General features: G+C 70.2%; 45 protein-coding genes and 2 pseudogenes (2 of these 47 only partly in view). 26 read left to right on the top strand and 21 right to left on the bottom strand.

The window, feature by feature from the left end; all coding sequences use genetic code 11:
- Positions 1-4971: the 3' portion of a polymorphic toxin type 27 domain-containing protein gene (locus ACFVQ0_RS13260; RefSeq protein WP_390087359.1), read on the top strand. Its footprint begins 2445 nt before the window's first position; the window shows 4971 of its 7416 coding nt (coding positions 2446-7416); its start codon lies off the left edge, out of view; its stop codon occupies positions 4969-4971.
- A 13-nt stretch (positions 4972-4984) separates the two neighbouring features.
- A complete protein-coding gene (locus tag ACFVQ0_RS13255) occupies positions 4985-5398 on the top strand; it encodes a hypothetical protein (protein WP_390087357.1) in 414 nt (137 codons plus the stop codon).
- 311 nt (positions 5399-5709) lie between these two features.
- Here ACFVQ0_RS13255 and ACFVQ0_RS13250 read toward each other — a convergent pair whose 3' ends face one another.
- From ACFVQ0_RS13250 to ACFVQ0_RS13235, 4 genes are all read right to left on the bottom strand, one after another.
- Entirely contained in the window at positions 5710-6432 is a 723-nt protein-coding gene (locus ACFVQ0_RS13250; protein WP_390087356.1) for a hypothetical protein, read from the bottom strand.
- A gap of 82 nt (positions 6433-6514) precedes the next feature.
- Entirely contained in the window at positions 6515-7177 is a 663-nt protein-coding gene (locus ACFVQ0_RS13245; protein ID WP_390087354.1) for a 4'-phosphopantetheinyl transferase superfamily protein, read from the bottom strand.
- A 10-nt stretch (positions 7178-7187) separates the two neighbouring features.
- Positions 7188-7448 carry an acyl carrier protein gene (locus ACFVQ0_RS13240; protein ID WP_328865385.1) on the bottom strand — a complete coding sequence of 87 codons (261 nt, stop codon included), beginning with the start codon at positions 7446-7448 and terminating at the stop codon, positions 7188-7190.
- A gap of 82 nt (positions 7449-7530) precedes the next feature.
- Entirely contained in the window at positions 7531-8388 is an 858-nt protein-coding gene (locus tag ACFVQ0_RS13235; RefSeq protein ID WP_390087352.1) for a hypothetical protein, read from the bottom strand.
- A 467-nt stretch (positions 8389-8855) separates the two neighbouring features.
- On the opposite strand from ACFVQ0_RS13235, the gene ACFVQ0_RS13230 reads away from it, so the two are divergent.
- From ACFVQ0_RS13230 to ACFVQ0_RS13215, 4 genes and pseudogenes are all read left to right on the top strand, one after another.
- Complete coding sequence (locus ACFVQ0_RS13230) at positions 8856-9950, top strand: phytanoyl-CoA dioxygenase family protein (RefSeq protein ID WP_390087350.1); 1095 nt, start codon at positions 8856-8858, stop codon at positions 9948-9950.
- Positions 9932-11224: pseudogene (locus ACFVQ0_RS13225) on the top strand (DUF6271 family protein); the annotation flags it as partial. The gene ACFVQ0_RS13230 and the pseudogene ACFVQ0_RS13225, both read left to right, overlap by 19 nt.
- The gene (locus tag ACFVQ0_RS13220; protein ID WP_390087810.1) at positions 11198-13039 is read left to right on the top strand and encodes a condensation domain-containing protein; all 1842 of its coding nucleotides are present in this window, start codon (positions 11198-11200) and stop codon (positions 13037-13039) included. The pseudogene ACFVQ0_RS13225 and the gene ACFVQ0_RS13220, both read left to right, overlap by 27 nt.
- Positions 13029-14345, top strand: a complete 1317-nt coding sequence (locus ACFVQ0_RS13215) for an MFS transporter (RefSeq protein ID WP_390087349.1) — start codon at positions 13029-13031, stop codon at positions 14343-14345. Before ACFVQ0_RS13220 ends, ACFVQ0_RS13215 begins: the two co-directional genes overlap by 11 nt.
- A gap of 45 nt (positions 14346-14390) precedes the next feature.
- Here the strand turns inward: ACFVQ0_RS13215 and ACFVQ0_RS13210 are convergent, their stop codons facing one another.
- Positions 14391-15377: a linear amide C-N hydrolase gene (locus ACFVQ0_RS13210; protein ID WP_390087347.1), complete on the bottom strand. Its 987-nt coding sequence runs from the start codon at positions 15375-15377 to the stop codon at positions 14391-14393.
- A gap of 167 nt (positions 15378-15544) precedes the next feature.
- Between ACFVQ0_RS13210 and ACFVQ0_RS13205 the strand changes: the two genes are divergently transcribed.
- Positions 15545-16540: an LD-carboxypeptidase gene (locus tag ACFVQ0_RS13205; RefSeq protein ID WP_390087345.1), complete on the top strand. Its 996-nt coding sequence runs from the start codon at positions 15545-15547 to the stop codon at positions 16538-16540.
- Positions 16541-16998: 458 nt separating this feature from the next.
- On the opposite strand, the gene ACFVQ0_RS13200 is transcribed toward ACFVQ0_RS13205, so the two are convergent.
- The 5 genes from ACFVQ0_RS13200 to ACFVQ0_RS13180 form a co-directional block, all read right to left on the bottom strand.
- Positions 16999-17481, bottom strand: coding sequence for a hypothetical protein (locus ACFVQ0_RS13200; RefSeq protein ID WP_390087344.1), 483 nt, complete (start codon positions 17479-17481; stop codon positions 16999-17001).
- Between the two features lie 103 nt (positions 17482-17584).
- A complete protein-coding gene (locus tag ACFVQ0_RS13195; RefSeq protein ID WP_390087342.1) occupies positions 17585-17935 on the bottom strand; it encodes a hypothetical protein in 351 nt (116 codons plus the stop codon).
- Positions 17936-17991: 56 nt separating this feature from the next.
- Positions 17992-22611 (bottom strand): putative T7SS-secreted protein, encoded by a 4620-nt coding sequence (locus ACFVQ0_RS13190; RefSeq protein ID WP_390087340.1) that lies wholly within the window; start codon positions 22609-22611, stop codon positions 17992-17994.
- A complete protein-coding gene (locus ACFVQ0_RS13185) occupies positions 22611-23258 on the bottom strand; it encodes a hypothetical protein (RefSeq protein ID WP_390087338.1) in 648 nt (215 codons plus the stop codon). The genes ACFVQ0_RS13190 and ACFVQ0_RS13185 overlap by 1 nt, the downstream gene beginning before the upstream one ends.
- Positions 23255-23773 (bottom strand): SseB family protein, encoded by a 519-nt coding sequence (locus ACFVQ0_RS13180; RefSeq protein WP_390087336.1) that lies wholly within the window; start codon positions 23771-23773, stop codon positions 23255-23257. Before ACFVQ0_RS13180 ends, ACFVQ0_RS13185 begins: the two co-directional genes overlap by 4 nt.
- A 259-nt stretch (positions 23774-24032) precedes the next feature.
- Here ACFVQ0_RS13180 and ACFVQ0_RS13175 point away from each other — a divergent pair, with 259 nt between their 5' ends.
- Positions 24033-24470: a VOC family protein gene (locus ACFVQ0_RS13175; protein ID WP_390087334.1), complete on the top strand. Its 438-nt coding sequence runs from the start codon at positions 24033-24035 to the stop codon at positions 24468-24470.
- A 129-nt stretch (positions 24471-24599) separates the two neighbouring features.
- Positions 24600-25190: a GNAT family N-acetyltransferase gene (locus ACFVQ0_RS13170; RefSeq protein ID WP_390087332.1), complete on the top strand. Its 591-nt coding sequence runs from the start codon at positions 24600-24602 to the stop codon at positions 25188-25190.
- A gap of 87 nt (positions 25191-25277) precedes the next feature.
- Here ACFVQ0_RS13170 and ACFVQ0_RS13165 read toward each other — a convergent pair whose 3' ends face one another.
- The gene (locus tag ACFVQ0_RS13165; protein ID WP_390087330.1) at positions 25278-25574 is read right to left on the bottom strand and encodes a putative quinol monooxygenase; all 297 of its coding nucleotides are present in this window, start codon (positions 25572-25574) and stop codon (positions 25278-25280) included.
- Between the two features lie 136 nt (positions 25575-25710).
- Between ACFVQ0_RS13165 and ACFVQ0_RS13160 the strand changes: the two genes are divergently transcribed.
- The 4 genes from ACFVQ0_RS13160 (at position 25711) to ACFVQ0_RS13145 (ending at position 30215) form a co-directional block, all read left to right on the top strand.
- The gene (locus ACFVQ0_RS13160) at positions 25711-26307 is read left to right on the top strand and encodes a TetR/AcrR family transcriptional regulator (protein WP_390087328.1); all 597 of its coding nucleotides are present in this window, start codon (positions 25711-25713) and stop codon (positions 26305-26307) included.
- Between the two features lie 91 nt (positions 26308-26398).
- The gene (locus tag ACFVQ0_RS13155) at positions 26399-26869 is read left to right on the top strand and encodes a MarR family winged helix-turn-helix transcriptional regulator (protein ID WP_390087326.1); all 471 of its coding nucleotides are present in this window, start codon (positions 26399-26401) and stop codon (positions 26867-26869) included.
- Between the two features lie 227 nt (positions 26870-27096).
- On the top strand, positions 27097-29673 hold the full coding sequence (locus ACFVQ0_RS13150; protein ID WP_390087324.1) for an FUSC family protein: 2577 nt from the start codon (positions 27097-27099) through the stop codon (positions 29671-29673).
- 242 nt (positions 29674-29915) lie between these two features.
- Entirely contained in the window at positions 29916-30215 is a 300-nt protein-coding gene (locus tag ACFVQ0_RS13145; RefSeq protein ID WP_390087322.1) for a prevent-host-death protein, read from the top strand.
- A 142-nt stretch (positions 30216-30357) separates the two neighbouring features.
- On the opposite strand, the pseudogene glyA reads toward ACFVQ0_RS13145, so the two are convergent.
- Positions 30358-30735: pseudogene (gene glyA / locus ACFVQ0_RS13140) on the bottom strand (serine hydroxymethyltransferase); the annotation flags it as partial.
- Between the two features lie 798 nt (positions 30736-31533).
- On the opposite strand from glyA, the gene ACFVQ0_RS13135 reads away from it, so the two are divergent.
- On the top strand, positions 31534-33444 hold the full coding sequence (locus ACFVQ0_RS13135) for a protease pro-enzyme activation domain-containing protein (RefSeq protein WP_390087320.1): 1911 nt from the start codon (positions 31534-31536) through the stop codon (positions 33442-33444).
- A gap of 96 nt (positions 33445-33540) precedes the next feature.
- On the opposite strand, the gene ACFVQ0_RS13130 is transcribed toward ACFVQ0_RS13135, so the two are convergent.
- Complete coding sequence (locus ACFVQ0_RS13130; RefSeq protein ID WP_390087318.1) at positions 33541-34557, bottom strand: Ku protein; 1017 nt, start codon at positions 34555-34557, stop codon at positions 33541-33543.
- A 60-nt stretch (positions 34558-34617) separates the two neighbouring features.
- Between ACFVQ0_RS13130 and ligD the strand changes: the two genes are divergently transcribed.
- From ligD to ACFVQ0_RS13095, 7 genes are all read left to right on the top strand, one after another.
- Positions 34618-35514, top strand: a complete 897-nt coding sequence (gene ligD / locus ACFVQ0_RS13125) for a non-homologous end-joining DNA ligase (protein ID WP_390087316.1) — start codon at positions 34618-34620, stop codon at positions 35512-35514.
- Positions 35515-35707: 193 nt separating this feature from the next.
- Positions 35708-37846 carry a PBS lyase gene (locus tag ACFVQ0_RS13120; protein ID WP_390087314.1) on the top strand — a complete coding sequence of 713 codons (2139 nt, stop codon included), beginning with the start codon at positions 35708-35710 and terminating at the stop codon, positions 37844-37846.
- Positions 37843-38190, top strand: a complete 348-nt coding sequence (locus ACFVQ0_RS13115) for a zinc-ribbon domain-containing protein (RefSeq protein WP_390087312.1) — start codon at positions 37843-37845, stop codon at positions 38188-38190. Before ACFVQ0_RS13120 ends, ACFVQ0_RS13115 begins: the two co-directional genes overlap by 4 nt.
- 113 nt (positions 38191-38303) lie before the next feature.
- Positions 38304-39110 carry a hypothetical protein gene (locus tag ACFVQ0_RS13110; protein ID WP_390087310.1) on the top strand — a complete coding sequence of 269 codons (807 nt, stop codon included), beginning with the start codon at positions 38304-38306 and terminating at the stop codon, positions 39108-39110.
- A gap of 35 nt (positions 39111-39145) precedes the next feature.
- Positions 39146-40474, top strand: coding sequence for an ATP-binding protein (locus ACFVQ0_RS13105; protein WP_390087809.1), 1329 nt, complete (start codon positions 39146-39148; stop codon positions 40472-40474).
- An 80-nt stretch (positions 40475-40554) separates the two neighbouring features.
- Entirely contained in the window at positions 40555-41934 is a 1380-nt protein-coding gene (locus ACFVQ0_RS13100) for an FtsW/RodA/SpoVE family cell cycle protein (protein ID WP_390087308.1), read from the top strand.
- Between the two features lie 34 nt (positions 41935-41968).
- Positions 41969-43426 (top strand): peptidoglycan D,D-transpeptidase FtsI family protein, encoded by a 1458-nt coding sequence (locus tag ACFVQ0_RS13095; protein WP_390087306.1) that lies wholly within the window; start codon positions 41969-41971, stop codon positions 43424-43426.
- A gap of 47 nt (positions 43427-43473) precedes the next feature.
- On the opposite strand, the gene ACFVQ0_RS13090 is transcribed toward ACFVQ0_RS13095, so the two are convergent.
- The 3 genes from ACFVQ0_RS13090 to ACFVQ0_RS13080 form a co-directional block, all read right to left on the bottom strand.
- Entirely contained in the window at positions 43474-44334 is an 861-nt protein-coding gene (locus tag ACFVQ0_RS13090) for a hypothetical protein (protein ID WP_390087304.1), read from the bottom strand.
- A gap of 101 nt (positions 44335-44435) precedes the next feature.
- Positions 44436-45533: a protein kinase family protein gene (locus tag ACFVQ0_RS13085; RefSeq protein WP_390087302.1), complete on the bottom strand. Its 1098-nt coding sequence runs from the start codon at positions 45531-45533 to the stop codon at positions 44436-44438.
- A 72-nt stretch (positions 45534-45605) separates the two neighbouring features.
- Complete coding sequence (locus ACFVQ0_RS13080) at positions 45606-46727, bottom strand: ferritin-like domain-containing protein (RefSeq protein WP_390087300.1); 1122 nt, start codon at positions 46725-46727, stop codon at positions 45606-45608.
- A gap of 178 nt (positions 46728-46905) precedes the next feature.
- On the opposite strand from ACFVQ0_RS13080, the gene ACFVQ0_RS13075 reads away from it, so the two are divergent.
- The 5 genes from ACFVQ0_RS13075 (at position 46906) to ACFVQ0_RS13055 (ending at position 53169) form a co-directional block, all read left to right on the top strand.
- Complete coding sequence (locus ACFVQ0_RS13075; RefSeq protein ID WP_390087298.1) at positions 46906-47841, top strand: diiron oxygenase; 936 nt, start codon at positions 46906-46908, stop codon at positions 47839-47841.
- Positions 47842-47930: 89 nt separating this feature from the next.
- Positions 47931-48683, top strand: a complete 753-nt coding sequence (locus ACFVQ0_RS13070) for a TetR/AcrR family transcriptional regulator (RefSeq protein ID WP_390087296.1) — start codon at positions 47931-47933, stop codon at positions 48681-48683.
- A 17-nt stretch (positions 48684-48700) separates the two neighbouring features.
- On the top strand, positions 48701-48967 hold the full coding sequence (locus tag ACFVQ0_RS13065; RefSeq protein WP_073736933.1) for a hypothetical protein: 267 nt from the start codon (positions 48701-48703) through the stop codon (positions 48965-48967).
- 109 nt (positions 48968-49076) lie between these two features.
- On the top strand, positions 49077-51830 hold the full coding sequence (locus ACFVQ0_RS13060; RefSeq protein ID WP_390087295.1) for a PQQ-binding-like beta-propeller repeat protein: 2754 nt from the start codon (positions 49077-49079) through the stop codon (positions 51828-51830).
- A gap of 154 nt (positions 51831-51984) precedes the next feature.
- Complete coding sequence (locus ACFVQ0_RS13055) at positions 51985-53169, top strand: NlpC/P60 family protein (protein WP_390087293.1); 1185 nt, start codon at positions 51985-51987, stop codon at positions 53167-53169.
- Between the two features lie 58 nt (positions 53170-53227).
- Here the strand turns inward: ACFVQ0_RS13055 and ACFVQ0_RS13050 are convergent, their stop codons facing one another.
- The 5 genes in view from ACFVQ0_RS13050 to ACFVQ0_RS13030 are tightly spaced (at most 30 nt apart) and all read right to left on the bottom strand, a layout consistent with a single transcriptional unit that may run on beyond the window.
- A complete protein-coding gene (locus ACFVQ0_RS13050; RefSeq protein ID WP_390087291.1) occupies positions 53228-54463 on the bottom strand; it encodes a styrene monooxygenase/indole monooxygenase family protein in 1236 nt (411 codons plus the stop codon).
- Between the two features lie 30 nt (positions 54464-54493).
- Complete coding sequence (locus ACFVQ0_RS13045) at positions 54494-55144, bottom strand: ATP/GTP-binding protein (RefSeq protein ID WP_390087289.1); 651 nt, start codon at positions 55142-55144, stop codon at positions 54494-54496.
- The gene (locus ACFVQ0_RS13040; protein WP_266782798.1) at positions 55125-55541 is read right to left on the bottom strand and encodes a DUF742 domain-containing protein; all 417 of its coding nucleotides are present in this window, start codon (positions 55539-55541) and stop codon (positions 55125-55127) included. The genes ACFVQ0_RS13045 and ACFVQ0_RS13040 overlap by 20 nt, the downstream gene beginning before the upstream one ends.
- Positions 55538-56017 (bottom strand): roadblock/LC7 domain-containing protein, encoded by a 480-nt coding sequence (locus ACFVQ0_RS13035; RefSeq protein ID WP_390087287.1) that lies wholly within the window; start codon positions 56015-56017, stop codon positions 55538-55540. The genes ACFVQ0_RS13040 and ACFVQ0_RS13035 overlap by 4 nt, the downstream gene beginning before the upstream one ends.
- Positions 56014-57671 carry the 3' portion of a nitrate- and nitrite sensing domain-containing protein gene (locus ACFVQ0_RS13030; RefSeq protein WP_390087286.1) on the bottom strand. 1294 nt of this gene lie beyond the right edge of the window, so the window shows 1658 of its 2952 coding nt (coding positions 1295-2952); its start codon lies off the right edge, out of view — the gene reads right to left on this strand; the stop codon is at positions 56014-56016. Before ACFVQ0_RS13030 ends, ACFVQ0_RS13035 begins: the two co-directional genes overlap by 4 nt.

Here is a 57671-nt window from a genome sequence, read left to right as displayed (position 1 = left end):
GGCCAGTCGTCGAAGACGATCGCCGAGCAGCAGGCGGCGGCTGCCGAGGCCAAGGCCACGGAGGCGGCGGCGGCGTCCGAGTCCGCGCAGCAGGCCGCCACCCAGGCAACGGGTGACGCCAAGCTCGCCGCGGAGGCCGCCGCACGTGCCGCGAGCGATTCGGTGCGTGCCGTCGAGGCCGTGACCCGCGCCCAGGCGTCCGCCACCGAGGCGTCCGCCGCTCACAAGGGTGCCAAGAGCGCGTCCACCGCGGCAGCCGGATTCTCCGAGCAGGCGGGTACCGACGCGGCCAGTGCCGCACTTCTCGCGACCGACGCGCGCGACACCGCCGACGCGGCGGACCGCGAGGCGACCGACGCCGAACGGCACGTCGCGGAGGCGAACGAGAAGGCCGGCCGGGCCGGGGAAGCCGCCAAGGGCGCCCAGGACAAGGCGGATCAGGCGGAGAAGGACGCCAAGGACGCCGAGGACAAGGCGTCCGACGCACAGGGCGACAGCACCGCCGCAGAGGAAGCGGCCGCGCAGGCGGAGAAGGAGAAGCGCGAGAAGAACGAGGCGGCGCACAAGGACGCGCTCGCCGAGGGCGTCACGCCCATCAAGGGCGGCGCCGACAACTGGCCGCTCCTGGGCGAGCGCGAGGAGAAGATCCTCCTGGACGCGTGCGGCCAGACCTGTGTCGACGACTACCGGGACGGTCTGAAGGCCGTCTCTGTGGACCTCGTGGCGTGGGCGACGGCCAACGGCGGGCAGATCCTGTTCGATGAGCTCGACGCGGCCGATGTGAAGGAGTGCCTGGCCGGCTACGACGTCGAGGACTGCCTCTGGGACCTCGTCGACATCGCCTCCTCCGTCGCGATGGTGGGCCGGGTGCCCGCGCTCGCCCAGGCGGTGGAGAAGGTCTCCGAAGGTGTGCGGCAGATCTTCGTCGACGCCGACAACGCTCTTCGCCGGCTCACCGAGCTGACCTCGGTCATCAGTGACGTCCGCTCCACCCCGCGCCTCAACCAGTGCCTCGCCGGAGTCGCCCTGCACGCGGGCGGCGCCAAGATGAAGGCCAAGGCCATCGAGGGCCTGACCGGCACGGACGAGCAGCTCGACGCCGTCATAGGTGACGTCGGCTGGATCGGGTTCATGCCCCTGGGGCAGGCCCGGGACCAGGACGAGAAGGCCGGCTACGCCTTCCGGGACGCGATGGCCGCCCGTGAGGCCCTCCTGGAGGACGCCAACCGGCCGTACGCGATGAGCTCGTTCGACGACGGGATCACCCTGCACGCGCCGGAGTTCGGCGCGGACATCCTCGGGTTCACCCTGGCCTCCCAGGCGGAGATGTCCCAGCGTCTGGGCTGGGACGACCACACCAACGCCGGTGACGAGGCGCTCGCGAAGGCCCGCGAGGTCACCGAGCAGAATCGGGGCAAGGACAGCTGGCACGACGCCGAGGCCGACGTCATGCTGCGGCCTTCCAATGTGAGCAACACCCGGTACTCCGGCGGTACGACCTCGGCCGACGTCGCCAGTTACCTGCGGCACGGCGGCTACCTCGGCAAGAAGGTCGCCGAGGACTCCCCCGAGTTCCGCGTCGAGGTCGAGACCCTCAAGCAGGACTGGGCCTCGTGCAACCACCAGGACCCGGTGGACCCGCGCAACTCCCTGAGCGAGGTCGTTTCGCAGGCCTCGGCCGAGTGGAACGCGGAGTACGCCGGCCAGGCGGCCCCGCGTGCGGTCATCATGCAGGCGGAGGCGGACGCCGCCGCCGCGACCCGGTCCGCCGCGGACAACATGGTCGAGGCCATCGGCCAGGCGTGGCTCGCGGACCAGATCCTGCGCTGGCAGAAGTACTGGCACGACCAGCTGGAGAACGACCCGGACGACATCCTCAAGCCGAAGCAGGCACTCTTCGACCGGGCGAAGACGGACCTCGCGAAGGCCAGGGGCAAGGTCCAGGCGCTCGTCACCACCTCCCAGCAGCAGGCCACCGCCGCGAAGGCCGCCGCGCAGCGCGCGGTGACCGGCCAGCAGCAGGCCTGGGCGATCGCGGACGCCGCAGAGGTGCCGCGCGGTCGCGGACTGCTCTACGCCCAGCAGTCGGTCCAGGTCGCCCGCGCCTCGGGTGCGGCCGCCACGGCCGCCGCGAAGGCGACGGAGACCGCGCTGAACGCGGCGAACGCGACCGTGTCGACGTCCGAGGCGCTGCTCGCCCTGGCGAAGACCGAGGCGCACGCGGTCAACACCGAGTTCCGCCGGATCGCCGCGCAGGAGGCCGCCTCCCAGGCGAAGGCCGCGGCGGACAGCGCCGATGCCTACGCGGCCTCGGCCGCGGCGAACGCGGCCACGGCCAAGAAGGCCAAGGAAACCGCCCTGGCGGAGGAGGAGGACGCCCGCAAGGCCGCGGCCGAGGCCCAGCGGACGCGGGCGGTCGCCGAGTTGGAGCGCGCCAACGCGGCGGCCTACCGGGCCACCGCGGAGAGCGAGCGGGACAAGGCCGCCGGTCATGAGGCGGACGCGGTCGCGCAGGGCCGGATAGCCTCGGACGCCCGTGCGTCGGCGGAGGCGTCCGGAGCCACGGCGTCGTCCCGCAGGGCCGACGCGGAGCAGGCGGAGCGCGACGCGGTCGCCGCCCGTGGCGACGCCCTTGAGGCCGAGCAGCGGCGGGACTCGCTGAAGGCCAAGGCCGCGGCACTGGAGGCGCATGCCGCCGCCATGGACGGTACGGACGCCGCTGAGGCGGCCCGTGCCGCCGCGACCGACGCCCGTAGCGCCGCCGACACCGCGACGACGGCGGCCACCAACGCACGCGCGTCGGCGAACGCGGCCACCACCGCTGCCACCAGCGCCCGTGAGGCCGCCACCAAGGCACAGGGCGCGGCAGCGCGCGCCAAGGCGGCGTCCGACGCCACCTGGGCCTCTTACCTGGTGGCAGCCGGTTCCGCGGCCGCGGCGCACGCCGCGGCGGCCGAGGCCATCGACGCCTCCGAGGCGGCGGCGCTCGACGCCAAGGGTGCGAAGGAGGAGTCGGAGAAGGCCTCCGCCGCGGCCAAGACTGCGAAGGAGGAGGCGGCGGCCGCTCGTAGTGAGGCGGTCCAGACAGCGTCCTGGGCGGCGACCACCGCGGGCAAGGCGCTCGCGGCGGTGCAGTCGTCGCTCGCGGCGCGGGACTCCGCGGCAGCGGTGAACAAGCCGGCGAACGAGGCGATCTCGCTCGGCGGCCCGTACCAGGAGACCGACAGCTCGGCCGCGTTCGCGACGCTCCTCGGCCAGCAGTCCCTGACGGTCGCACAGCAGCAGGCTGCCGCGGCCGGTGCCACGGCCGACATGGCCGAGGGTTTCTCGGCGGAGGCGAAGGCCCTCGCGGCCCAGGCCGCGGCGGACATGAAGCTCGCGGCACAGGCGTCCGCGGCTGCGGCGTCCGACGCGGTCCGTGCCGCCAAGGCGTACCAGCGGGCCCAGTCCTCGGCCACCCAGGCCTCGGCGGACGCGAAGCTCGCCCAGGCCTCGGCGAATCGTGCCGACGGCTACGCGCAGTCGGCGGGCGCCGACGTGGCGAGGGCCTGGACGGCGTCGAACGACGCCCAGACGGACGCTGCCGCGGCGGACAGCGCGGCCACCGAGGCGGAGCACGACGCCGCTTCGGCCCGTGCCACGGCCACCAAGGCCGAGGAGGACGCGGCCAGTGCCCGCTCCACCGCCACCAAGGCGGAGACCGACGCGACGGCGGCGGAGAAGGCCGCGGAGGGCGCGTGGGACGCGGCGAACGATGCTCAGGAGGCAGCGGACCGCACGGAGAAGGCCGGCAACACCGAGCAGATCAACCAGGGTGCCACCACCGGGATCGGTGGGGTGTGGGCGGTCCTCGACCACGTCGAGTACATCGGTTCGCCCAAGAACGTCGTCAAGGACAACTGCAACCCGATCATCCACGTCGGCGACTGCACGATCACGGCCGATGTCACATACAAGTCGTATTCCGACGTGTTCATGTGTCTGGCACTGCCGGAGTCGTACTCGGGCAGCTGCCCGGACGCGGACACGATCTTCCTCGGTACTGAGGTCTCGAAGGCCAAGACCGAGTCGATGTCGCACACGCTGACGATGGTCGAGTTCAACTCGGGCATCGATCCCATCGACATCCTGCTGGGCGATTTCATCGGCTGCGCCAAGCGGATCAACCCGTTCGTGGCGGGCGGCAGCTGGGGCGACTGCGCCTGGGTCGTGGGCATGTTCGTCGTCGGCGCGCTCTTCAAGGCGGCCAAGGCCGCGGTGACGGCGATGGACGCCGCCCTCAAGACGGGCATCGGGTTCACCGACGCCTGGCTGGCGCTCCGCTCCATGGGCCTGACCGAGGCCGCCACCCAGGGCATCATCAGCCGCATCGTCCGGAAGCTCTCCGAAGCATGCGGGAAGCTGAGCACCCGGACATACAAGGTCACGGTGCTCTCGGTCGCGGCGGCCGGCGCCGACGACGCAACCGAGTGCATGAGGAAGTTCCTCAAGGACTTGGTGAAGGACGGGGACCACGTGGTCCTCGGCGTCAACCCCTACTCGGACGATCTGGCCAAGACCATTCCCGGCGCTCACACGTTCAACGGGGACGCGTACTCGGCCGAACTGAGTGCGGGCCTGGGAATGGGGCAGCGCGCCATCTGGACAGTGGGCGTGGAGGACGCGGTGGCCAACCCCAACGTGAAGATCGCCGTGTCCCTGGACGGTGTGCCCGGTGCCAAGAACGCCGACGAAGCACTGGCGCTGCTTCTGCAGCGAGGGGAAACGATCAAGAACAGCGACTGGGCGGTCATTCAGTCCTCAGGCTATGGAACCGCGTGGGAGATGATCAAACTCCGCTCGGCCGTCCGGCTTGAGAAGCGCGCATGGTCGACCATCACGTGGCACATGACCAACGACAAGGGCAAGGTCGTAGTGGTCAAACCGGAGCGCTTCAAGTACCCCAACGGGGAGCTGGTGCCCGATGAGTGAGGAAATGGTAGGCATGACAGATTTCAGCCGGGAGGGGCGGCTCTTCAGGGTCAGCGGGTTCAACCCCTCGCACCGGCAGCTCTTCCTCACCAGTGAAGCCACACTGGTGGACCGGACCACGACGAGGGTCGAGGTGTACTTCGGCCACGTCACGCTGATGTTCCTCAAGCCCCTCTACAGGAATGGGCTCTACGTCCGGGCGGCGAACGAGGCCGAGTTCGGCGTGCTGAGCGAACGGCACGGCATTCCGGAGGAGGACGCCCCCTACACGTGGATGCTTGAGCGAGACGGCGAGAGCTTCGTCCGCAGCGGCAAGCCGTCCTGGCGGGAGGCGGATTACGAGGCCATGGGTGAAAGGCAGTCGTTGTACGACCCGAGTCAGCCCTGGCCGCCGGACTTCCCGGCGGAATGGGGGCAGATCGGCTGACCGTCCGCCGGCCGAGCCGCCGATAAGCGGGGGGAACGTTTGACATCGGGAAGGCCACCGCCCGAGACTTCCGGATCGAAAACGTTCCCGCCGGAATCAGACACAACAGCTCCTGATCTCGGCCGACAAACCCCGTAGAAAGCAATGGGGTGGGTGACCCGGCGGGTCACCCACCCCATTTCCTCGCCTCTTGGCGAAATGACAGCGGGTAGTGATGTTCGGAGCGTATGCGACGTTGACCGCAATTCGCGGATGTGCGGGCTTTCAGGCTGTCGGTGCCGATGACGACATGAGTCCCGTCAGCCCGGCTGTCACGCGATCCGGTCGAGCTGCGCCTGGATGAAGCTCTTCGAGATCGCGGCCTTCTTCGCGTCGAGCATGTTCACGCCGTAGAAGGCGGCGACGACACCGTCTCTGCGCACGACCGTGTAGGTCATCGGCACCTTCTGCTTGCCGATGTCACCGGTGACCCGGTAGTCGACGCTCTCGTCGCCGAGATCGGTCGCGGGAAGCTTCTCGACCTTGCCGTACGTGAGGCCCAGCGTCTTGAATCCCTTGGGGCACGCGGTGATCGCGGCGCGGAGGTCCTTCATGACCTGGGTGGCGTTCTTCTCGGAGTGCGAGGAGAGCCACATCGAGCCCACCGTGGCATTGGTCGCCTCGACCGGCTGGAGGGATCGGTGCGTCTCGCTGACGGCAGGGATGTGCGTGAATCCGCCGATGAGGCTGGCAAGGGGCTGGCACGCCTTCTTGTCCGCCTTCATCCCGCGCCCGGCCTCGACCTCCGCCTTGGCCACCTTCTTGGCGTTGATCCCCTTGGTCGTTCCCGTGAGAGTCACCTTTTCGAGGTGCTTGGTGTCGAGGGCCCCGACCCGCTTCGCCTCTGCCGCTTCTTTCTCTTCGGCGCTCTGCTTGCTCTTCGCGCTCGGCGTGCCCTTCTTGGCGTCGGACCCGTCCGCATCGCTGCTGCACGCGGATATCACCAGGAGGGCCGGAAGTACGGCGACGGCCGGCAGGATCCTTCGCAATCTCATTTTGTTCCTGACATTTTCACGGAGTAACGCATTGGAGAAACGATCTTACCGAGGGATAAGCCGAGTTCCAGTCACGTTTTGACTACGCCGCGGGGCTTCGCCCGGCTCCCGCTCGACGGCCGGGTTCCGTAATCCCGGACCGGACGTCGACCGGTGCGGCGCTCGCCACCGCCGCCGTGGCGCCACGGCCCGGGTCCTCCCATTCCAGCAGGGGGAGACCGGCGCCGCCCGCCTTCAGCAGGGCCTCGCGGCGTACCCAGGCCCGGAGCAGTCCGGGGCCGGGATCCTGTGAGGTGACCGCCGCTTCAGCAGCGGCCTCGGGCAGCATCCGGCGCAGCACCGCGATCGGGCCGGGCCGGCGGGTGGAGGGCTCCACGTCGATGCCCACGGCTCCGGGACCGGCCGCCGCCGCGACCAGGCCGTCGGCATGGCTCATGCTGACGCCGGTGCGGGGGCTGTCCCGGAGCGAGGGGCGGCCGTGCTCGTACCGCCCGCACTCGGGGCAGAACTGGACGAGCTCGTGGGCGTCCGGGGCGCGGCCGGTGAAGTGCGATACGCACAGGCGCAGCAGGAGGCGCGCCGCCAGTACGTCGTCGCGGCGGGCCGGCACCCGTATCCGGTTCAGGCGTCGGTGCTCCCAGGGGGCGAGCAGGTCCGCGTCCAGCTCCGGGTGGGCCAGCACCTCCGCCGTGGTGGCCACCGCGGCCACCACGCGGTCGCGGCGGGGCGGGAGATCGGTGCTCAACCGAGGTCGCTCAGCCGGACACCGGCCCGGAGGCCGCGGAGGGGACGGGCGGGGTCAGGAAGGTTCGCTGGATACGGTCGAGGGTCCGGAAGTCGTCGATGGTGACTTCCTGGAGGTCGATGCTGTTGCCGGAGAGCTCCTCCAGCAGGTCGATGAACTCCAGGAAGTCCATGGAGTCGATGAGGCGCGCCTCGATCAGGTCCTCGTCCGGGGCGACGGTGCCGGTGAGGCCGGGGTTCTTCTCGTGGAGCCAGGCGGTGATGCTGTCCATGGTGGGGAACCGTTCCTTTTCGTACGGGTGTTGTCGGAGCCGAAGCGGCTGGGGCCGACGGGGCGGGCCGGCCGGAGGGCGCTCAGTCGCGGGCGCGGCGGAGCCGGTCGAGGGCCCGCTCGGGGGTTCCGTGGGCGAGGACCATCGCGTGGACCCAGCGCTCGACGCCGAAGGCGACGCAGGAGCTGTACACGGGATCCGGGGAGCCCGCGCGGATACCCAGCCGCTCTCCGAAGAAGTTGCGGTGCCGGTTGACCGAGGCGATGGCGGTGCCGTCCGGGGCGCTGAACTCGTGCTTCACCGGGTCCAGCATCATCAGCCGGGCACGGGATCCGCCCTTGTCGTAGAACGGGTCGTCGGCCGCGGCGCGGGTCAGCTCCAGGCCGAGCAGCGCGGCGGCTTCGCGGATGAACTCCGCTCCCCGGTCCAGGTGTTCGGACGCCCCGTCCTGGGTGCCGAGGTACAGCACCTCACGCATGTGGAAGCCCCAGAGCCGCCGCAGCCCGTCGTAGTGGGTCTCGTTGCGGTAGCAGCGGCCGGTCGCCGAGAGCCTCAGGCCGTCGGCGCCGATGTCCTGCCCCTCCAGTGAGAGCAGCAGTCCGTAGCAGGTGGCGGAGGGCAGGAGGTGGCCGGTCGGCTCCAGCGGCAGGCCGCCCGGCTGCTGCCCGCCGGCCAGTCCGTCGAAGGCGTCCGGCGCGAAACGTCCGGCGGCGACGCCGAGGTGGGGGAAGTTGCGGAAGTAGTCGAGCCGGGACAGCCCTTCGGCGGAGAGCAGCGGCGGACCCACCACCTCCGGGGCCGAGAGCCGGGCCGCCAGACCCGTCAGCAGGGAGTCGAGACCGTGCAGCAGTGCGGTGTGGACCGGGTCCAGCGGGACCAGTCCGGGTCCCGGGCTCTTCAGGGTGATACCCGGCGGCGTCGTGGTGTCGGATGTGCTCATTGCAGACCGCTCCCTCTGAGCGTGGCGAAGCGCCGAGGAGCTGGTCCATCGGCAGTGCGGAACGTCCCGGTCCGCTGGTCAGGGCGGACTGAAGTCCTGCGGGAAGGTGGCAATTTCGCCGGAACGCACGGGGTGCGCCAGGCAGACGCCCCATCAGGGGCTGTGCCACGTAGGGACCTTAGGACGGGTCCCCGTAATTTGTCTAGACCAAAGTAGATGAAACCCCTTGCCTCACTGGCGCGTTGCCCCCGGCGGCGAAACCCTCCCGTATGCCCGTTCCGGCGCGTCGCTTGACAGAGGTAATGGTCTGGACCACTGTGCTGATCGCGGGATCTCCACCGATCCGCCGGAGCGAGCGCCCCGATCCTGCCCTTCGCACGACCTCCGCGCGCTCTTTCTCCGGCGCCTGCCGACCGGACCACGGGCCACCGTCAGAACGCCCAAGTCCCCCTGCCCAGAAGGTCAGAGTGATACCCAACACCTCGCAAGGCCCCCGCCGCCCCCGGCTGCACCGGGCGGCGTCCGACCGCCCCTACTTCAGCGCCGACGGCGAGTCCTACCTCGCCCAGACCACCCTGCGGGAGCTCAGCAAGTCGCGGCCGCTGCGGGTGCTGTCCGAGGAGGACTTCGCCCACTGGCAGACCTATGGCTACGTCATCGTCCGCGAGGCGGTGCCCGCGCAGACGGCCCGTCAACTGCTCAATTTCACCTGGGACTTCCAAGGTCTCGACCCGGACCGGCCGGACAGCTGGTACGAGGACCGCCCGTTCCGTTCGCAACTGGACCGCCAGCTGCACGTCTACGGCTTCGTCGAGGCCTACCACCACCAGTTGCTCTGGAACAACCGCCAGGCCCAGCGGGTGTACGACGCCTTCGTCGACGTGTGGGACTGCGAGGAGCTGTGGGTCACCCTGGACCGGCTCAACCTCAACCCGCCCAACGTCGGGAACCGGGACCGCGCCCTCATCGACGCCACGGACCGGGGCTTCGACATCGAGCTGCACTGGGACATCGACACCACGCTGGGCGTCCCGCCGCAGCGGGTGCAGGGCATCATCGCGCTCAACGACACCAGCCCGGAGACGGGCGGCTTCCAGTGCAACCCGGAGCTGTTCCGGCGGTTCGAGGAGTGGAAGACCGGCAGCCCCCCGGACCGGGACCCGATCCGCCCTTCGGTGGACCGCTCAGAGTTCCCGGTCGTACGACCCGACCTGCACCCCGGCGATCTGCTGATCTGGAACGGCCTGCTCGCCCACGGGGTGGCGCGCAACACCTCGCGCGACGGGGTCAGGGCGGTCCAGTACCTGTCCATGATGCCCGCGCTGGAGGAGCACGAGAGGCTGCGGCACTCACGCGTGGAGTCCTGGCGGCACCTGCGCACTCCGCGCTGGAACCGCACCCTCGTCGGCGATCTCACCCGGCACGAGTCCAAGCGCTACCCCACCGCCACGCTCGACGGGCTCGGCAGCCGGCTGCTGGGCCTCACCTCGTGGAGCGACGGGGACCAGGAGCCGCCCGCCGGCGGACGGAGCGAGGAGCCGTCGTGCGCCGCGTCTGCCTGACCCTGCCGACCAACCGGCCCTGCGCCGAGACCATCGCCGCGGTCGCCGCGGAGGCGGCCCACGGCGCCCGGCACTTCGGTGTCGAGGTGCACCTGCTGATCCTGGACTCGTCCGGCCCCCGGGCGCTCACCGCACACCGGGCGGCGGTCTCCGGGCTGCCCCGGGAACCCGGCGTGGTCGTCCACCACCTCGACGAGGACCGGCAGCGGGCCTTCCTGCGGGAGGTCGCCACCGAATCAGGCATCGCCGACGCGGACCGGGTGCTCGGCCTGATGCTGCCGGAGCGCGTGTCGTACGGCGCCTGCACCAACCGGGCCTTCCTGATCGCGGAAGCGCTCGGCTGCGAATCGGTGCACCGCCGGGATTCGGACAGCCGGTACCAGAGCCTGGACGGCGAGCCGGTCTTCCCCCTCCACCAGGAACTGACCTTCCTGGGGCGGCGGGCCGCCGATGTGGCGGACCTGGTGTCCCGCAGCCGGCTCGACCCGGCCTGCGTCGAGCGGCCGGTGGCCATGGTCGGGGGCTCCTTCATCGGCGAGATGTCCGTGGACGTCGAGGAGATCCGCCGGCTCGACCCCGCCGTCCACCACGACCTGGTCGGACTGTCGGTGCCCGAGGGATATCCGGAGATCTGGCGGCGGAACCTGATCGAGGAGTCCTTCCGCGGCGCCGGCACGACCCCGTTCGCCGCCGACCTCACGACCCTCACCGGAGTCGCCCCGACCCGTGTGGACATGTGCAACATCGGCTTCGGCAGCCAGGTCTACGGGACGGTTCCGCTGCCGCCCGCCACCGACACCATCGGCAGCGACTACTTCCTGATCCACCTGGTCCACGACGCCCGGCTCCCCGGCGTGCTGCACAACCGCCACATAGTCAACTTCCACACCGGTGAACGCCGTACCGGTGCCGGTTTCGTCGCCTACCAGGTGCGGCTGGCGAAGTTCCTGCTGTCGACGCCGTACTTCAACGCCGTGTACGCGGCGGCGGCAGCGGCCGGCGACACCCTGCTGGACCCGGCGGGCCGGGTCCGTTCCCGCGCCGTCGCCGCACTGGTCCGGGACAGCACACGGTTCGACCCGGCGGACAACGCCGAACGGCTGGACGTCATCGAGCGCTCCTACCGTGCGCTCGGCGGCCGGTACACGGCGGTCGCGGAAGCCCTCGCCGAGCGCCGCGGGCGCCTCCTCGACGAGGCCGGGGCGGACATGGAGGACTTCGCGCTGCTGATCGACGCCTGGGAACCCCTGGTACGGGCCGCCGGACGCGCCGGACTCGGCAACACCACGGACACCGCCACCGCGAGCGGGGGGCCTCGGCCGGGGCGGGAACGTACGGTCACCGTCGCCTACACGGGCGGCGAGGAACGCCGGGGCCCCGTCACGATGGGGCAGGCCAACATGATCCGCTGCATCCTGCGGGACGAGCCCCTGCACATCAACAACCACGACGTCTGGCCGGTACCCGCGGGCACCGCCACGGAACAGGTGCTCGACGCACTGCGCGCACTGGTCGTACGCCACGAAGCGCTGCGCACCACCTTCCCCGAGCCGGCCACCAACGCGTCCCGCACCCAAGTGGTCGCCGCGGAAGGGAATTTCACCGTACGCCTGCTGGACCACGACGAGTTCGGCGCCGATCCCGCGCACTACGCAGAGACAGTGGCCCGCCGGGCCCGTGCCGGGCGATTCCGGCTGGACCGTGACTTCCCCCTCCGCATCGCCCTGCTCAGCCTGCGCGGAGCACCGGCCTTCGTCGCCCTGTCCTCCAGCCACGCGGTGACGGACGGCAGCGCCCTCGCCGTACTGCACGAGGAGTGGCTCGCCCTGCTGGGCGGCGCCGGACTGCCGCCGGTCACGGCGCTCACCCCGCTCGATCTCGCCGCCGAAGAGGCGACACCGGCGGGGCTGCGCAGGTCGGAGGCGTCGCTGCGGTATTGGAAGCAGATCATCGGCACCGGGCCGCAGGAGATGTTCGCCGAACCGAGGGCCGCCCGCACCGACGGGCAGCAGCCGCAGCTCACCCTGCGCTCGCTGCGCGGCGCCCGCGCACTCGCCCAGGCGGCCAAGCGCACCGGCAGCCCCTCCCCCACCGTGCTGCTGACGGCCTGGTGCACGCTCGTCGCGCACCGCGCGGGTCAGTCCACCTGCGTCGCCGCCGCACCACTGTCCAACCGGTCCCGGCCGGGGCTCGCCCGCTCGGTGAACACCCTGTCCCAGGACGCGCTCCTCTCCCTCGACGTACGAGGCCCGTCCTTCGACGCCGTGCTGCGCAAAGCGTGGGGGGCGGCGCTCGGCGCCTACCGCCACAGCCAGTTCGACTCGGTACGCCTGTGGGAGGCGATCGACGAGACCACCTTCGAGCGGGGCAGCCACTTCGCCCGTGACGTGGTCTTCAACGACGTGAGCGGACTCACCGACGCCCGCGAATCCGCCCAGGGCCGGCACACCCGGCTCACCGGCCACGCGCCGGATGCCGAACAGGATGTTGAACTCGACCTCGAATGGGGCCCGTTACAGGTGCTCCCGACCCGCCTGCTGTGCTTCGCCTACCGGACGCGGCCGCTGCTCCACCTCGGGATGTGGGCAGACCCCGCGCTGTTCACCCGGGAGGAGGCGGAGACCTTCCTCACCGGTCTGGTGAAGCTGCTGGAGGTTGTCGCGTACGAGGACGTACCGCTGGCCTCACTGACGGAGGCCACCGGAGTCCGGCCGGCCGAGCGCGGAGGCGACTGGCTGCGGGTGGACGGTTGCTGGACCTCACCGGCCGCGGTGGCGGACGCGCTGAGCGGCGCGCTGGGCGGCCTGCCCGTACACGTCGCGACGGACGACGGCTCCGCACCCGCGCCGGGCGGGGAGCACATGACGGCCTTCATCGCGTCGGGCGGCGCGCCGCTCACTCCGGACGGGGCCCACACCGCGCTGATGGAAACGATCTCCGGGCCCGGCCCCTCGGGACTTCTGGCGCCCGTGCGGTACGTCATCGTTCACGATCCGCCGGCCGCTCAGGGCGACAGCTCCGCGTGGCTGCGGCAGCGGATCCTCATGGAAGGGAACGGCCGTCCCCGGCCGACGCGAGATGACCACTGACGATGTGCTGGACCGGCCGGAGTCACCGGATTCCGCTCCGCTCCCCAGCCCCTGGAAGTCGGGTTCCTTCCGGCTGTTCTTCACCGCCCGCAGCGCTTCGCTGCTCGCCGACGGCATGCTGATGGTCTCGCTGACCACGGCCGTGCTGGGGGCCGGATACGGCGCCGGCGGTGTGGGCTACGCGCTGGCCGCGTGGATGGCACCGATCGCCCTGCTCGTGCTGTTCGGCGGCGTACTCGCGGACCGGTTCACCCCGCAGGTGATGATGGTCGGCGCCGACCTGGTGCGGATGCTGGCCATGCTCACGCTCGCGGCACTGCTCCTCACCACCGAGGTGCGCCTGTGGCAGATCATGGCCCTGATGGCGCTCAGCGGCGCCGCGACCGCAATGTTCCAGCCCGGTGTCGCCAGCATGATTCCGCAGATCGCGCCGGACATCCAGCGCGCCAACGCGCTGCTGCGGATATCGGAGGCGATGAGCGCGCTGATCGGCCCCGGCCTGGCCGGACTGCTCGTCGGCTACTGGCAGGTGGCGGGCTCCTACTTCGTGATCGCGGCGGCCTACGGGCTCAGCGCGCTGGTCCTCGTACCGCTGCGCAGGCTCAGCGTCGTACGGGAGGAGGGCGACGATCCGGTGCTGCACCGCCTGAAGGCGGGCTGGCAGGAGTTCCGTTCCCGCTCCTGGCTGTGGGGCGTCATCGTCGTCTGGGCGATCTACGGCCTGTTCGTCTTCGGCCCGGCCCTGCCGCTGGGCGCCGCCCTGCTCACCGAACAGCACGGGGCGGACGGCTACGGCTGGATCGCCTCCGCCGACGGCGCCGGAACGATCGTCGGCGGTCTGCTCGGCATGCGGGTACGGCCCACCCGCCCGCTCGTCGCGGGTGCCTGCGCGATGTTCTGCTTCGCCCTCAACCCACTGGCCCCGGCGCTGGGCTGGTCCTTTACGGTCACCATGCTCACCGGGATCCTGGCCGGCTGCGGCTTCGCCTTCTGGGGGGTCATGTGGGCGACCAGTGTGCAGTCCCACATCCCGCTCACCGTGCTGAGCCGGGTGTACGCGTACGACGTCGCCGGGTCCATCATGGCCATCCCGCTGGGCAGGGCCCTGGCCGGCCCGGCGTCCGAGGCCTTCGGCGCGGACCGCGTGCTGCTGTTCTCCTCGGCCGTCTCCGTGGTGTGCCTCGCCGTCATGCTGAGCGTGCCCGCCATCCGCGGACTGGGCCGGGGCCCGGGGAAGACCGACGCCCCGGAACCGCCGATCACCGCGGAGGAGATCCCGACGGCCGGGCCCGCCGCGCCTGCCTGAGAGCCGGTCCTGCCTGCGGGGCCCGGTCCTGCCTGGGGGCCGGTCCTACCGCGCCGGCAGGAAGGCCATCGGCGGTGCCGGGGTGAAGCTGCCGGTGACATCTCCGACGAGTCCGCCTTCGAGCCCGGTGTCGCCGGCCAGATCGAGCTTCAGCGCGGGCGCACCGTCCGAGAGATCGAGTTCGGACATACGGACCCAGACGATGTTGGGCCGTGACGTCGACTCATAGACGTAGATGCCGTCGGTCAGGTCCACGAGCGTGCGCCAAATGGTCTGCGAGGCGTAGGGCTTGTCGGGGTCGGCCACCCGGAAGGGCTGGGCGGCGTTACGCATCACGCTCAGCAGTGACGCGACGGCCTCCGTGGTGCCGGCGGGCTGCGGGAGCCTGGACAAGTAGTACGCCGCGCGTGCGAAGCGGTCCGAGGGGTCGGTCCCGCCCGGCAGCGGCTCGGCTCCGCCCAGGCCCTCGATCGTGCGCAGGCGAGCAAGCTGCTCCTGGAACGGAGGCGAGTTGGTGACCACCGTGTAGGACCGGTCATGATGCACCCGCGGCGTCCCGTCCAGGTACTCGACGACCGCCGAGTCGCCCGACCGGTCCTCCAGCGCCATGTGCAGGGTCACCGCCTTCCCGCTCGACGGGTCGGTCTGCGCGACGATTTGCAACCGGGAGCTCTCGATCCAGGCGACGGCTTCGGCGACGGTCGCGAAGTTGTCGAGTACGTACTGCATCCAGACCGCCACGCTCAACGCCGGCCGGCTCTCGTCCCGCTCGCCGTAGTCGGACTCAGGGAGGAACAGTTGGTGCGCCGCAAGACCGGCTTCGTTCACCCCGTCGACGGTCATCAGATCATGTGCGCCGGCGACCACACTGCCGTATACGGAGGCCCAGGTCAGCGTCCCGTCGAGGCCGTCCTCACGGGTCATGCCGCGTGGAAACGCCCAGAGGTTCGTCGCCATCTCCTCCATCCAGTCCATGTTCCGCCCGGCAAGAACCGCGCCACCGGCGTCAGCCCAGAGTGCTCGCGTACACATACGTTCCCGCTTTCCGCCCGTCAGAGATCCGAACCGACCCGTAGTGGGCAGAGGCAATGATCGTCTCTCGTGCGAGGCCGAGCATGGCGACACACTCATGCGGGGCCCACTGGGCGATTGCCGGTAATTGGGTCGCAGGGCGCGGAGGGCGTCTGGATACTGCCTCGGTGACCACTACCGCGCAGTCCCAACCGCTTCGGCCCCGCGCCCTGAAGCCCGGAGACCTCGTCGTGATCGCGTCGCTCTCCGGACCGCTGCACGCGGCGTACGAACCCGACCTGGAGGAGGCTGTGGTCGTACTGGAACGGATGGGATTCCGGGTGCGGCGGGCACCGCTGCTCGAAGCGGGGCGGCGCCATTGGTGGAGTGCGGCGACACCGGCGGAGATCGCCAGGGAGTTCAACGCGCTTCTGGGTGATCCCGAGGTACGCGCCATCGTCGCGCATGACGGCGGTCAGACGGCCTTCGGCTACCTCGACCTGATCGACGTCGCGGCGATCAGCTCCGACCCCAAGCCGATCCTCGGCTACAGCGACATCTCGCTGCTGCATCTGGTGCTCTACGCACAGACGGGCCTGGTGGGGTTCCACGCAGACCTGGCCACACCCGGACTCGGCGGACACTGGCAGACCGCGCCCGCCGCACGCCGGGCGGAACTCGAAAGGCTCTACACGACGCTGCTGACCAGCACGGCTCCGATCGGCCCACTGCCACCCGCCCCGTCCTGGGAGTGCTGGCGCCCGGGTCGCGCCGAAGGCCACCTGATCGGCGGGCTCCTCAACCGCATCGCACTGAACCAGGCGACGCGATACGCGCTGCCGCTCGAACGGTTCGACGGAGCGGTGCTGTTCTGGGAGGAGTTGGACGGCCTCGCCTCACACGTGTGGAGCTACCTCCAGGTCCTGCGGCACGCCGGCATCCTCGACCGCGTCTCCGGCATGGTCGTGGGCATCCCGACCGCGATCGAGGGCCCCGGCTCGCCCGACGGCTCCCCAACCCTGCGAGAGATCGTCCTCGACGCCCTGGGAAACCGCGACATCCCGGTCCTGGGCAACGTCGAGTTCGGACACGCCGGCCCGAACCTCCCGATGCCCGTCGGCACCCGCGTCGCCCTCGACGCACAGCGGCGGACCTTGTCGCTGCTCGAACCGGCGGTGCGTTGACGGGGTCGCGAGCGGGCAATCAGGGGCACCGTGCTCAGGTCGCCTGTGGGCCATCAATTGATGGGGCCTGAGCGAGTGCCCGGAAGATACTTTCGAGGTCTTACGCCGTTGCCGCGCAGAATTCCTGATCTCTCTCCCGAATCACGTCCATCGCTTCGTTGAAGTTTGGCCGCCCGGACCGGCTTCTTGAATGAGACGCGTAGGCACAATCGTCCAGTTCCTGACCAACCTAAACGTCCACTCAACTTGCTCGGGCGCTTCCCGCACAAAGGATGGCGCTCCACCGGCGACCTGAACCACACGACATGACCAAACCGGCCCAGCACCTTCCTAGGCTGACTTGTCGAGCCTCATCTGACGCGTTCTCACCCCGGCGGCGGGTATCAGATCCTGGCAGCAGTCGGCACTCACCGGCAGGCGGCAACTCCCTGGACAAAGAGAGCCAAAACAGGCTCCCATCAACCCAGGCTGACGCTCCACACATCTCCATGCCCCAGCCATTCATCACGTTTCTCATTGTCATTATTTACCAGGACAGAGACCTTCGACTCAGATGCGCGATACTCCAGGAAGTCACCTTGATCGATAACTTCAAGAGCGGGCCGATCAGGCCGCTTCGAAAACTCGGCAAGTAGTTCCTCCCACGCGAGATAGCGGGGAAACTCGTCGCGCATGACGTCGCGCCAACGAAGCGCCAAGTCTGCACGAACAGCAAGCCTGTGCAGCTCGATGGCACCCCCGGAAACAGTCCATTCTTGACCGGAACTAAAATAAAATTCGATGAAACCGTAGTCACGTCTCATTGAATCGCCGCCCGCATCGACTACATCCACGAAAGCCGAGTCAATTTCCCTCTGGACGTCCCCGAGCGTGGAGCCAATTCCAACACCATACAGCCGCCCAGTTGCAACAAACAAGGCAATCAGCTCAGTAGCGCTCACAGCTAACCCTCCAGTTTCTCGATGAGCGCTTTCATTTCGCCTGCCCAATTCACTTTGCCTCCCCGGTTGCGATCAACTATATGCCCCCGAGGAGACTCGGCCTTCACGAGAAGAGTGATGTTTCCGTGAGCGACACCTCCGGAAATACCCTCAGCCTGAGCTCCCCCGCGGTATCTCTGGTTTCGAAGTCCACAACGAGTTGAGTCTCACCGTCCCCTTCCTGCACGCGGAGCAGAACAGCCCCTTCTCTGAACAGGCTCACCATGACCGCGCCGGACCGCGTACACCAGCGCACAGCCACCGACTGGCCGACCGCGTCGTACGAAAATTTCAAGTCTTCGCCCGTTACACCGACTAGATCTATCGTCCTCCGAGTCTCGCCAGTGACCTCTGGCTCGACGCCCAGTGCATTGACGATTTCTTGGGGGTCAGGTGTGACAAATTCGGATGGCACGAAACTTCCTCCTGGTTCGCTTGTTCGATTCAAACGGCACGCGCTCAACGGGTCTCTCAGCTGCGAAATATTACCGTCGATAACCTGTATCCACCATCAGGCATAATCTGCCAAGTACTTTCCACTCCGAGCATTCCATGCGGTCCATATAGGACAGATTTCGTTTTACCAAAATTCCCCCATTCATTGGTGAAATGCTCCGAAAATCCATTTCCGGTCGCCTCCTTCAAGTGTTCGGTCACGAATTGACGAGAGGCTGGAGTGTCATGCAATCCTATACTTTTGAGTTGATTAGCATTTTGTATCGCCCTCGGTGTGTTGTGGGGATCCGGCTTCACATCCTTATTGAACAGGTAATCCAATTTCCTCGGGTTGACTTCCGGGCAGGGGGCAAGACCAAAAGGATCTGACTCTGTATGAGGATTCTTGACGTAGGTACCCGAGTTGGGTGAGGGGGCGATCCCCAGAGGGTCGACAGAGAGGTATCGGGCGGTTTCCGGGTCGTAATGGCGGTAGAAATTGTAGTGGAGTCCGGATTCCGGATCGAAGTACTGACCGGGGAAGCGAAGCGGTGTGTAGGCGATGCTAGTGGTGGACCAGGTGGTGGTGCCCCACAAGGTGCTGCGGGTATGCCAGGCCAGACTGCCCGACTCGTCGATCAGTTCGGTCGGGGTGCCGATGAGGTCGGTGACTACGGCGAAAAAACGCTCGTCAACGGTGTCTTGCAGAGCGCTGCCGGAGAGGATGCGTTCCGTCTGAGTAAGGGGACGGAGACCGTCGTGATCCCAGGTGACCGCAACTGGGTTGGCCATAGCTCCGGCGAAGGATATTTGTTCGCACAGAGTGGTTCCGTCCCAGGTGAATGAGATTTCCTCCGCCACGGCGTCGCCTTGGGCTTGCAGGCGTTGCTTGGCCACGCGGCGCCCGAGAGGGTCGTAGAGATAGCGCCAGCGGGCCCCGTCAGGAGTCGTGACCGAAGTAAGCCGGTCCTCGGGGTCCCAGGTGTAGCGCCAGGTTTCCGGTGCTCGGGAGAGGCGCGTCTTCTGACGGAGCACGACTCGGCCCTGGGCGTCGTGCTCGTAGCGGATGCGACCGGCGCGCGTGAGCCGTGTTCCTGTGTAGGTACGTTCGCCCGTGGCCTCGTGACCGGGGTGACCTACAGGCCACGCTGCCTGCATCTGGTTGCCTGCTTGGTCGTAAGCGTAGGTCTCGGTCCAATGCGCACCGTCAACCGCGGTTACCCGGCCGATGGCGTCCAACTCTAGGTGGCGAGAACCGGAAACGCTGTCGTGGATGCCGATGATGTTGCCGTCTGCGCGGTATGTATAGGCGCGGTGCTTCAGCCTCTTTCCCTGGGTCCATACCTGCTCACTGGCGAGCCGGCCCACCCTGTCGAATTCATGTGTGAGGCTGATCGACTCTCCGACGTGCCGGGCACTCTCCTGTCCGGCGGCGTTCCGTGTGAACACAACGGTTCGGCCGGAGCTGCTCAGGCTGCTGCATCGCCCGGCAGCGTCGTAGTCCAAGGTCCTTGTTACGCCAGATGGGGTCTTTCGAGAAATCCGTCGCCCCAAGGTGTCGTAACCGTAAGCCAATGTGCGTCCGTTTACGGTCTCGGACCTGAGCCTCCCGTGCCGGTCGTGCAGGCGAGTGAGGACCGCGTCAGGGCCGACAGCACAGGTTAGCTGGTCAAAGTTGTCGTATTCGAACGTGGTGACCACGCCGTCCGCATGCTTGCGCAGCAGTAGTCCGATTTCGTTGCGCTCGTACCGAATTATCTGGCCGAGCCCATTGGTGCGAGCAGCCAGGCGTCCTGCCTCGTCGTGACCATATGCGAGTGTGCGGCCGTCGAAATCAGTCTCCGCCGTGAGACGACCGCTGGGATCGTAGGCGTAAGTCCATTTCAATCCGCGTGGGTTACTTACCTCGGTCAGTCGCAGATTGGTGTCGTGGATGAACTCGTAGCGAGATCCGTCCGGCCCCGTGCGTGCTGCAAGGAGGTCGAAGTCGGCGTACTCGAAACGGCTGACCGTGCCCATGGCATTGCTATGGGACAGGCAATTGCCTTCGCCGTCATGCGTCCAGGATTCCTCGCTGCCGTCCGGCTCGGTACGCCGGGCCGGACGGCCTTCGACTGTCCACTGATATCGGCTGGTTATGCCGAGGGCATCGGTGACAGTAACTGGTCGGCCGAAGGCATCCCGCGCGTAGCACGTCGTCGCGCCTAGTGGGTCGGTAATCTCGATGGGCAGACCAGTCCTGTCGTACCGTGCCTCGGAGCGATGCCCGAGGGCATCCGTCACAGATATGACGTTCCCAGCCTCATCGTACGAATAGGTCGTTGTCGAGCCAGAGGCATCGGTGACCGAAGTGCGGTTGCCGCGTTCGTCGTAGGTCTGTCGAGTGACCGTCCCGTCTGCGGTCTGGACGCGCACCGGGAGGCCGAGGTCGTTGTATTCGGCGGTCAGCTCTCGTCCGTCCGGGCGGATCACCGAGGTGAGGTGGTCGTGCTCGTCGTACGTGGAGCGGCTGACGTGGCCCAGCGGGTCCGTGACGGACAGCAGGCGGTGGAACCGGTCGTACTCGAAGCGGGTGACCGCTCCCAGGGGGTTGATCTCGGCTATGACCTGGGAGCGGTTGTTGATCACGTATCGCGTGGTGTGGCCGAGGCCGTTCGTCATGGAGGTCATGCGCAGGCCGGTGGCGGGGTCGGTGTCGTCCCAGGTGAAGTGGGCTTCGAGGTATCCGTTGGTGCCGGCCTGGTACACACAGCGGTCGTGCTCGTCGTAGACGTACTCGTAACGGCTGCCGTTGGTATCGGTCCACGCGGTGATGCGGCCAAACTCGTCGCAGTCGAAGCGCAGCGGGCGGCCGCAGGAGTTGGTGGTCTCGGTGAGGTGGCCGTTGGTGTAGCCGTAGCGGAGGATCTCCTGGTCGGTGCCGTCCGGGGCGGCGCCCGCCAAGTGCAGTGCGGTGACTCTGCCTTCGTGCGTGGTGAGTTTCAGGTGGTAGCCGCCGTGGTGCACGATCGATGTCGGAGCGCCGCCTTCGTCGTACTCGAAGGCGATCCATCGGCCGTTGCGGTCGTCGACCTGAGCCAGAAGCGCGAGCTCGCCGTTGGGGTGGTCTGCGAAGAATCGCACCTGGCCGGTTTCCGGGTCGGTGACGGTGTAGCCGTCGTCGACCCGGTCCAGGGGCCAACGCCGGCCGTGCGTCGGCATGACGGGAACGCCGGGCGCGGGATGCGGGTAGGCCAGCAGGCTGCCGTCCTCGCCGCTGAAGACCACGCCTTCCGCGTCGATCTCCAGACGCTGGTCAACCGTGCTCGACCAGCCGGACCCGAACCAGTTTCCGGCCCGGTAGGAGGAGTCGAAGACCCGCTCGAAGGTGAGGGGAAGCGAACCGGGCAGCACGACGTCCGTCTGCGGGAGCAGCATGCGGCCCGTCGCGACATCGATGGGGTCCCCGGCACATTTGACTTCCCTGCACGGGTTGGCGTTGGAGTCGGGATTCCTCTCGTGGCCTTGTCGGCTCTTTCCCTTCCGGCGTTCGAGGAGGTCCTTCATACCGGCCCGCAGGCCGCCCTTGAGGAAGCCGCCGCCCTTGGTACCGAAGAGTTCGGGTACGAGTCTGCCGAGGAATTCAGAAGGGTCGCCCTTGGCCGCGGACCAGGTGTTCTGCAGCGCCCGGTCGGGGTTGGCGGCGGTGGACGCGAGACCGGCGAGCGTCATGTTGACGCCCTTGTAGTACTCGGCCGGGTGGGTCAGGTTGTACGGGTCCTGCGGATTGACCGACCGGACGAAGTTCACCAGGCCCGCGGTGCCCTTGATGACGCCGCCGCCGAAGTGGGCCAGCTCGACGCCCTGGCCGAGGTCGTAGTCGATGAGCTCCTGCTTGGCGCGGTCCAGGCCTGTGGGCGTCTTCGGAGCATGCGCCATCGCCGCGGTGATCGCTGCCTTGGCCGTTTCGGCAGCCTCGTTGCGGGTCCGCCGCGCGTCGTCCAGGATCTCCTGGGCATGACGGCGCTTCCCCACGCCCGGATCGGTGAACTTTCCCGGATGCGGGAGCGGATGGTCGGTGTTGCGGACCGCGTTATACGCCTCCGCCTTCTCCTTGAACGCGGCAGCCGCGGTCTCGTAGTCCTGCTTGCTCTCCTTGTAGAGGGCGATCGCCTCGGTGGCCTTGGCCTGCGCACTTGTGACCGTCCCGGCGTACGTCTCCAGCGCCGCGGCCGCGTCCTCGCACGCGTCCGCCGCACGTAACCAGTCCGTGGGCAGCGTCTCGAACTTCACCCGGAAGGCATCGGCGGCCGCACCTTTCCAGTGACCGGAGTCGAGCCGCTTCATCCCGCCGCCGACAAGCTCGAACGCCCGCGAGAAGTCGCGGAGGTTCGTCACCGTCGCACTGATCTTCTCCGGCCGGCCATGGATCAGCTCGTCCGCTTCCTCGCTCTGCCCGAGCTGCTGCTCCCCGATCTCCGCCCCGAGCGAGGACGCGGTCTCGTCCCCCCAGTCCTCAACCGCGTCCGCCCACTCGTGCGCACCGACCTTCTCCAGGCCCGAGCCGACAATGTCGGTGCCCTCGTCGATGACCTCACCGGCGACCTGCTTGCCCTTGTCGACCAGCTTGCCCGCACCGTCGAAGAGGGCTCCGCCGAGCTTCCCCCAGTCCGCCATCAGCGGTTCTCTCCCCACCGTGGCTTCTCGGCCTGATCGATCGTCTCCTGCGACGGATCAAGCCGCTCCCGCAGCTTCGCGTCCGCGGCCTCCCGCACATCCGGGTCCACGATCCCGGACCGCTCCATCGAGTCGAGCAGGGAATCCTGCACGTCGTAGGTCGTGTCCTTCCAGGTCTGCTTCACCTCTTCATGTGCCTCCAGCATCGATTCCCCGCTCCAGTCCGGGTTGTCGTACGCGGTCTGGGTGCTGACCGTGTCCCAGCTCAGCTCCTTGACCTCGTCCTCGGACAGGTGCGGATTCCCGTTCACGGAGTTCACGCCGATCTTGACCGAGTCCTTGACGTACCGCTCCTGCTCGGCGAAGGAACCCGCCGACAGCCCCACCCCCAGCGCGAAGCCGTTGCCCTTCTGCGTGAGCGCCCGTACCCCCCACTCCCAGCGGTCGCAGAACGTCCCGAACTCGGACGTGAGCGCACCATGCCCCAACTCCAGCCCCGACAGGGCGAGATCGGAGAATCCCCGGCCCGTCGACGCCTGACCGATCGTGCCGAGGTCCTTCAACTCCGCATGCGCGAGGTCGATCCCCTTCGCGATCTCCGCCAACGCCTCCGGCGGCACCCGAAGCTCCGCACCGTCCCCGCTCATCGCAGCCCCCCGAGATCGATCGCGACCGCGTCCGGCACAATCCCCGCCACCGGGGGAAAGAGCATCCCGCCGTCCTCGCTGCCCGCATCCAGAGCCACCCCCGCAGGCCCCGGCAACAACGGCACCATCACGTCCAGCAACCGCGCACCCAACACCGCCCGGTAGGCCCACTCCCGCCCGGCCTCCCCACGCACCCGCGCGAACCGGGCCAACGCCGCCTCGTCCGAGAACGCGCAGATCCAGCGGACCCCGCCCTGCTCCGCCGACCACAGATCCCCGGCCTCATCCAGCGGCACCAGCACCGCCGTACGCCGGAACTCACCCAGCAACACAGCAAACTCGCGCCTCGCCACCGCCACCGGATCACCGGCCGCCGTCATGGCACCGCCCCTGTCCGGTACCTCACCCGGCGCGGGAACCCCTTCGCCAGCAGGCCGGCCGGTCAATCCCCCCGCGCCGGCCGTCTTCGAACGCCGGGCAGACGCATACGCCAGATCATCCCCGATATCGAACATACATTGCACACTGTCACGGCACGCTTTCCGAGAGCAACGACGAAAAGCAGTCAGCCATATTCCGGCCCCGGCAGCGGAATGGGGGACGCGATGAGTCATGGATCACGTGCGTGCGCACTGGAGTAGGCAGGGGGGAGCCGCTGGGGAGGTGTTGGCTCGGAGCCGTCGCACGGATGGGAACCTCTGTCGGCCAACACGAAACCCCGGTCGCGTCCTCGGCTGGGGCCGTCTGTCAGACCGGATCGCTAGCATGCGAAACATGGCCATCAAAATTGAGAACGTCGGCATCGCCGTTCGCGACCTCGAAGCAACGATCTCCTTCTTCACCGACCTCGGCCTCACGGTCCTCGGCCGTGACACGGTCAGTGGTGAGTGGACCGACACCGCCGTCGGCCTTGATGGCAATCACGCCAGGATCGCGATGCTCCAGACGCCGGACGGTCAGGGTCGTCTTGAGCTCTTCGAGTACATCCACCCCGAGGCGATCGAGACGGAGCCGACGCTTCCCAACGAGATCGGCATGCATCGCGTCGCCTTCTCGGTCGACGACATCGACAAGGCCCTCGAAGCGGCCGCGAAGCACGGATGCCATCCGCTTCGTGGTGTGGCGACCTATCAGGACGTCTACAAGCTCACGTACCTCCGAGGCCCCAGCGGCATCCTTGTCATGCTGGCCGAAGAGCTGAAGAAGGGCTGACGGGCCCGCGCAGGACCGGAACTGACGACTGATCGGTTCACACGGCTGCTGTGCGAACCGGCTTTCTACGCGGACGGGGTGGGACGATCAGTGGGTTCGTGTCACCGAACGCTGGTGCGGAGGGGTTGAATGCTCACCTTGTCGGCGGTTGCCGAGAACCCGCTGGTCCTGACGCGGTCCGTGAGGCTGCTCGACGGTTCGGAAGTCGCCTTCCGCCCGCTCACGCACGGCGACGCAGACGATCTGGCCGCCTTCCTCGATGGGTTGTCGGCCGCATCGAAGAGACTGGTTACGTTCGACGGCTACGACCTCGCCGCTGCCCGCGAGCTCTGTGACGCGATCGCCCGTTACGACAAGCTGAGGCTGGTGCTCTCCGAGGCGACCGGCAGGATCGTCGGCCTCCTGGAACTGAGCCTCGATCTGCACCCCTCGGACATCGCCCGCTACCGCAAGGCCGGCGTCTCACTGACGGCGGCAGACTGCCGCTTCGGCGTGACCCTGGCTGACGACTATCAGGGGAAGGGCGTGGGGACACAGGTTTTCCCGCTCATCGCCGACGTCGCACGGCGCTTCGGCAAGAAGCGGATCATCCTGTGGGGCGGCGTCCTCGCCGACAACCCGCGCGCCATTCGTTATTACGAGAAGCAGGGCTTCCGGACCGTCGGCTCGTTCACCGAAGCCGACGGCGCGCGGGCACTCGACATGATCCTCGACCTGTGACCGCCACCGGGCCGGTGTCCCACAGCCCAGCGGCCGCTACCCACTGATCGCCTGTCGCGGCGCGCGGCCACTCCTCGTCGCGGTCGATCAGCCGATGGTGCGCAGTACTGCCGTCTTCGGGTGCGCGCGCAGGACCTGGATGGCCTCGTTCATGCCGTTCTCCTCGGCGTCCTTCATGTGCGCGTGGAACGCCGCCACGTTCTCCCATACCTGGATGGCGTAGAAGGCGCCCGAGTCGTCGATGTCCTCGTACTCCGTGGAGCTGATGAGGCCAGGCTTCGCCGAGGTCTCGATCGCGTGCAGCAGGGCGTGCCGTGCGTCCTTCTCCTGTCCGTCCTTGGCGTGGATCTCGATGAGGACGGTCACTGGGTCCTCGCTGCTCATGGTTGCCTCACCCGTCGTTCGCTGGTTCCGAGGCCGGAGGGGGCTCCGGAGGGCTGAATAAGAAGTGCTGGCACTTCTTATCTCTCGACCGTACATCGCGCCATAAGATGTACCAACACGTCTTGGAGGTTTCCGGATGCGGCGCAGACGGGGCAGGGCCCTTGAGGAAGCACTGCTCGATGCCGCGTGGAGCGAGCTGACAGCGCGCGGATACGCGGCGTTCACGCTGGAGGCGGTGGCGAAGCGGGCCGGCACGAGTACGCCGGTGATCTACCGCCGCTGGGCCAACAGAGCCCTCCTGGTGGAGGCCGCCGTCGCGCATGCCAGTTCCCTGCGTGCCATCGAAACCCCCGACACCGGAACACTCCGTGGCGATCTGATCGCGATCATGCGGACGGCCAACGAGTCGCGCGTCGGCCTTCTCGTCGCGACCGCGGTACTCCTCGACGGCTACTTCACCGAGAGGGGATCGAGCCCGGAACAACTGCGTGAGCACCTCCTCGGCGGCCACCGCTCCGCAGCCGAGTCCATCGTGCGGCGGGCCGTGGAACGGGGCGAGGTCGACCCCTCGATCCTGGAGCCACGCCTCGTGTCGCTTCCGTTCGACCTCTTTCGCCATGAGGTCCTGATGACGCTGAAGCCCGTACCGGAGGAAGCCATCGTCCGGATTGTCGACGGCATCGCCCTACCCCTTCTGACCAGGCCGTCGCCCCGGAAGCACGGGGGCCAGTAGGGGGCCGAGCCCCGGGCAGGACCGGACGAGGCCGGGGCATTTTGCCCGCGCATGGTTCTGGAATCTCTCTTGACATATATATAATTGCTATATGCATCAATCGTCACCCGCCTCGGGGCTCACCGACGAGCAGCGCATCGAGAGCGCGGCCCGGGGCCTCCTCAGAGGCATCGGACGACTGGCGCAGACACTCTTCCGCACAGGCGAATTCGGACTCACCCGCAGCCAGGCGGCCGTACTGGACGCGCTGGAGAACCGCCCCCTCCGGGTGACCGCGCTCGCGGCGTACACCGGTATGTCCCAGCCGCGCGTGACCGTGGTCCTGCAGAGCCTCGAAGAACGCGGCCTGGCCTCGCGCGAACGCGGCACACCCGACCGGCGTGTCGTGGAGGCGGCTCTGACGCCGGCCGGCCGGACCCTGCTCGAAGAAGGGCGCCGGCGGATGGCCGCGGCGCTCCTGAGGGGCCTCGACGCCGGTGTCGAGGACTCCGAACGCGCAGTGAGCGCCGCTCGTGACGCCCTCACCACTTTGCTGAACGCGATGGAATCGGAGACCAGTTGATCAGCCCAGGCACCGCGCCGTCGGACACGGCAACGGACCGAGCAGCACCGGCACCACCCGCCGCCACCCCCACTCCCACCTCCGCCTCCGCCTCCGCACCGGGGACGGCTGTGCCGCGTGCCGTCGCGCCGCGCCGGGTGGGCGGGCCCCGGCGGCGCTGGGACTGGGTACTCGCGGCAGATCCCGGCCTGGGTCAACTGCAGTCGGGATGGCGCACCTTGGTCGCCATGGTGACCTCCCTCGCGGTCGGCTACGCGATGGCCGGGGCCCTCGGCATCCCGGCCATGATCGGCATGATGGTCGGCGGGATGATGGGCCTGATGAGCGCCTTCGCCGTGGCCGAGAACACCTGGCAGCGGCTCACCCGGGCGATCCTCTGGATGCCGTTTCCCTACGCCTCGGTCCTGTGGCTGGCCGCCGAGCTGCACGACGACCGCCGCCTGGAGATCGGCCTGATGGTCGGTGCGCTGGCGCTGACGTTCTTCCTCGCCCGATTCGGTCAGCTGTACCTGCTCACGGGCATGATGCTCTTCAACGGCCTGATGGTCGGCATGATGGCGAACATCCCCGCGGGGATGTCGGGCAAGGCGCTGCTCGTCGCCCTGGTCTCCGCCGCGGCGGTGCTCGTGACCCGGCTGCTGCTGTGCTACCCGATGCCGCGTGAGGACCTGCTGCGCACCCAGCGCGCCTTCGTCGTCGAAGCCCGCCGGGTCGCGGACTCGGCCATCGAGGCGCTGGACCCCGACGCCGACCAGGAACGTGCCGTACGCCGCATGACGCGCGCCCTGCGCCGTCTCAACATCACCACCGTCACCATCGACGGACGGCTCGCCCAGCCGGAGGTCGCCGCCGACCCCGACATGGCCGAGCTCCTCCACCGCCACCTCTTCGACGCGGAACTCGCCCTACGGGGGATAGGCCGGGCCGTCCAGGACCTGACCGGGCTCGCGGTGCCGCCGCGTCTGCGCGAGGCACTGGTGGTCGGGCTCGTCGTCGCGCGGGACACTCCCCTCGGCAGCGCCCAGGGCCTGCGCCCCGCTGCCGAGATCATCCGCCGGCAGGCCGATGCCGTGCCGAACGACCCCGGTGCCGGGCAGGCGGAGGCCGTGGAACCCGCCTACCGCGTGGCCCAGCTGCTCGACTCCCTGGCCGGTTCGCTGTCCCACTGGCTCGCGCTGGGCTGGAGCTCCCCGCAGTCACCGGCGAAGGTCCCCTTCCAGCCGACCGTCGCCCTGGAGCGCGACCGTCCCGCCGGATCGGCTGCGGCGACGCGGCGCGTGCTCGCGGCAGGGACGGGGACCAGCTGGCGACGGGTCGTCCCCTTCGTACGCGCACCGCTGCACGCGGGAATCGCCGCCGCCATCGTCTGCCCGATCACCGACGCCATAGACCCGCACCGCTTCTACTGGGGTCTGGTCGGCGTGATGATCACCCTCTTCGGTACGAACACGACCCACGAGCGGCTGCGCAAATTCGGCCACCGCATGACGGGCACCGTGGTCGGCGCGGTGATCGGCATCGCTCTGCTCCACCTGGTGGGCCACGGTCACGTCTACGTGATGCTCACGATCATCGTCGCGGGGCTCACCCTCGGCGCCTGGGGAATGCAGCGTGCCTACGCGTTCTGGGTCGTGGGCCTGGTCGTCGCACTCGTGCAGCTGTACGGGCTGACGACGCCCGACGCGGGCATGGACCACCTGCTCGGCGAACGGCTGCTGGACAACGGTCTCGGCATACTGATCGCGACCGCGTGCGCTGCACTGATCTTCCCGCTGTCCGGCCGCAGGATCACACGGGAGGCGGAGCGTGGTTACGTGTCCGCCGTGGACGACCTCGTTTCGCAGCTGGCCCTGCGCTGGGAGGACCCCGACGCCCCCGTCCGGCTGCGCGGAGCTGCCCGCGCGGTCGACTCGGCCCTGTTCCAGGTCGTGAGCCTGGTCCGGCCGCTGGTGAGGATGCCGCTCGGGGTGCGCGGGCGTGACGCGGACAATCGCACCGCCCTGCTCACCACGGCGACCGGTCACGCCCGCGCCCTCGCGGCAGCGGCAGACATCGACATCGACCTGGCGCCCCGGCAGGCCGAACGGTTCACGCGCATCACCACCGTCCTGACCGGTTCGCTCCGGGCCCTGGAGCGCGCGCTGGCCACCGGCGAGCCCGAGGAATCCTGGCAGCGGGTCAGCCCGCTGGTACGGGAACTGAAGGCGGAGCTGGACATGGCACCGTCCGGCCCCCGCGCCGAGCGCATCCGAACGGCCCTGCGGGAGCTGGCCGCGCTCGACGATTCACTCGCCGGGTACGCCGAGCGGTGCGGGCTCACCGTGCGCAGTGCTCCGCCACAGAGCGTCGTGAGTTCGCCGATGGAACGGCGCACGCAGGCGCTCGTGGCGGAGTGGGGCACCCGACGGGCGCCCCGGGGCGCTGCCGCCTTGGAGCGATCCGCCACCGTCCCGGCAATTGCGGGTCCGGGAACTCCGGCAACGGAGACAGCCTCGCCGGAACATGTCCTGCCGACTTCTCCTCCGGCCATCCGTGCCACGCCGTCTGGCGGAGTCACCGTCACCGGAAGCATCCGGTGCGACCGGCACCCGGCGGGCTGCGCGGGATGGATCACGGTGATCAACGGGCGCGGAAAGCGGGTCGCGGCGGGGTCCGTGCAGTCTGGCCGGTACCGCGTCGACGGACTGCGGCCGGGCCCGCACACACTCATCGTGTCGGCATCCGCCCACGCCCCGCACGCGGAGCTCCTGTCCGTGCCGAGTGCGGGCGGGACCGGCCGGATCGGCCACAACATGTGGCTGTAGCGGGAGGGTTGGCCAGTCGGCCTCCCCCAGACAGCTCAGGGCTTGACGGAAGTCATACGAGACGGGGCTGACTTGAGCGAGCACCGGTAGGCAAGCGCCCCACCGGACCCATGATCGCCTTCGGCGCCGATGCCTGGCGCACGTTCATCGGCGGGCTGGGCTGAGCGTCTGCTGCGACGGGCCGGGGCCGGGGGTGGGCCACGTCTCCCATGCCCTGGACAGCGCCGCCGTACCGTGGGGCCATGAGCGCTCAGCCAGAGATCACCCGGCGCGATCCGCGTAACCGGTCCAGCGAGATCATGGGTGCCGTCCAGGGCGGGCGGTCGATCACCGTGACACGGGACGGTCACCAGATCACTGAGCTGACTCCGCTGCGGCGTCGGAGGTTCGTCCCGCGCGAGGAGTTCGTCGGTACGTCACGCACTGGTCCCGACATCTTGCTGAACGCCTTCCGCGCCGATCAGGACCGTACGGCTGAGCAGGGAACGGACGCCCCTTATGCCCGGACGACTTCAAGGCGCTCCTCACCGGGGTCCCGGTGACACGCCCCAAGGTTCTCCACGAGCGTTGAGGCGTCGGCCGCAGCCTTCGCGGCCGCAGGCAGGCGGATTCGGCACGTGCGCCCCGGCTCCCGGACGGTGCGCCACCGGGGCGATCCCGTTGCCGCACCGTCCCGGCCGCGGCTCAGGACACCGGCAGCCCCGGTGCCGGATAGCCGTCCATCAGCGCCTTCACCTCGGAGCGGACCTCCGACACCGTGGACTCGTCGCCCCTGCGGGCGGCGTCCACCACGCGGGCGATCCACTCCGCGACCGTGACCATCTCCGAGGCGGGGATGCCCCGTGAGGTCAGGGCCGGGGTGCCGATGCGGATGCCCGAGGGGTCGAAGGGCTTGCGGGTGTCGTAGGGGACGCTGTTGTGGTTGACGACGATGCCCGCGCGGTCCAGGGCCTTGGCCGCCACCTTGCCGGGGACGTCCTTCGCTGTGAGGTCGATCAGCAGCAGGTGGTTGTCCGTGCCACCGGAGACGAGGTCGAAGCCCCGGGCCGTCAAAAAGCCTCCGGCGTGCGGGCATCGTCGGTGCGCATCCGGTTCCCGAAGGACCATCGTCGTGTCCGGGAGGCACGCACCAGCTGGAACCGAACCTTCACGCCAGCCGATCCCACCGGTCAACTCCGCCGGCAACGGAGAGCCTGGGTCGTCTGCTGCTGAATGAAAGGGGCCGACACCTGGGCCTCGCCCAGACGCCGGCCCATTCGACCGTCGTGGGAATCAACCGCTGGTGACGTACCCAATCAGGGTCCGTGGAGTCACCACATCCACTGGAGCAGCGTCCACATTTGCGTTACACCTTCTTTCACCATGGGTCCAGTTGGTCATGATATCGACACCAATGATCCGGCCGAGCGACCCTGACCGACTGGGGCCGAAGGACCCGAACAAGCTCGCCGGTTGGAGCGATTCTGCAATAAGTCTTACGCCAACTCCCTTATCTCGCAAGGGATTTCACAACAGACCGGCCGACACCCGGGCAGCATCCGGAAGCGATATCCACCCCGGGCGTTCCCGGTCGACGGAGTCGGCCCCACTGCCCCGAACGGACTGGTGAGCGCTCAGACATCCACCTACCGGATATACAAGGACAATACGCCGATTCATACCGCAATACCACGCGAACCTCCCCCGCCCGAAAGGCCCTTGGTCGATTCTTGGTCATTACATGCCCCGTACATGAAGCGTTCCTCGCCAGAGTGGCGCATTACATGTGCACATCATTCGGCACATGCTCCGCACGCGAGACCCACATCGCAGGGGGTTACTTTGAGAATCAGCCGCGCCGGACGACGCGCCGGGCTGAGCATGGCAGCGACACTGCCACTGCTCGCCGGGGCGCTCGCCCTCGGGATACCCAACGCAGCAGCGGACTCCGCACCGAGCGGCCGGGATGCGCTGCAGGGCACCAAGCCGGCCTGGGCCACTGCCGCGGCCGACCAGGGCGCCACGGCCGACAGTGGGAAGGTCGCCGTCCGGGTCCACCTCGCCGGGCGGGACGCGAAGGGGCTGGCCGCCTACGCGGCCGCCGTCTCCGACCCGCAGTCGGCGTCGTACGGGAAGTACCTGAGCGCCGCGCAGGCGCAGGCACGGTTCGGGGCGACCCAGGGGCAGATCGACCGGGTCAGCCAGTGGCTCAAGTCGAGCGGGCTGACCGTCACCGGCGCCAACCAGCACTACGTGTCGGCCACCGGTGAAGTCGCCCGGACCGAGAAGGCGTTCAGCACCCAGCTGCGCAACTACCGTAAGGGCGCCCACACCTACCGCGCCCCGGCCTCCACCGCCTCGGTGCCGGCCGCGCTGAGCGATGACGTGCTCGCCGTATCGGGCCTGGACAACGCGCCGCGCAAGTCCAGCCACGACGAGGTGCTGCCGCCGCCGGACGCGGTGTTCCGCAACTCCGGTCCGATGTCGTCCTACTACGGGTCCAAGACCGCCTCCAGCCTGCCGAGCGCCTACGGGGCCAAGGTGCCGTACGCGGTCAAGGGCTACACCGGCAAGCAGCTGCGCGCCGCGTACGGGGCCGGGAGCTACACCGGCAAGGGTGTGACCGTCGCCATCACCGACGCGTACGCCTCTCCCACCATCGCCGAGGACGCCACCAAGTACGCCAAGCGCAACGGCGACGCGCGTTACAAGCGCGGGCAGTTCAGCCAGGTGCTGCCGGACGACTACACGAAGACCGAGGAGTGCGGGGCCTCCGGCTGGTACGGCGAGGAGACCCTCGACGTCGAGGCCGTACACGCCGTCGCACCCGCCGCGGACATCGTGTACGTGGGCGGCGCCTCCTGCTACGACGACGATCTGCTGGACTCGCTCACCAAGGTCGTCGACCACCGGCTCGCGGACATCGTCTCCAACTCCTGGGGCGACGTCGAGGCCAACCAGACCCCCGACCTGGCGCTCGCGTACGACCAGGTGTTCCAGATGGGCGCGATCGAGGGCATCGGTTTCTACTTCTCCTCCGGCGACAACGGCGACAACGTCGCCTCCACCGGAACGAAGCAGATCGACGTCCCCTCGAACTCCGCCTGGGTGACCTCGGTCGGCGGTACGTCGCTGGCCGTCGGCAAGCACGACACGTACAAGTGGGAGACCGGCTGGGGAACCACGAACGCTCCCCTGTCGGCAGACGGAAAGAGCTGGAAGGGCTTCCCCGGCGCCTACACCTCGGGCGCGGGCGGCGGCACCAGCTCCACCGTGGAGCAGCCGTTCTACCAGCGCGGCGTCGTCCCGGACTCGCTGGCGAAGGCCAACGGGAAGACCCGGATGCGCACCGCTCCGGACATCGCGGCCGTGGCTGACCCGAACACCGGCTTCCTGGTCGGCCAGACCCAGACGATGCCCGACGGATCGCTGGGCTACGACGAGTACCGCATCGGCGGCACGTCACTGGCGGCTCCGGTCATCGCCGGAGTCCAGGCCCTCTCCCAGCAGGCCAACCGGGGCAGGCCGCTCGGCTTCGCCAACCCGGCCATCTACGACCGGTACTTCACGAAGGCGTACCACGACGTGACGGATCACCCGCTGGGCAGCGGGCACGACCTCGCTGTCGCCCGGGTGGACTTCGCCAACGGGTACGACGCGGCCGACGGCCTGCTGACCTCGGTCCGGAGCCTCGGCAAGGACGCCTCGCTGTCAGCGGTGCGCGGCTACGACGACGTGACGGGTGTCGGCACCCCGGCCCCCGGATACGTGAGCTCCTACCGCAAGCACTGAGCCCGGAATCCCCCTGACGCGGGACCGGACGGCCGTCCCGGGGCACCAGCCCCGTGGCGGCCGTCTGCCCGTGTCCGCAGCGGGCGAAAGCCGTGGTCAGGCCGACGTGCGTTTGCGCGGGGCGCTCTTCGCGCTGCTCCGCTTCTTCGCTGCGGTCTTCTTCGCCGCGCTTTTCTTCGCCGTCGTCTTCTTGGCTGCCGTCCCGCTCGCGGCCGTCTTCTTCGTTGCGGGCTTCTTCTCCGCGGGCTTCTTCTCCGGGGCCTTGCTCGCCGAACGTTTGCCGCCCTTGTGGTCGGCCATCGAGGTGACCTTCGCGACCGGCGCGTCCTCGCCGTCCCCGCGGGCCTCCTTCGCCGCCCGAACGCTGCTCTCCAACGCCGCGACCAGGTCGATCACCTTGCCGCCGGTGTCCTCGGGCTCCGCCCGCCGCGGCACCTCGCCGGCGGCCTTGGCCGCCACGAGCTCCTCGACCGCCTCCCGGTAGTCGTCGTGCAGCGAGTCCATGTCGACCTCGCCGAGCGTGGCCATCAACGCGTCGGCCAGGTCGAGTTCGGCGTCGCGCACCTTCACACCGGACTCCGGCGCGATGTCCTGCGCGGGCCTGATCTCGTCCGGCCAGAGCAGGCCGTGCATCGCGATCACGTCCTCGACGACCCGCAGCATCCCGAGGCGCTCTCGCCCGCGCAGCGCGAACTTCGCGACGGCGACCTTCCGGCTCCGCTTCAGTGCCTCCCGCAGCAGGGTGTACGGCTTGGCCGCCGGGACCCCGTTGGCGGAGAGGTAGTAGGCCGTGTCCATCTGGAGCGGGTCGATCGCGCCCGCCGGTACGAAGGCGACGATCTCGATCGTCTTGGCCGTCGGCAGCGGCAGCGAACCGAGATCCTCGTCGGTGATCGGGATCACCGAGCCGTCGGCGTCCTCGTAGCCCTTGCCGATCTCGGCGGACGGCACCTCTTCCCCGTCCAGCTCGCACACCTTGCGGTAGCGGACCCGGCCGCCGTCGGTGAGGTGGATCTGGCGGAAGGAGACCGAGTGGTTCTCGGTGGCGTTGATCAGCTTGACCGGGATGCTGACCAGCCCGAAGGAGATGGCGCCATTCCATATGGACCTCACCGGTCACCCCTTAGAACCTATATACGCCTATCGATACGTTTTGCGTGTGATCCTTATCTTATGTCGCCTATCACCGAGGTGGAGGGGCGGCGCCTGACGCTCAGCAATCTGGACAAGGTGCTGTATCCGGCCACCGGCACCACCAAGGGCGAGGTGCTGCACTACTACGCGGCCACGGCCGCCGAGGCGCTGCTGGCGCATCTGCGGGAGCGGCCCGTGTCGTTCCTGCGCTATCCGGACGGACCGGACGGGCAGCGGTTCTTCACCAAGAACCCGCCCCCCGGTACGCCGTCCTGGGTACGGACCGCGCCGGTGCCGCACCACGACGACGAAGGGGCCAGGCAGATCGTGGTGGCGGATCTGGCCTCGCTGATGTGGGCGGCCAACCTGGTGGTGGAGTTCCACACCCCGCAGTGGCGGGCCGGTACGCCGGGGGTGGCCGACCGGCTGGTGTTCGACCTGGACCCCGGAGCGCCCGCGAGCGTCGTGGAGTGCTGCGAGGTCGCTCTCTGGCTGCGGGAGCGGCTGGCAGAGGACGGCCTGGAGGCGTACGGGAAAACCTCGGGCTCCAAGGGGCTGCATCTGCTCGTACCGCTGGAGCCCACGCCGTCCGGGCGGGTGTCGGCGTACGCGAAGGGGCTGGCCGTCCGGGCGGAGCTGGAGCTTCCGGAACTGGTGGTGCACCGGATGAAGCGGGCCCTGCGGCCGGGGAAGGTGTTCGTCGACTTCAGCCAGAACGCCGCGGCGAAGACGACCGCCACCCCGTACACCCTGCGCGCGCGGGCCGAACCCACCGTCTCCGCGCCGGTCACCTGGGCGGAGATCGAGGCGTGCCGCAGCCCCGGTGAGCTGGTCTTCCTGGCCGGTGACATGGCGGAACGGCTGGCGCGGTACGGGGATCTGCTCGGGCCGCTCAACGAGCCGGACCGGGGCCGTCCGGTCCCGGACACCGCGTAGGGCCTTCCGCGGTCCGCGGCATACCGCACCGTTGCCGTTGTTGTCATGTCCAAAGGTAAAAGGCCGCATGTGGCGGGTGGATTGTCCGAGCGGTGGTGCACACTCTGCGCAGACACTGCTTCGTGGAGACGGCCTCACCCGCGACGCCGCCGGCAATCGTGGGTGAGGCCGTAAGGCGTGGGGAGGCGATGGCGTGTTCGCCGGGATCGACGAGGTCGACTGGGCCTCGATGGAGCATGCCTACGGGCCTGCCGATGATGTGCCCGGCCTGCTCCAGGGCCTCGCGTCCGCCGATCCGGCGGAGCGCGAGGGAGCGCTGGACGGCATGTACGGGGCCGTGCACCACCAGGGTGACGTCTACGCGTGCACCCTCGCCTGTATCCCCTTCCTCTTCGAGCTGGTCGTGGACCCGGCGGTCCCGGACCGCGGCGGCATCGTCGAGCTGCTCACCAGCATCGGTGGCATCGACCTCGACGAGGACGACGAGGACGAGATGGACGAGGACGAGATAGAGGGCGCGGCGAACTACGCCATGGCGGCGGCGGCCGTCACCGCCGGGGCCGGGGTCTTCTTCGCGCTGATGGCCGACGACGACCCGGGGGTACGGGTCTCCGCCCCGCTGGCCCTGGCCACCCTGCACGGGAACCCCGCGCTGGTCCTGCCGCTGCTGCGGGAGCGTCTCGCGGTGGAGCGGGACGAGGAGGTGCGGCTCGCGCTGGTCGAGGCGGCCGGGCGGGTCGCACTGCGCCACCGCCCGCTGACCGACGAGATCGCGGACTGGCTGAGCCGGCTGGCCGCGGAGGCGTACCCGCCGGGGCTGCGGCTGGCGGCCCTGGCCCAGCTGGCGCGCTGCGCACCGCAGGCGCTGCCGGGCGATGTGGTGCGGGTGGTGGCGGGCCTGCTGCGGCAGCTGCGGTCCTCTTCGGCCGCCGGGGACGCGGAGCCGGGGTGCCGGTCCGCCGGGGCGCACAGCGAGCCGGAACCGGCCGGGGCGGAGGAGCGGGCCGCTCCGGTGACGCTGGTGGGGCAGTTGCGCGCGATGCCCGCAGAGGAGAGCGCGGGCCGCACCGCGCCCTGGACGGCCGATCTGCTGCGGACCCTGCACGTCGGGCTCGACGACCGGGTCGCGGAGCGGACGGCGCTGCTGGCCGATCAGCTGTGCAGCCCCGACCGCTGGCAGCGCATCGACGCGGTCCGCATGAGCGGCGGGCTGATCCGGGCCTGGCGCGGCTCCTACGCGGAGCTGGTGCGGCTGGTCGGCGAGCAGCTCGGTGCCGCCGAGCCGAGGCTGGCCGAGGCCGCCTCGCACGTGCTGGAGGAGCTGTTCGGCCTGGCCGCACCGGCCGCCGACGCGCTGGCCGCCCGGGTCGCGGCGGATCCGGGCGCGTGGGTGAAGGAGTGGGCGAGCGGGCCGCCGGGGCTCGGCAGCCCGGTGAAGGCGCTGTCCCGGCTGGGCGACGCCCGCGTTCTGCCCGCGCTGGCCGCGGCGCTGGAGCGGCCGGAGGTGCCGCACGACGTGGGGTCCGCCATCGGTTATCTGGGCCCGGCGGCCCGGCCGCTGGCCGGTGCGCTGCGGCGCAGGCTCGGTGAGGTGGGCCTCGACGAGGGGGCGTACGACCGGGCGAGCCCGCTGCTGGCCGGGCTGACCGCGCTGCGGGCGGGCGAGGCGGCTCCGGAGGTGCTGCGGGTGCTGCGCGGGGCTCCGGAGTACCGGGGCGAGTGGCTGCGCACGGCGGCGCTGCGGGCGCTCGGCTCGTTCGGGCCCGCGGCGTGGTGCGCGGTACCGGAACTGCGGGCGCTGATCCGGCGGCCCGGCACCTCGGCGGCGACGGAGGCCGCGGAGGCGCTCTGGGCGGTCGACGGGGACGCCTCCGCCGTGCTGCCCGTCCTGATCGAGGGGCTCCAGGCGGACCACGCGCACGAGCGGCGGGCGGCGGCGAGCGCGCTGGGCCGGCTCGGACCGCTCGCCGGGGTGACGGCGCCCCGGCTGCGGGCGCTGCTCGGGCACGAGGAGCTGTGGCTGCGGGTGGACGCGGCGATCGCCCTGTGGGAGGTTTCCGGGCGGGCCCGGGAGTCCGTTCCGGTACTCCTGGCCGCCTGGGAGCAGAACCGCCATGTCAGGGTTCGGGTGGCCGAATGCCTGGCGCGGATGGGGGCCGCTGGTGCAGGCTCTGACGCGGCACACGTGCTGCGCGCCGAGCTCACCTCCGTACGCCGTCACAACGCGATGGACGGCGGCTACGGCAGCCATGACACATACGAAGACGAGAAGTTGCTGGCGCTCTGCCGCCGGGCGCTCAGGGGTAATACGGGGAAGGGACCCACAACATGATCATTTTCGGTACGCGAGGCTATCTCTACCAACTGGCCGTCATGACGATGGTCTGCGGCTGGTGCGGGAATCCGTCCGCGCACACCCTGCGCAAGCGGGTCACGAAGTTCACGCTGTTCTTCGTGCCGCTGTTCCCCTTCTCGACGAAGTTCGCCACGCAGTGCACGTTCTGCGGTGGTGAGCAGCGGATACCCAAGGAGCAGGCCGAGCAGCTGATGGCCCAGCACGTGGCGTCGCAGGACGGCAACCCGTTCGGGCAGGGGCAGGCGCAGGGCCAGCCGGGCTTCGCGCCGGGAGCGCCGGGCCAGGGACAGGGACAGGGGCAGAACCCGTATCAGCACTGACGTATCAGCACTAAATACGCATAAGTGACTTCCCCCCGAATAAGGTCTGTGGAGCCGGGGCCGTGCGCGAGCGCGTGCACACGGCTCGACGGACCTCGGGAACGGAGAATGCCATGCGTGCGCAGCACCGGGCGGCGGCGCTGCTGGCCGGCGCCGCCCTGCTGACCGGGTGCGGCACCGGCGGCGGGCTGAAGAGCACCGGACCGGTCCCGGACGCCATCGGCCCGGCCCGCCTCTGGCCGGAGCTGCCGCCCGCCTCCGCCGCTCCGTACGACTACGGCGAGGGCGAGACAGCGCACATCCCCGGCATCACCGTGCCTGGCGGTGATGTGCACCGGCTGGACCCGGTGGCGGTGGTGCAGGCGGGCCTGAAGGCGCGCCCCGACCGGGCCAGCGGTACGGACGAACTCCCGGCGGCGGCGGTCCGCCGGATCAACGCCTGCCGGACCGCGCCGGACGACTGCCCGGTGCTCGCGCCGTACTACCGCGATCTGACGGGCGACGGCAGGGACGAGCTGGTCCTCGCCGTGAAGCTGGCGGACCGCCAGCTGTCCGTACGGGTCTACATGCCGGAGGCGAACGGGCTGACCCGGATCATGTCCACCTCGGACGCGGTGATCAGCGTGGAGCTGGCGGGCCGGGACCTGATCATGCGGGCGCCCTCGGCCATCACGGGGTACGAGTACCGCACGGCCTGGTCCTGGGACAGCAGGCAGCGCGCCATGCTGCCGACCCAGGACGGGATCCTGCGGATGACCCCGCAGCCGGAGCCCGGCCGCCGCCACCCGCGGCCCCGGCGCCCCACCGAACGGCCCGGCGAGCTGCCCTCCGCCGCGCCGACGGCGCCGCCTCCCACCGCACGGCAGAGCGCCGCGCCCACCGCCGCGCCCTCGGCGGCCGTCTCCGCGGAGCGCCGGTGAGCCGGCCGGTCGCGGCCGGGCGGCGCGGGCCGCGGATGCCCGCCTGGACCGCGACGCTGACCTGGAAGTCCGCGGTCTTCATCACCGTGATGTGCTGCGTGCTCGCGGCGCTGCTGGGCGTGCTGGTGCACACCGCGGTCACCCGCCAGACGGTGGGCCACGCCCGCGAGAAGGCGCTGGCCCGGCTGACGGACGTGACCGCCGCCTACGAGGCGGGCGAGGCGCTCCCGCCCCGGTCCGGCATCGATCCGCCGGGGCTGCCCGCGTCGCTGCGCGAGCTGGCGGTGGACGGGGAGCGCGGCACCATGGTCGCGGAGCTGCTCGGCCGCCCGACGATGTGGGCCGCCGCCCCGGCCGACGGCCACGCGCTGGCGACCCACATCGACTACAGCCAGAGCGCCCGCACGATCAACGGCCTGGACGGGGCGATCATCGGCTCCTCGCTGCTGGCGATCGGCGCGACGCTGCTGGCCGGCGGGTTCGCCGTCACCCGGGTGACCCGGCGGCTGCACCAGACCGCGCGGGTGGCCCGCCGGATCGGGGCCGGCGACCTCGACGCCCGCGTCAACGATCCCCGTACGGCCGGCCCCTCGCGGCGTCAGGACGAGGTGGCGATCGTCGCCGGGGCGCTGGACACGATGGCCTCCGCGCTCCAGCGCAAGCTGCTGGCCGAGCAGCGCTTCACCGCCGATGTCGCGCACGAGCTGCGCACCCCGCTGACCGGCCTGTCGGCCGCCGCCGAACTCCTGCCGCCCGGCCGTCCCTCCGAGCTGGTCCAGGACCGGGTCCGGACGATGCGCGCCCTCACCGAGGACCTGCTGGAGATCTCCCGGCTCGACACCCGTACCGAGCAGGTGGACCTGGCCGTGTACGAACTGGCGCCGCTCGCCCGGCGGGTGGTGGCCGCCTCGGGCACCGGGACCGAGGTCGACATCGTCGGGGACGGGCCGCCGGTGCGCGTCGAGACGGACCGGCGGCGGCTGGAGCGGGTGCTCTCCAATCTGATCAGCAACGCGCACCGGCACGGCCGCCCGCCGGTCGTGCTGACGGTCGACGGGCCGGTGGTGACCGTGCGCGATCACGGCGGGGGCTTCCCGGACTATCTGACGGAGGGCGGTCCGCAGCGCTTCCGTACCGAGGGCGGCAGCAAGGGGCACGGTCTCGGGCTGACCATCGCCGCCGGGCAGGCCGGGGTGATGGGCGCCCGGCTGGCCTTCGAGAACGCGGCGGACGGCGGGGCGGTCGCGCGGCTGACGCTGCCGGAGTACGTATCCCGCGAGGACGGGGGCGAGCGCGAGGACGACCGCGAGGACCAGCAGAACGGGAGGAACGACCGGAAGGAGCCGCCCGGACCACACTTCTGACGGCACGCCACCCCGGCCCCACGAACCTCCGTACTATGACATAAGCAAAATAACCCCCACCTCTTGCTACGTTGCGTGGCATGACCGCAACGACAGCGGACGCACCCCCGCCCGAGCTGCGCCTGCCCAAGCGGCGCGGCGTGGAACTCTCGCTCCTCATCGGGGCCGTCCTCATCTCCGTCTACGGCTACGCCGCCGTCGGTCTGGCCAGGAACGACGCGGTCCCGCCCGATGTCGCCGGGTACGGCGGCGGCCTCGGGCTGCTCGCCCTGCTGGCCCATCTCGCCGTCCGCTTCCGGGCCCCGTACGCGGATCCGCTGCTGCTGCCCATCGCCGTCCTGCTCAACGGGCTCGGGCTGGTGCTGATCTACCGGCTCGATCTGGAGACCCCGAAGGACCAGGCGGCGACCACGCAGCTGGTCTGGTCCACGCTCGGCGTCGCGTTCTTCATCGCGGTGGTGGTGTTCCTGCGCGACCACCGGGTGCTCCAGCGGTACGCGTACCTCTCGGTCGCCGCCGCGCTGGTCCTGATGATCGTGCCGATCTTCTTCCCCGCCGTGAACGGCGCGAAGATCTGGATCAGGATCGGCGGATTCTCCTTCCAGCCGGGCGAGTTCGCCAAGATCCTGCTCGCCGTGTTCTTCGCCGCCTACCTCGCCGCGAACCGTAACGCCCTCGCGTACACCGGCCGCAGGATCTGGAAGCTCCAGCTCCCCACCGGCCGGGTACTCGGCCCGATCGTGGCGATCTGGCTGTTCAGCGTCGGAGTCCTGGTCCTGGAGCGCGACCTGGGCACCTCGCTGCTCTTCTTCGGCCTGTTCGTGATCATGCTGTACGTGGCGACCGGCCGGACCGGCTGGATCGCCGTCGGGCTGCTGCTCGCTGCCGTCGGCGCTTTCGTCGTCGGCTCCTTCGAACCGCATGTGCACAGCAGGGTGAAGGACTGGATCGACCCGTTCGCCTCCATCGACGCGGGCCGGGGGCCGAGCCAGCTCGCCCAGTCGCTGTTCGCCTTCGCGGCGGGCGGGATGCTCGGCACCGGGCTCGGGCTCGGGCACTCCATCCTCATCGGGTTCGCCGCGAAGTCCGACTTCATCCTGGCGACGGCGGGCGAGGAGCTGGGCCTGACCGGGCTGACGGCGATCTTCATGCTGTACGCGCTGCTGGTGGCGCGCGGCTACCGGGCCGGGCTCGCCCTGCGCGACTCATTCGGGCGGCTGCTCTCGATCGGTCTCGCCTCGATCCTGGCGCTCCAGGTGTTCGTGATCGCGGGCGGCGTGATGGGGCTGATCCCGCTGACCGGCATGGCGATGCCGTTCCTCGCCCAGGGCGGTTCGTCCGTGGTCACCAACTGGATCATCGTGGCGCTGCTGATCCGGGTCAGCGACCAGGCCCGCAGACCCCACCCGGACCAGGTGGAGACCGGAGTCATCGCACCCATCCTGGAGGACGAGCTGTGACCCCGTACGCGCCGACCGTCCGGGAGGCCCGGCCGTGATCCGCTACATCCGGCGCGCCGCCGCCTTCTGCCTGCTGCTGCTCGTGGCGCTGCTGCTGAACGCCGCCCGCGTCCAGGTCTTCGAGGCCCCCTCGCTCGACGACAACGCCGCCAACCGCCGTAACACGATCGACCGTTACGACCAGCCGCGCGGCAACATCCTGGCCGACGGCAAACCCGTCACCGGCTCCGAGGACACCCACGAGCAGCTCGCGTACGAGCGGACCTACCGCTACGGACCGCTGTACGCCCCGGTGACCGGATATGCCTCGCAGACGTACGGCACCACCCTGATCGAGAACGCCGAGGACGACATCCTGTCCGGCGCCGATCCGATGCTCGCCCCGCTCCCCTTCTGGAACGAGATCACCCGCAGCCGGCAGCCCGGCGGCGACGTCGCCACCACGGTCAAGGACTCCATGCAGCGCGCCGCCTACGAGGGGCTCGGCGGCCGGCGCGGTGCCGTCGCGGCCATCGAGCCGACGACCGGCAAGATCCTGGCCCTGGTCTCGACGCCCTCGTACGACCCCGGGCGGCTCTCCGGCACGGGTTCGTCCGTCACCGACGCCTGGCGGGAGCTCAACGCGGACACCAGTCAGCCGATGCTCAACCGGGCCATCCGGCAGACCTATCCGCCCGGCTCCACCTTCAAGATCGTGACGGCGGCGGCGGCGCTGGACGCCGAGGTCGTCACCGACCCGGACGACGCCACCGACACCCCCTCCCCCTACGTCCTGCCGGGCACCTCGACGACGCTGCCCGACGAGGCGAGCGGCTGCGAGGACGCGTCCCTGGCCGAGGCGATCCGGGTCTCCTGCAACACCGTGATGGCCCGGCTCGGGGTGCGGGTCGGCCTTGACGGCATGGTGGAGGCGGCCGGGAAGTTCGGCTTCAACGACACCGGGCTGAGGATTCCTTCCGGGGTGGCGAAGAGCAACTTCGACACCGACATGAGCGACGACCAGCTGGCCCTGTCCTCGATCGGCCAGTTCGACACGACGGCGACCCCGCTCCAGATGGCGATGGTGGCCTCGGCCGTGGCCAACGGCGGCGAGCTCATGTACCCGCACCTGGTGGACCGTACGACCACGCACAGCGGCTCCACCGTCCGCACCACGGGATCGCGCACCTACCACCGGGCGATGAATCCGCAGACGGCCTCCGAGCTGCGGCAGATGATGATCGACGTGGTGCGGGACGGCACCGGGGGCAACGCGGCCATCGACGGGGTGACGGTCGGCGGCAAGACCGGCACGGCCCAGCACGGCGTCGACAACACGGGTACCCCGTACGCCTGGTTCATCTCCTGGGCGCAGGCGGAGAACTCCGCCCGGCCGGCCGTCGCGGTCGCCGTGGTCGTCGAGGACGCGGCAGCCGACCGGGCCGACATCAGCGGCGGCGGCAGCGCCGCGCCGATCGCACGCTCCGTCATGGAGGCGGCGCTGGCGGACTGACGGGGACGCGCGTGGCGTGGCGGGCCGGACAGCCGGTCAGCGGCCGGTCAGCCGGCCTGTGCGCCGCCGATCGGTTTGCGCGACTCGGCCCTGACCTTGGCGGTGGCCAGCGCCGCCTTTTCGAGGTCGACCTTCTCTGGGTCCTGCCTCGCGGTCTCCGGTGTGACGACGGCGACGAAGGACGCCGTGTTGTCGTCGCCCCAGGCGCACATGGGCAGGGTGCTGCTGAGCACGCCCTCCTTGGAGCTGACCACCTGGCAGGCCACGGTGATGTCGTATCCCTCGGGGGTGAATTCCCTGGCGGGCACGGCGATGGTCATGCCGTCGTTCTGGGCGGCTCCCTCCAGGATCTTGTCCCGGGTGTTCTCCGGTCCCTTGATCCGTCCCCACGTGCCCGAGACGATCAGGGTGCCCCCGGCGGACGAGGTGTACTGCGTGACGACGGCCTTGGCGTCGCGGATGCTCGGGTCGTAGGTCTCCTCGATCTCCCGGCCGTCGGTCGCGGAGGAGTCCTTGAGCAGCGTGTACTCGCCGTCCAGCAGCTTCTTGGGCACGGTCAGTCTGTACTCGGCCGCCGGAAACCCGCGCCCGGCCACCGACTCCCCGACGGCGGCCAGCTTGGCCACCCCGAACACGATGCCCCCGGCCACCACGACCGCGCCGACGGTTATCCCCACGATCAGCCCGGTCCGGCTCTTCCGGGGCGGCGGCGGCCCCTGCGGATAGCCGAACGGCTGCGGCGGTCCGTACGGATAGCCGAAGGGCTGCGGTCCGTACGGGGCCTGCGGGGGCTGCTGTCCGTACGGGTTGCTCTGCGGGGGCTGCTGTCCGTACGGAGTCTGCGGGGCGTACGGGCCGGGCGGTGGTCCGTACGGGCCCTGCGGGGGCTGGGGCGGCGGCGTGGTCATGGCGCCCAAGTTACGTCATGCGGGCGAACACCATTTCGAACCCGGGGCCTTCTCGACAGGGCCGCCGACACGGCGCGGACTCGCCTCCGCGGCCCGGGAATTCATCGGCGGACGCCCGGGCGGACCGCCTCCGCCCGGTTGATCTCGGCCGCCGGGTAGGGCGTCCGCCTGCTCACCCCGAGCAGGCGGCGGTGGAAGCCGTCCAGGGCCGCAGCGGCCGCCGCGTGCCGGTCGAGGACCGCGGCGGCCTCGGGCGGTACGCCCTCGGGTCGGTCGCCCGCGATCCATCGCCGCAGGAACCCGGCGTCGCAGACCTCGTCGAACAGGTGGTGGCGGATCAGGTGCCCGGCGACGTAGTGGCGGTCGTACGCGAGGTGCCCGGCCAGGAACGCCGACTCCTCCGCGGAGAGTTCGAACCCGGTGCTGAGGGCGAGGCCGAAGTCCGCGAAGCGGATCGAGTGGCCGTCGGTCAGGATGTTGCCGAAATGGGCGTCGAAGTGGACGAACCCCCGGGAGCCCATGAAGTCCGCCCCTCGGGCCAGGGCCGCGTCCAGCCACTCGTACGGCGGGCCCTCCCCGCCCTCGCGGGCCGCCGCGCGCCGCTCGCCCAGCCAGGCCGCGAGGGTCTGCGGCACATGCTCCAGGAAGAGCACCAGGCTGGCCGAGGCGCCGGCGATGGCCTCCAGCCGGTCACGTACGGCCGGGGAGCCCTCCCAGTGGGCGACCGCCCCGTCGATGCCCCCGAACTGGCCCGTGAAGTCCGGCGGGGCCGAGTCCGGCAGGACGCGCCAGTGGTACATCAGCGGAAAGTCCGGGCAGGCGTCGCCGAGCACCCAGTTGGTGGTGATGGTGTGCGCGGCCAGCTCCCGCCAGGCGCCGAATCCGGCCGAGCCGATCCCGTACTGGTAGAACAGCGGCAGCCCGAAGAGGTTGGCGGTCGACCGCACGTTCTCGGGCCGCAGTTCGAGGTCGGTCAGCGGCACCCGTTTGACGAAGACCCGCCGCCCGCACACGTTCAGCTCCGCCGACCTCCCGCCGATGCCTTCTCCGGTCGGCGTGGCCGCGTGGACGAGTTCGCGGAGCCGGTGGTCGCTCAGCAGCGACAGCCGGGTGGAGACGGCACCGTAGTCGGCCAGCCGGTCGGCGTGCCGGTCGGGCCGGTCCGGCGCCCGGCCGGCCGCGTGGTCGTTCTCGCTCATGCGGCCGACCCTAACCGGCGGCGGTACCAGGGGAGTCAGCCCTCCGAGGACGCCGAGGCCGCCGAGGCTTCCCTAGGACGCCGGCTGATCCGCCGTCCCGCCGTCCGCTATCGCCTCCGCGACCTCCGCGACCCGCGCGTGCTCCTCCGCCGCGAAGCGGTCCCGGTCCAGCTGTTCCGCGATCTCTTCGTCCTGCGCCATCAGCAGGTCCAGGCTGGAGTCGCCCAGTTCGAGGACGCCCATGTCGACGTAGGCCTTCTGGAGCCGCTCACCCCACAGGCCGATGTCCTTGACGCACGGGACGATCCGGCTGAACAGCAGCTTGCGGAAGAGCTGGAGGAACTCGGAGTGCTCGGAGAGCTCCTTGGCCTCCTGCTTGCCGATGCCGAAGTTCTCCAGCACCTCCACCCCGCTGAGCCGGTCGCGCATCAGGTAGCAGCCCTCGATGACGAACTCCTCGCGCTCGCGCAGTTCCGCGTCGCTCAGCTGCTTGTAGTAGTCGCGCAGCGCCATCCGGCCGAAGGCGACGTGGCGGGCCTCGTCCTGCATGACGTAGGCGAGGATCTGCTTGGGCAGCGGCTTGGTCGTCGTGTCGCGGATCATGCCGAACGCGGCCAGCGCGAGGCCCTCGATGAGGACCTGCATGCCGAGGTAGGGCATGTCCCAGCGGGAGTCGCGCAGGGTGTCCCCCAGGAGGCCCTGGAGGTTGTCGTTGACCGGGTAGAGCATCCCGATCTTCTCGTGCAGGAACCGGCCGTAGATCTCCGCGTGCCGGGCCTCGTCCATGGTCTGGGTCGCGGAGTAGAACTTGGCGTCCAGATCGGGGACGGACTCCACGATCCGGGCCGCGCAGACCATCGCGCCCTGCTCACCGTGGAGGAACTGGCTGAACTGCCAGGAGGTGTAGTGCTGACGCAGCTCGCCCCGGTCTTTCTCGGTCATCTTCGCCCAGTGCGGGGTGCCGTACAGGGTGAGGGCCTCGTCCGGGGTGCCGAGCGGGTCGGTGGGGTCGACCTCCAGGCTCCAGTCGATGCGCTTGTTGCCGTCCCACTGCTTGTCCTTGCCCTTCTGGTAGAGGGCGAGAAGGCGTTCGCGGCCGTCGTCGTAGTCCCAGCTGAAGCGGGCGGCTCCGGAGGCGGGCACGGTCCACAGCGGCTGGTCGGGGGCGGTGGTGTAGAGGTCGTGGGTCGACATGGACGGCTCCTTCGCCTCGCATGCTTCGGCAATTCTCGTACCGGCTGGCTCAGTTGGCAGGTTCACACGTTGGTAGACGCCGGGTCAACAAGTCGCGCACAAGGGATTGACGGGCTTGCTGACAGACGGTCTCATAAGTGGTGACCGCCGGTAACTCACGCCCGAGGGGCCTCCAGCCATGACGACAGTGACCGAACACGACGTGCGGCTGCTCCGTGACGCACTCGGCCCGCTCCGGGACCGCGAACAGATCGCGGAACGGCTGCTGGAGGCCTCGGCCAAGCACTCCTTCGACCCCGACAAGGAGCTCGACTGGGACTCGGTGCCCGAGGACGGCAAGTGGTTCTGGCCGCCCGAGCTGGTCTCGCTCTACGACACCCCGCTGTGGCGGAAGATGTCGCTGGAGCAGCGGCAGGAGCTGGCCCGGCACGAATCGGCCTCGCTGGCCTCGCTCGGCATCTGGTTCGAGATCATCCTGATGCAGCTGCTGGTCCGGCACATCTACGACAAGCCGGTGGTCAGCAACCACGTCCGCTACGCCCTCACGGAGATAGCCGACGAGTGCCGGCACTCGATGATGTTCGGCCGGATGATCACCTGGGGCGGGGCGCCCTGCTACCCGATCCCCCGCCGGTACCACAACCTCGCGCGGGTGCTGAAGACCATCTCGACCACGCCCGGTTCGTTCGCGGCCACCCTGCTCGGCGAGGAGATCCTCGACTGGATGCAGCGGCTGACCTTCCCCGACGAGCGCGTCCAGGGCCTGGTGCGCGGCGTGACCCGCATCCATGTGATCGAGGAGGCCCGGCACGTCCGTTACGCCCGCGAGGAGCTGCGCCGCCAGATGGTGACCGCGCCGCGCTGGGAGCGCGAGCTGACCCGGGTCAGCTGCGGCGAGGCGGCCCGCGTCTTCTCCGTCTGCTTCGTCAACCCGCAGGTGTACGAGAACGTCGGCCTGGACCGCCAGGAGGCCGTGGCCCAGGTACGGGAGAGCGGACACCGGGCGGAGGTCATGCAGTCGGGCGCCAAGCGGCTCACCGACTTCTTCGACGACATCGGGGTGCTCAACGGGGTGGGCCGCAGGCTGTGGAAGAACTCGGGCCTGCTCGCCTAGAGGTGGAAGCCCTCAGGGCCTCTCGTTTGGATCAGGCCGGTCCCCGCGAGCCCGGCCTGATCCAAACGAGAGGCCCTAAGGTTGTGGGTATGACCCCTGCCGCAGCCGCGCCCCCGCAGCGCGCGTACCGAAGGCTCAGCGTCGAGGAGCGGCGCACCCAGCTCCTCGGTGCGGCACTCACCCTCTTCGCACACCGGGCCCCCGACGAGGTGTCGCTCGACGAGGTCGCCACGGTGGCCGGTGTCTCCCGGCCGCTGGTCTACCGCTACTTCCCGGGCGGGCGCCAGCAGTTGTACGAGGCCGCCCTCAGGTCCGCCGCCGAGGAACTGATCCTGTGCTTCGCGGAACCGGCGGTGGGCCCGCCCACGGAGCGGGTGACGCGGGTGCTGGACCGCTACCTCGCCTTCGTCGACCAGCACGACGCCGGTTTCAGCGCGCTGCTGCGCGGCGGCAGTGTCGCCGAGACGTCCCGTACGAGCACGATCGTCGACGAGGTACGGCGGGCGGCGGCCGACCAGATCCTGCTGCACCTGGGCCGGGGCGCGGGCAGCGATCCCGGTGCCCGGCTGCGGATGATGGTGCGCACCTGGATCGCGGCCGTCGAGGCGGCCTCGCTGATCTGGCTGGACGAGGGGAAGCAGCCGGACGCGTCCGAGCTGCGCGACTGGCTCGTCGACCAGTTCATCGGACTCCTCGCGGTCACCGCGGCCACGGACCCGGCCACCGCCACCGCCGTGGCCGAGCTGCTGCCCCTGGAGACGGCGGCGGGTCCGGCCGGCCGGCTGGCGGAGCGGCTGATCCCGGTGGTCGGCGCGGCGGCGCACCTGCTGCCCCCGGACTGATCGGTCAGACTGGGCGGGTGAGAAGCGAGAACGTCCCCTTCACCGGCGGCCCGCTGGACGGGCGGGCCCTGCCCGTCCTCCTCGGCGCGACCGGCCACCCGCCCAAGTGGTACGAGGTCCCGGTCCCGGACGCCGACGGCGGACCCGCCACCGTGCACGCGTACCGGCGGGTCCCGGCCGGGTACTCCAAGCGGCTGGGCATCCAGCGCGGCTGGGTGTACGAGTACGCCCCGGGGGGCCGCGAGCGGCACAGCCCCAAGTGGCCCTGGTCGAAGCCGGGATGACGCACACCGGCAGGACGCGTATGGGGTGAGCCGGGGCGAGGCTCCCCGTCCCGGCGGAGACCGTAAGATCGACGGTCAGGTCCGAGGACGGTCATATAGGGGGTGCGCCATGGAGGCGCTGCGTCAGGACGATCCACGCCGCTTCGGCCCGTACACGGCACTGGTGCGGCTGCGTGAGACGGCCGCGGCGGTGCAGTACCTCGCGCACGGCGCGACCTCGCAGGACCTCGCCGTGGTCACGGCGGCCCGTCCCGAACTGGCCGCGCTGCCCGGCTTCCGGCGGCACTTCGAGGCGGAGGCCAGGACCGCGGACCGGCTGGCCGGTGGCTGGGTGGCGGCTCAGCTGGACACCGGTACGGACGGGGCGGAGGACGACGAGCCGCTGTGGACGGCCGCCGAGTACGTGCCGGCGCTGACCCTCGCCGAGGCGATCGAGACCGCCGGGCCGCTCCCCGAACGGGCCGTGCGGATACTGGGCGCGGGCATCGCGGAGACCCTCTCCCGGGTGCACGCCACCGGAGCCGTCCTGCAGGGGCTCGCCCCCAGGACGGTGCTGCTGGCCGAGGACGGGCCCCGGCTCACCGCCTTCGGCCCGCTGGGTGCGGCGGCCGACGCGGAGGCACGGCCGGGCGGGCAGCTCTCGGTCCGGCTCGGCTATCTGACCCCGGAGCAGGTCGAGGGCGAGGAGGCCGGTCCGGCGTCCGACCTCTTCGTGCTGGGCCTGCTGCTGGCGTACGCGGCGACCGGCAGCACCCCGCTGGCGGAGGGCCCCGCGACGGAGGCCGCGGAGCGGATCGCCCACACCGACCCGGAGCTGGCCTCCGTGCCGGACGCGTTGCGCGATCTGATCGGCCGCTGCCTGGCGAAGGACCCGGACGACCGGCCGACGGCCGGTGCGGTGGCCGCGGAACTGGCCCTGGAGGGCGCGGCCGGGCTCGCGAAGGGCGGCGACTGGCTGCCGGCTCCGCTGTCGGCGGCGGTGGCGGAACAGGGCGTGCGCGCACGGGCGCTGGAGACCGCGCCGCCCGTCATCGAGGACGCCGTGCCCGTGACGGACACGGCGGACGCGGCGTCCGCTGGAGGCGCGGCGAGCGCCCCGGAGGGCCCGGATACGGCGGACGCGGCGGGCGCCCCGGAGGGTCCGGACGCGACGGACGCCCCCGAAGTCCCCGACGTGCAGGACGCCGTGCCCCCGGCGCTTCCCGCCGGCGACGGGTCCGGGGAACCCGCGCCCGGCCGCGACACCCGTACCGCCCAGTTCGGGATCATCGATCCCCGTGCACCCCGGTCCGACCTGGCGACGACCCAACTCGCGCTCAACCGCGAGCTGCCCGGCCCCGCCGGACCACCGGCCGGTCAGGTGCAGCAGCCCCCTCAGTCCCCCCAGGCGCCTCAGTCCCCCCAGGCGCAGCAGCCGCTGCCCTACACCGCCCCCGCGGCGCCCTTCCCCCACGCGGCCCTCCCGGCGCCCCACCCGGCTGCCCAGGGTCCTGCTCCCCTTCCCGCCCCCTTCCCTCTCCCGGCCGCTCCCGAGCGTCCGTCCGCCGGACGCCGGAGCCTGCTGATCGGGGCCGCGGCCGGGGTCGCCGGGCTGCTGGTCGGCGGTGGCGCGGTGTTCGCGTTCGGTTCCGGCGACGACCCCGAGCCCACGGACGACGCCAAGCCCGCCCCGAGCACCAGCCGGGCCGCCGTCGCCGGACTGCCTCCGCAGCCGCGCTGGATCCACGAGCACCCGGCGTCCGAACCGGCCCCGCGCACCGCCGCGCTCTGGAACGACCGGTTGCTGGTGCTCACCGACTCGGACCACGCCACCGCCATCGACCTGCGCACCGGCCGCCGGGTCTGGCAGAACGCGGACGCCGCCAAGGGGCAGGCGGCCCTGCCCGCGGGCGAGGAGCTGTGCTTCGTCGCCGCTCCGGACGAGTTCCTGTGGCTGTCCGCGAAGGACGGCAAGGTCGCCCACCGGCTGACGTACGCCGACGGGTTCGACGGCGCTCCGCACCTGGTGGTGCCCGATCTCGTGGGCGCGTCCGGTTCGACCGTCTGGTTCACCGGCTCCACGAAGTCCACCGTGAAGGCCCCCAAGCCGAAGAAGGGCAAGAAGCGCGGGAAGGACAAGGTGGTCGTCAAGTCGTACCTGTTCGGGTACGACATCGAGCAGCGCAAGGAGCTGTGGCGGACGCCGGTACCCACCGGCCGGGGCCCGGAGGCGCCGGAGTACCGGCTGATCGCGGTGCGGCCGGACGACATCGTCGTACGGCAGAGTCAACAGTCGCTCACCGCGGCGGACGTGAAGGCGGCGAAGGGCAAGGGCAGGTTCCGCAGCTTCGACCGGAAGACCGGGAAGGCGAAGTGGACCGAGGCGTTCGGCACCGTCACACCCGGCGGCGCGGCCGTGGGCGATGCGGACGGCCTGCTGTACGCGGCGGTCGGTAATGACCTGCGGGCCTTCGGGACGCCCGACGGAAAGCCGAAGTGGACGGTCAACGGCACCCGCGGCTCCCACTTCGGGAACTCGGTCGAGGCCGGCGCACTGCTGCACACCACCAACAGCAACCAGGAGGTGGGGGCGGTCGACCGGGCGACCGGGCGGCCGCGCTGGCAGCGCTCGACGGAGGGGCCGCGCACCGACGTGACTCCCGTGATCAGCGTCAGCGGCACCGGCGGGACCCTGCTCGCGGCGAGCTCCGGCCAGGTCACCGCGTTCGCGGCGGCCGACGGGCGGCGGCTGTGGAAGTTCCAGGACATCGGGGAGCAGGACCCGAAGGGAGCCACGGTCACCGCCGCGTACCAGGTGCTGACCTCCGGGAAGAGCGCGCTCGTCCGGCGCGGCCGGATGATCTACGCGTTCCCGGTCGACTGACCGGAGGGCGGCGTGGCAGCGCCGCCTTCCGGGGGATCCGGCCGCCGCCACGCTCCTCGGTTCTTGAATCACCTGACGGCAGGTGAGCGTATAGAGGCATTGCGCTCACTTATGGGGTAGTCCGACGATTCACCCCGCTATCGGAGGTGATGTCGTGCCGGGCAGTGTCTTGCGCTCCGTCTGCACGGCGGCGCTCGCAGCAGTCGTCGTGACCTCACCGGCCGCCGCCGTGGCCGCGCCCTCCCCGTCCCCGTCCCCGTCTTCCGCGCCCGTGGGCGAGCCGGCCCCGGGGGCGGCTGATCCCGGCACCGGGGCAGCCGCGCTGCTGGTGGAGCTGCAGAAGCTGTACCAGCAGGCGGAGGAGGCCACCGAGGCCTACAACGGGACGGCGGCCGAGCTGAAGAAGCGGACCGCGCAGGCGAAGAAGCTGGACTCCGCCCTCGTCACCGCACGGCTCTCGCTGTCCCGCAGCCGCGACGCCGCCGGACGGCTGGCCCGCCAGCAGTACCAGGGCCGTTCCGACTTCTCCTCGTATCTGCGACTGCTGCTGTCCCGCGACCCCGCCCAGGCCCTGGACCAGGGTCAGGTCATCCAGCGGCTGGCGGCCGGGCGGGTGGCGACCGTACGGCGGCTCACCGGCGCCGAGAAGCGCGCCGACGAGCTGGCGAAGGAATCCCGCGAGGTGCTGGACAAGCAGCAGGTGCTGGCCGCGCGGCAGAAGAAGGACCGCGACGCCGTGGGGAAGCGCCTGAAGGAGGTCGAGGCGAAGCTCGCCACACTCTCCGCGGACCAGCTCACCGAGGTGTCCGGCCTCGAACAGAAGGGCACGGCCGAGGCCCAGGACGCGCTGGTCACCTCGGGCGCCCTGTCCTCCACCCGGCCGCCGTCGGAGGAGGGCGGCGAGGCGGTCAGGTACGCGGTCCGGCAGATCGGCAAGCCGTACGTGTGGGGCGCGGAGGGCCCCTCCTCGTTCGACTGCTCCGGGCTCACCTCGCAGGCCTGGGCGAACGCCGGACGCACCATTCCGCGTACGTCGCAGGAGCAGTGGCGGCAGCTCCGCAAGGTGCCGGTGAGCGCGCTGCGCCCCGGTGACCTGGTGGTCTACTTCCCGAAGGCCACGCATGTGGCGCTGTACATCGGCAACGGGCTGGTGGTGCAGGCGCCACGCCCCGGCTCCCTGGTGAAGGTCTCGCCGCTGGCGTCGAATCCGCTGCTGGGCGCGGTCCGTCCTGACCCGGAGAGCGCGCCGCTGCGCACGTACAAGGCACCGGAGCTCCCCAAGGGTGCGTCCGGGGGCTCCGACGAGGGGTACAGCGTCTCCACCGCGCCCACCGGATGACAGCGCGCCCGCTGGACGGGGCCGGCCGGGCCGGTTCCGTCCAGCGGGCGGAGAGCGCTCAGGCCCCGGACACCGAGGCGAGGTACGCGTTCGTCTTCTCGGGCTCGAAGAAGAAGTTGTCGAAGTCCGCCGGGTCGTTGAACCCGTTGGCGAAGCGGTCCGCGACGGGCTGGAGCTGACCGGCGGCGCCGATCAGGTTCAGCACGTGCTCCGGGGGGACGCCGAGCATCGCGTTCGTCCACCTCACGACGTGCTGGGCGGTGTCCCAGTAGCGGTCGAAGGTGGACTGCATCCACGCCGCGTCGAACTCGCCGTCGCCGTGCTCGATGATCGAGTCCAGGTAGGCGTTGGCGCACTTGGACGCCGAGTTGGAGCCCTGGCCGGTGATCGGGTCGTTGGCGACGACCACGTCCGCGACGCCGAGCACCAGACCGCCGCCGGGCAGCCGGCCGATCGGCTTGCGGACGGTGGGGGCGTAACGGCCCGCGAGGGTGCCGTTGGCGTCGGTCAGTTCGACCTTCGTGGCGCGTGCGTACTCCCACGGGGTGAACCGCTCCATCAGCTCCAGCGTCTTGGCCAGGTGCTCGGAGGGGTCCTTGATGCCCTGGAAGACGTCGAGCGGTCCGCCCGGTACGCCCTCCCAGAACAGGATGTCGGCGCGGCCGGACGTGGTGAGGGTCGGCATCACGAAGAGTTCGCCCACGCCCGGGACCAGGTTGCAGCGCACCGCGTCGAACTCGGGGTGCTCGGGGCGCGGGCCCATGCCGTGGACGTACGCGACGGCCAGGGCGCGCTGCGGGGCGTCGAACGGCGAACGGGACGCGTCCCGGCCGAACATGGAGACCAGCTCACCCTTGCCCGCGGAGACCATCACCAGGTCATAGGTGCGGGAGAAGTAGTCCAGGTCGGAGACGGCCGCGCCGTGGATGACGAGCTGTCCGCCGCGCTGGGCGAAGGTGTCCATCCAGCCGGCCATCTTCACGCGCTGGTCCACGGACTGCGCGAAGCCGTCCAGCTTGCCGACCCAGTCGACGGCCCGCGAGGAGTCGGGCGCGGCCACCGAGACGCCGAGGCCTTCGATGCGCGGGGCCTGGGACTCCCAGAAGTTGAGCTGGTAGTCCCGCTCGTGCTGGAGCGCGGTGTGGAACATGCACTGCGTCGACATGACCCGCCCCGAACGGATCTCATCGGCGGTGCGGTTGGACATGAGGGTGACTTCGTACCCTCTGGACTGCAGTCCCAGGGCGAGCTGGAGCCCGGACTGACCGGCTCCGACTATGAGTATCTTCCGCATCGCGGTTCTCCGTTGTGTGTGACGTGCGAGCTATTCCGGGGATGTCTCAAGGGCGTGGCGCACCAGCGCCAGCAGGGCCTCGACGACGTTGATCCTGTTACGCGCGTCCATGATCACAACAGGCACGTGCGGGGGTACGGTCAGGGCCTCCCTGACGTCCTCGGACTCGAACCCGGGCGTGCCCTCGAAGTGGTTGACGGCCACGATGTACGGCAGCCCGCAGCTCTCGAAGTAGTCGAGCGCCGGGAAGCAGTCGGCCAGCCTGCGGGTGTCGGCCATCACGATCGCGCCGATCGCGCCGCGCACCAGGTCGTCCCACATGAACCAGAAGCGCTGCTGGCCCGGGGTGCCGAAGACGTACAGCACGAGGTCGTCGTCGAGCGTGAGGCGGCCGAAGTCCATGGCGACGGTCGTGGTGACCTTGTCGGGCGTGGCGCTGAGGTCGTCGGTCTCCTCGCTGGCCTGGGTCATCATCGCTTCGGTCTTCAGCGGGGTGATCTCGGAGACCGCGCCCACGAAGGTGGTCTTGCCGACGCCGAAGCCGCCCGCGACCACTATCTTCGTGGCGACCGGGGCCCTGGTGTGGTCGAGCTGCCAGTCCTGCAGGCCTTCTTCTGCCTGGTTCCCGGGCCCCGGCTGACGCGGGGCGAACAGCGGCGACTCAGAGACGACGGAGTCCATTGAGCACCCTTTCGAGCAGTGCGCGGTCGGGCTGGCCGGTGCCGTGCCCGGTCCCGTACACGCGGATCTTTCCCTGGTCGGCCAAGTCGCTGAGCAGTACCCGGACCACGCCGAGCGGCATCTTCAGCAGTGCGGAGATCTCCGCGACGGTACGCATCCGGCGGCAGAGCTCGACGATGGCCTGGAGCTCCGGCATGACGCGCGACGCGAGGTTGCCGTTGGTCAGTTCGCGCCGCTCGTCCGGGGCTTCGAGCGCGGCCACGAACGTCTCGACGAGCAGGACGTGGCCGAACCGGGTGCGGCCACCGGTGAGCGAGTACGGGCGTACCCGCGCGGGCCGTTTGTCGGCCCCGCGCACGGGGAGCCTGCGGGCGGGTTCGGCGGCGGCGTGGGTCACTGGGCGCTCTCCATCGATTTGCGCAGCTCACTGCGGAGTTCGGGGGTGAGTACGTGGCCGGCCCGGCCGACGAAGAGCGCCATGTGGTAGGCGATGACGCTCATGTCGCAGTCAGGGGTGGCGTGCACGCCGAGCAGCGAGCCGTCGCTGATCGACATGACGAAGACGCTGCCCTCCTCCATGGCGACCATGGTCTGCTTGACGCCACCGCCCTCCATCAGCTTCGCGGCGCCGACGGTGAGGCTGCCGATTCCGGAGACGATGGTCGCCAGGTCGGCGCTGGAGCCGCGCGGACCGTCCTGCTTGCCCGCCGCCTGGGCGGTCTGGTGGCCGGGGTCGGAGGAGAGCAGCATCAGGCCGTCCGACGAGACGACGGTGACCGAGTGGACCCCTGGCACCTCCTCCACCAGATTGCTCAGCAACCACTGAAGGTTCCGGGCCTCGGTACTCAGCCCGAATGTGCTGGGCGCAGTCAACTGCGTGCCTCCTCGACTGTGTCCCCCGTCTCGTCGGTTCGACCGTCGGTACGGTCGGCCGCCTCAGTGTGGCCTGTACGTGCGGTGCGGGCGGCCGAGTCGGCCGTTCCCGGCGTGGCGGCGGACCCGGCCGACTCGGCGATCTCCGCCTCGACGTCCCTGCGGCCGTCCTTCGCGCCCTGGTGGAAGCCGCCCAGCCGGCGGCGCAGGGCCTCCTTGTCCACGCTGCCGGTGCGGTCGGCGGTGGGGGCGGCGGTCGGCGCGACGACCTTGGGGGTGCGCTTGGGCAGCCCCTTGTCCGTGACCCGGGCCGCGGGGCGGTCGGGCTCCGGGTGGCGCGGACCGGGCACGGTGTCGGCGGCGGGTGCGGGGGCCGGGGCGGGTGCCGGGGTGTCGGGCCGGCCGGTCTCCGGGCCGGGCGCCGGCTGCGGGCCCTCGTCCGCGGCGCGCTCGTGGGTGTCAGGGCCGATGGCGTAGGGGCCGGACGCGAGCGTGGGCTCGGGCCCCGCGCCGAAGGCGGGTGCGTGGGTGAACTCGGGCACGTCGTCGAATTCGGGCACCCGGGGAAGCCGGACCTGCATCGTGGTCTCGGCGTCGCTCTCCGGACGCGCCGGGGACGGCTCGGGGGCCGGTGCCGGGGCCGGTGCCGGGGCCGGTGCCGGGGTCGCCTCGGCCTCGGAGTTGGCCTCGGACTTGGCGATCGTCTGTTCGGCCGCCGCGATCAGCGGGTCGGCGGAGAGCGACGGTGTGCGGCTCGGCAGCGCGTTGGAGTTGGCCTCCGCCACCGAACCCGGCAGGTTCAGCGTGGGCGCGTCGCCGGGCGCGGTGACCGGCGGCGGGGTCGCGGCGGGCGGCGCCTTCGGCAGCAGGGCGGTGGGCAGGACGACGACCGCCGTCACCCCGTTGTCCTTCTGCTCGCGCAGCTGGACCCGTACGGCGTGCCGCGCGGCCAGCAGCGACGTCACCTGGAGGCCGAGACCGGCGCCGTCCGCGTTCTGCTCGCCCGCCTCGAAGAGCGACGGGTCGGCCAGCCGGGTGTTGAGCTCGCCCATCCGTACGGACGACATGCCGATGCCCTCGTCCTGCACGGAGAGCATGACCTCGCCGGTCTCCAGCAGCCAGCCGGAGAGCTGGACCTGGGAGTCGGGCGGCGAGAAGGAGGTGGCGTTCTCCAGGAGTTCCGCGATCAGGTGGCTGAGGTCGTCGGCGGCGAACCCGGCGATCTGGGCGTGCGGCGGCAGGGACTGGATGGTGACCCGCTCGTACCGCTCGATCTCGCTGACCGCCGCGCGCGCCACGTCGACCAGCGGGATCGGGCCCGGGTGGGCGTGTCCGTGCTCGGCGCCCGCGAGGACCAGCATGTTCTCGCTGTGGCGGCGCATGACCGTGGCCATGTGGTCGAGCTTGAAGAGGGTGGCCAGCCGGTCCGGGTCCTGCTCGCGCTCCTCCAGCGACTCGACGACCCCGAGCTGGCGCTCGACGAGGCCGAGGTTGCGCAGCGAGAGGTTGACGAAGGTGTGGTGGACGGTGTTCCTGAGCTTCTCCAGCTGCGCGGTCAGGTCGGCCGTGTGGACCTGGAGTTCGGCGCGCTGGATGGTGAGCGCCTCGCGGCCCGCGATCAGCTCGGCGCGCTCGCTCTCCAGCTTCCCGAACC

The sequence above is a fragment of the Streptomyces sp. NPDC057900 genome, from assembly GCF_042887885.1.
Lineage (GTDB): Bacteria > Actinomycetota > Actinomycetes > Streptomycetales > Streptomycetaceae > Streptomyces.
Note: the sequence above shows the minus strand (reverse complement) of the source record. Positions and strands in the feature narration are given on the sequence as shown.

Excerpts from the sequence above, each read along its gene's own strand:
- ACFVQ0_RS13255 (WP_390087357.1), top strand. The coding sequence starts at position 4,985 with ATGACAGATTTCAGCCGGGAGGGGCGGCTCTTCAGGGTCAGCGGGTTC.
- ACFVQ0_RS13250 (WP_390087356.1), bottom strand. The coding sequence starts at position 6,432 with ATGAGATTGCGAAGGATCCTGCCGGCCGTCGCCGTACTTCCGGCCCTC.
- ACFVQ0_RS13240 (WP_328865385.1), bottom strand. The coding sequence starts at position 7,448 with ATGGACAGCATCACCGCCTGGCTCCACGAGAAGAACCCCGGCCTCACC.
- ACFVQ0_RS13235 (WP_390087352.1), bottom strand. The coding sequence starts at position 8,388 with ATGAGCACATCCGACACCACGACGCCGCCGGGTATCACCCTGAAGAGC.
- ACFVQ0_RS13215 (WP_390087349.1), top strand. The coding sequence starts at position 13,029 with ATGACCACTGACGATGTGCTGGACCGGCCGGAGTCACCGGATTCCGCT.
- ACFVQ0_RS13210 (WP_390087347.1), bottom strand. The coding sequence starts at position 15,377 with ATGTGTACGCGAGCACTCTGGGCTGACGCCGGTGGCGCGGTTCTTGCC.
- ACFVQ0_RS13190 (WP_390087340.1), bottom strand. The coding sequence starts at position 22,611 with ATGGCGGACTGGGGGAAGCTCGGCGGAGCCCTCTTCGACGGTGCGGGC.
- ACFVQ0_RS13185 (WP_390087338.1), bottom strand. The coding sequence starts at position 23,258 with ATGAGCGGGGACGGTGCGGAGCTTCGGGTGCCGCCGGAGGCGTTGGCG.
- ACFVQ0_RS13180 (WP_390087336.1), bottom strand. The coding sequence starts at position 23,773 with ATGTTCGATATCGGGGATGATCTGGCGTATGCGTCTGCCCGGCGTTCG.
- ACFVQ0_RS13175 (WP_390087334.1), top strand. The coding sequence starts at position 24,033 with ATGGCCATCAAAATTGAGAACGTCGGCATCGCCGTTCGCGACCTCGAA.
- ACFVQ0_RS13170 (WP_390087332.1), top strand. The coding sequence starts at position 24,600 with ATGCTCACCTTGTCGGCGGTTGCCGAGAACCCGCTGGTCCTGACGCGG.
- ACFVQ0_RS13165 (WP_390087330.1), bottom strand. The coding sequence starts at position 25,574 with ATGAGCAGCGAGGACCCAGTGACCGTCCTCATCGAGATCCACGCCAAG.
- ACFVQ0_RS13160 (WP_390087328.1), top strand. The coding sequence starts at position 25,711 with ATGCGGCGCAGACGGGGCAGGGCCCTTGAGGAAGCACTGCTCGATGCC.
- ACFVQ0_RS13155 (WP_390087326.1), top strand. The coding sequence starts at position 26,399 with ATGCATCAATCGTCACCCGCCTCGGGGCTCACCGACGAGCAGCGCATC.
- ACFVQ0_RS13150 (WP_390087324.1), top strand. The coding sequence starts at position 27,097 with ATGGTGACCTCCCTCGCGGTCGGCTACGCGATGGCCGGGGCCCTCGGC.
- ACFVQ0_RS13145 (WP_390087322.1), top strand. The coding sequence starts at position 29,916 with ATGAGCGCTCAGCCAGAGATCACCCGGCGCGATCCGCGTAACCGGTCC.
- ACFVQ0_RS13135 (WP_390087320.1), top strand. The coding sequence starts at position 31,534 with ATGGCAGCGACACTGCCACTGCTCGCCGGGGCGCTCGCCCTCGGGATA.
- ligD (WP_390087316.1), top strand. The coding sequence starts at position 34,618 with ATGTCGCCTATCACCGAGGTGGAGGGGCGGCGCCTGACGCTCAGCAAT.
- ACFVQ0_RS13115 (WP_390087312.1), top strand. The coding sequence starts at position 37,843 with ATGATCATTTTCGGTACGCGAGGCTATCTCTACCAACTGGCCGTCATG.
- ACFVQ0_RS13110 (WP_390087310.1), top strand. The coding sequence starts at position 38,304 with ATGCGTGCGCAGCACCGGGCGGCGGCGCTGCTGGCCGGCGCCGCCCTG.
- ACFVQ0_RS13105 (WP_390087809.1), top strand. The coding sequence starts at position 39,146 with ATGCCCGCCTGGACCGCGACGCTGACCTGGAAGTCCGCGGTCTTCATC.
- ACFVQ0_RS13100 (WP_390087308.1), top strand. The coding sequence starts at position 40,555 with ATGACCGCAACGACAGCGGACGCACCCCCGCCCGAGCTGCGCCTGCCC.
- ACFVQ0_RS13090 (WP_390087304.1), bottom strand. The coding sequence starts at position 44,334 with ATGACCACGCCGCCGCCCCAGCCCCCGCAGGGCCCGTACGGACCACCG.
- ACFVQ0_RS13085 (WP_390087302.1), bottom strand. The coding sequence starts at position 45,533 with ATGAGCGAGAACGACCACGCGGCCGGCCGGGCGCCGGACCGGCCCGAC.
- ACFVQ0_RS13080 (WP_390087300.1), bottom strand. The coding sequence starts at position 46,727 with ATGTCGACCCACGACCTCTACACCACCGCCCCCGACCAGCCGCTGTGG.
- ACFVQ0_RS13075 (WP_390087298.1), top strand. The coding sequence starts at position 46,906 with ATGACGACAGTGACCGAACACGACGTGCGGCTGCTCCGTGACGCACTC.
- ACFVQ0_RS13070 (WP_390087296.1), top strand. The coding sequence starts at position 47,931 with ATGACCCCTGCCGCAGCCGCGCCCCCGCAGCGCGCGTACCGAAGGCTC.
- ACFVQ0_RS13060 (WP_390087295.1), top strand. The coding sequence starts at position 49,077 with ATGGAGGCGCTGCGTCAGGACGATCCACGCCGCTTCGGCCCGTACACG.
- ACFVQ0_RS13050 (WP_390087291.1), bottom strand. The coding sequence starts at position 54,463 with ATGCGGAAGATACTCATAGTCGGAGCCGGTCAGTCCGGGCTCCAGCTC.
- ACFVQ0_RS13045 (WP_390087289.1), bottom strand. The coding sequence starts at position 55,144 with ATGGACTCCGTCGTCTCTGAGTCGCCGCTGTTCGCCCCGCGTCAGCCG.